This window comes from Trichococcus patagoniensis, from assembly GCF_003051085.1.
GTDB classification, from domain to species: domain Bacteria; phylum Bacillota; class Bacilli; order Lactobacillales; family Aerococcaceae; genus Trichococcus; species Trichococcus patagoniensis.
Genome location: NZ_QAOM01000015.1, coordinates 1 through 57,671, shown reverse-complemented (window position 1 = coordinate 57,671; position 57,671 = coordinate 1). Strand labels below are relative to the sequence as shown.

Here is a 57,671-nt window from a genome sequence, read left to right as displayed (position 1 = left end):
GGGATTGGCTACGTTGGTTGTGCTGGGGCCTTTGGGGAACTACTTGGGCGAAGGTATCGGAATCCTGATCGCATACGTGAATACTTACGCGAGCTGGCTTGTACCGATGCTTGTTGGAGCTTTTACGCCACTGATGGTCATGACGGGCATGCATTATGGGCTGATTCCGATTGGGATCAACATGCTGGCTTCCTCTGGCTATGACACTGTTGCCGGACCGGGGATGACCGTATCGAATATCGCCCAGGGTGGAGCATCGTTGGCGGTGGCCTTCAAAGCGAAGGATGCCAATATAAAACGTTTGGCTTCCTCCGTGTGGCTTACGGCTGTGCTAGGCATCACGGAGCCTGCCTTGTACGGGATCAACCTGCGCTACAAACGACCTTTGATTTCTGCGATGATCGGTGGCGGTGCAGCCGGTCTGTTCATCGGCATTTTCGGAGTACGCAGGTTTGCCCAAGTGGCGCCGGGTCTGTTGTCGCTGCCGGCCTTCATCGGACCGGACGGACTGGCCAACTTCTACTACATTGTAATAGGCTGTGTGATTGCTTTTGCCGTGTCATTCGTGGTCCAGTACATCTGGGGAATTGAGGAAGAAACGCCTACTATTGAAACGGAAACTGTTCCTGTGCTTCCGACTGAGGAATCGCTGACAGCGCCGTTGTCCGGCACTGTGATCAAATTGGCCGATGTTGCCGATGAAGTGTTCGCTTCCGGAATGATGGGTTCAGGCGCCGCAATCATCCCGAGCGAAGGCAAGGTTTACGCACCGGCTGACGCTACCGTGACCGTGCTGCTGGATACCAAACATGCTATCGGGCTGCGCACGGATGCTGGAGCGGAGATCCTCATCCACGTCGGTATGGATACTGTGGAACTGGGCGGAAAATATTTCGAAGCTCATGTCGCAAAAGAACAACATGTAACGAAAGGGACATTACTGCTCAGCTTCGATGCAGAAAAAATCAAAGCAGCAGGCTATGACATCACCACGCCAATCGTCGTGACGAACGCAGCCGAATATCCTGAATTTGTTCACGAAGCTGCTGGGACGGTTGCGGCAGGAGAAGTGTTCCTTACATTGAAAAAATAAGAATGGAGTGCAAAAAATGGGATTTCCGGATAATTTTCTATGGGGCGGCGCAACAGCCGCCAACCAAATCGAAGGTGCATATTTGGAGGAGGGCAAAGGCTTGAGCACAGCCGATATGATGACTGCAGGCAGTCCGACTCTGAAAAGGGCCATCACTTCGGTAATCGAATCGGATCGGTACTATCCCACGCATGAAGCCATCGACCATTACCACCGTTTCGAAGAGGATATCGCGCTTTTCGCCGAAATGGGATTCAAGTGCTATCGTTTCTCGATTGCCTGGTCCCGGATCTTTCCGCAAGGGGATGAAACGGAGCCGAATGCGAAAGGACTGGCTTTTTACGACAGGCTTATCGATCTTTGCCTGGAAAATGACATCGAACCGTTGGTGACCATTTCCCACTTCGAGAATCCGATGGGGCTGCAGAAATACGGTTCATGGGAAAATCGTAAGGTGGTCGATTTTTACCTTCGCTATGCGGAGACGTTGTTCGAGCACTTCAAAGGAAGAGTCCGCTATTGGCTGACATTTAACGAAATCAACGTGATGTCGACGATGCCGTGGAATGCCGGGGGAATTGCTTCATCGGACGAAGCGGTCAAAATGACGGCGGCCTATCATCAGTTCATCGCCAGTGCTTTGGCAGTGAAGGCGGGACATGAAATAGATTTGGACAACAAAATCGGGACGATGTATGCCGGCCACTTCTCCTATCCGAACAGCTGCGACCCGGACGATATCCAAGGAAACGAGGATTTCATGCACAAAATGCTGTTCTATCCGGATGTGCAGTGCCGGGGTTATTACCCGAACTACAAATTGAAGGAGTTGGAACGCCAGCACATCACGCTGCCGGTGTTGCCGGCTGATGCGGAGATCCTGAAAGCCGGCGTTGTCGATTTTGTCTCCTTCAGCTACTACATGACCCACGTCTGCGGGAAAAACACAACCGGCATTCTGCGGGGCCTGAATGGTCTGGAGACGGGCTACAAAAATCCGCACATCGAAAGATCCGCATGGGGCTGGGGCATCGATCCGAAGGGCTTGCGTTATGCCTTGAACTACTTATATGACCGTTATCAGTTACCGGTGATGGTTGTGGAAAACGGACTCGGAGCAGCGGATACGGTTGTCGACGGAAAAATCCATGACGATTACCGCATCGACTACCTGCGCCAACACATCAGCGAAATGAGAAAGGCCATCGACTTGGACGGTGTACCGGTCATGGGCTACACTTCCTGGGGACCGATCGATCTGATTTCAGCCAGTACGGGGGAAATGAGCAAGCGTTACGGTTTCATTTACGTGGATGTGGATGATGAAGGGAACGGCACTAAGCAACGCATCAAAAAAGATTCTTTCGCATGGTATAAGCAAGTGATTGCGACCAATGGCGAAGACTTGGATTGGAAAGAATAATAAAGACTTAAGAGGTTGGGGCTGACACTCCAGCCTCTATTGAGGAGTGTGGGGAAATGATCTATATATTATATGCGATGGTTGTGTTCATCGCTTCGATGACGGGGTCCTTGGCCGGTCTGGGCGGAGGCGTGATCATCAAACAATTGCTGGACGTCATCGGCTACCATAACGCGGTCGAAATCGGCTTCTACGCATCGGTCGCCATCTTCGTCATGGGGATTGTGGCGATCGGAAAACTATACCGCAACGGATTCGCGTTCGATACCAAAATCGTTTCGCTTGTCTCCATCGGCTCGCTTGTCGGGGGTTACTTGGGCCAAATGGCGTTCATGACGCTGATCAACAGTACTGGAGAAGGCTATGTGAAGGCAATCCAGGCGGTTTTGTTGGCTATCACGCTCGTTTTGATCCTGTATTACGAAAGAAGGAAGGACAAAATCCGGCACTACCAGGTGAAACAGCCTTTATTGATTTTTGCGGTCGGCTTGTTCCTGGGTGGGTTCTCTGTCTTTCTCGGTATCGGCGGAGGCCCGCTGAATGTGACGTTGATGGTGTTGCTGTTCTCCTTCACGATCAAGGAAGCGATCAGCTATTCGATAGCGACCGTGTTCTTTTCGCAGATTTCGAAGCTGGGCAGCATTGTGCTCGCGGGTGAACTGGGGAACTATTCCTTGACATTCATGATTGTCATCGGGATCGCATCGGTGGTCGGCGGATACGTGGGGACCGCTCTGAATCAGAAATTGTCGAACAAAAGCGTCTCGATCATCTTTCAGGTCTTGGTCCTGTTGCTGTTGTTCGTGAGTTTTTACAATACGTACATGGGCTTGCGCTGATTCTGTCATGACGCATGAAAAAAGGCTAAGCATTTCGAATGCTTGGCCTTTTTTCGTGCACTTCATCAGGTCTTGTTGGAGTTTGGAAATCAAAAGCTGTAAGTTTCCCCATCTTCAGGTACCAACACCTGTTTTTCAAGGTTATTTGCTTGCAGAAAAGCCCGTAATTCCTGCCGGGAAAGTGTCCAGTGATTGACGGCCTCCATATGGCTTGTGAGTATGGTTGCGTTCGGTGCCGCTGCGGCTGTTTTTTGAACATCCTCTTTGCCCATCACGAGCGATCCGCCTTGCAGGAATTGATTGTCCCCGGCATTCACGACGATGACTGCAGGCGCGTGTGCCTGGATATTTTGTTCAACGGCAGGATACCAAACCGTATCCCCAGCTATATAGAGGGTCTTTTCTGATGTATGTTTGAATACAACGCCACAGACAGATCCTGCGATGGCAAGGATGTCACCACGACCGTGTTCTCCTGCTGTTTTGACCAGTTGGATTCCCTCAAAACTGGAGTCGCTGTCAAGCACACTGACCTGAGTGAAACCTTGTTTTTTAATTTCTGCAGCATCAGCTTCATTTTGAGTGAACAGCGGGATGTCTTTAGGTAAGGTGTAGGCTGCTGTTTCATCCCAATGATCGAGATGCAGATGCGTCACGATGACGGCATCTGCAACGACCACCTCTTCCAATGGAATCGGTAAATCAACCAGTGGATTCTTTTGTTCTTGACGCAGAGAATTAGGAAAAGCCGCATACGTTCCTTTTTCAGCCAAGAACGGATCGACCAGAAAACGGACTCCAGCATACTCCACTGTTAGTGTGGCATTTCTGATTTGTTGTATCTTCATGAATTTATTCCCCCTTTGTTTGGTAGTTCCATGATACACTAGCAAAGATAGGAAGGGACACACTCTGAATCAAGTGTTTCCACCCAAATGCTTGATTTTTGAAAGGATGTTTTGACGTATGGATCAGACCGATTGCAACATCATACAGATTCTTGAGGTAAACAGCCGCATCACTATGAAAGAACTGGGCGAAAAGGTTCACCTGACGGGCCAGGCTGTGGCAGCAAGGGTGACCAAGTTGGAAGAAGAAGGCATCGTAGAGGGCTACACAATCCAATTAAATGAAGGGAAGCGAGGCTATCCTGTTCACGCGTTCCTGACAATCTATATGGAAAAAATTTCTCACAGTCCGTATTTGGATTTTGTAAGGGAAAATGAACAGATAATCCGGAACCACTATAAAATCAGCGGGGAAGGCTGCTATCTGATGGAGTGTCGGTTCAAATCCAATGAACATCTGAATTCTTTTTTGGAGTCTTTAAATCGCTACGCCAACTATAAACTTACGCTTGTGATCGCAAACTGATTACAGCACGACAATACCGTAAAGATAGGATTAAGAGCCTATCTTTGCGTTTTTTTTTCAGAAATTAAGAAGCGAGAGCGCTTTGAAAGCGCTGTAAAACCACTTGACACTTCTTTGTTGTGGGGTTATAATTCATTTAGTTAATATTTAGTAAAAATAATAAGTAAACATTTATCAGAAGTGAAACCAAAAACAAAAAGGAGCGGATGAAGATGGAATTGACAGGATTGAAGCACAAATTTGAGGAACTATTCGGCAAAAAAGACTACACAGCATTTTTCGCACCGGGACGGATTAATCTGATCGGCGAGCATACAGACTACAACGGCGGGAATGTTTTTCCATGCGCTATTACGTTAGGGACTTATGCTGTTGCGGCAACAAATGATCTGAAGCAAGTGCGCCTCTACTCGGAAAACTTCCCGGAAGCCGGCGTTATCAGCTTCGATTTGGCCGATTTGGATCATAAAAAAGCGGACAGCTGGGCCAACTATCCTAAAGGTATGCTGCGCTACTTGAAGGAAGCCGGTCACGCCATCTCGGAAGGTATGGATATGGTCATCTTCGGAAATATCCCGAACGGCTCGGGCCTGTCGTCATCCGCATCCCTTGAGCTGTTGATGGGTGTCGTTTTGGACAATCTGTTCAATCTGAACGCAGAACGTTTGGAACTGATCAAAACCGGCAAGCGCGTGGAGAACGAGTTCATCGGTGTGAACAGCGGCATCATGGATCAGTTCGCAGTAGGGATGGGCGAGGAAAACAAAGCCATCCTGCTGGACTGCAACACGCTGGAATATGAAATGGTACCTGTTGAGTTGGGCAATCACGCAATCGTCATCATGAATACGAAAAAACGCCGCGAATTAGTCGACTCCAAGTACAACGAACGCCGCAGCGAATGCGAAGAAGCGTTAGCGAAACTGCAGACGGTTGTATCAATCGGCAGCCTGGGCGAACTCGATGAAGAAACGTTCGAAAAGGCGAAAGCGGTTCTGGAGAGCGATGTGCTGTACCGCCGCGCGCGTCATGCAGTCACGGAAAACCAGCGCACGCTGAAAGCAAAAGCGGCGTTGCAAGCTGGAGAATTGGAGGCATTCGGCCAACTGATGAACCAGTCGCACATTTCGTTGCGCGACGACTATGAAGTGACCGGGATCGAATTGGATACATTGGTTCAAGCCGCATGGGATCAACCGGGTGTGTTGGGAGCGCGTATGACCGGAGCAGGATTCGGCGGCTGCGCGATTGCGATCGTCGAAAAAGAGGCGATTCCTGCCTTCATCGAAAATGTCGGGAAGACCTACGAAGCAGCGATCGGTTATCCGGCAGAATTCTACATCGCCGAAATCAGCGATGGCGCAAAACGGTTATAAGGAGCGATTGGCATGACGATAAATGAGACAGCGTATGCGATCGACCAAGTTATTGTCGATTTCGTGGAAACAGGCATCGCAAACGGGGAAACGGATGCGACGGACAGAATTGTGCTGCGGAATCTGCTGTTGGCGATGGTCGGCAAGGAAGATTTGGATACAAGCCTGACGCCGACCCAAGTGTTGCCTGAGCGATTGGATTTGTTGGATCTGTTGGTTGATTGGGCGGTCGCAAATGGGAAAATCGCGGATTATCAATATGCGAGGGAAACCCTGGAGGCGCAGATCATGTCTTTGATCACACCGATGCCTTCCGTCATCAACAAGTATTTCTGGGAACTCTATGCAGAAAATCCGGAAGCGGCAACTGACTATTTCTATGAACTAAGTCAAAATAATGACTACATCAAAACCCGGAGCATCGCCAAAAATATCGCTTTTCAGCACCAGACCGATTACGGCAATCTGGAAATCACAATCAACTTGTCCAAACCGGAAAAGGATCCGAAGCAAATCGCCTTGGCGAAGAATGCACCTGCATCAGCTTATCCAGCTTGCCAACTCTGTATGGAAAATGAAGGCTATGCCGGACGGATCGATCATCCGGCCCGCGCCAACCACCGCATTGTCCGCATGCCGTTGAACGGCGAGAAGTGGGGACTGCAATACTCGCCTTATGCTTATTATGAGGAGCACTGCATCTTTTTGGCCGAGGAACATAAGCCGATGAAATTGAACAAGCAGACTTTCGACAAGTTGCTCGGGATCATCACGCAATTTCCGCACTATTTCGTCGGATCGAATGCGGATCTGCCAATCGTAGGCGGATCGATCCTATCGCACGATCATTATCAGGGTGGCAGGCACACCTTTGCGATGGCGGAGGCACCGGTCGAGTTGGCATTTGAAATGAGCCGATTCGCTTCGATTCAGGCAGGCATCGTCAAGTGGCCGATGTCCGTCATCCGGCTTTCGGGGAAAGATTCGGAAGAATTGGCTGAGGCGGCGGATTTCGTTCTGGAGGCATGGCGGGGGTACTCGGATGAATCAGCCGACATCTTGGCGGCGACCGATGGCACTCCGCACAACACGATCACGCCGATCGCGCGCATGAAGGACGGGCTGTTCGAACTGGATCTGGTGCTGCGGAACAACCGGACTTCACCGGAATTTCCGGATGGCATTTTCCATCCGCATCCGGACGTGCAGAACATCAAAAAAGAGAACATCGGCCTGATCGAAGTGATGGGTCTGGCGATTTTGCCGCCACGTCTGAAGGATGAATTGATGGAAATCGAAAATTACCTTAACGGAGAAAATGCAGAAATCGCTCCTTATCATCAGGAGTGGGTTGCAGGTTTGGTGGACAAAAAAGGGCGGACCGGCGCCGATGCTGCGGAAGTGGTGCAGGAAGCGGTAAGCGAAGCCTTTTTGCGGGTGCTGGAGGATGCCGGTGTGTTCAAACGCACCCCTGAAGGCCAACAAGCGTTCCGCCGTTTCGTCGAACAGTTGCATTGAACTTTAGCATGAAAGTGGAGGAGATAAAATGTCAGTATTAGTGACTGGAGGCGCCGGTTATATCGGCAGCCATACGGTAGTGGAATTATTGAATGCAGGCCAGGAAGTGGTCATCGTCGACAACTATTCGAACAGCAAACCGGAAGTGTTGAATCGGATCGAAACAATCACGGGCAAAGCACCGACTTTCTATGAAGTGGATGTGTTGGACCGCGAAGCTTTGGACGCCGTTTTCGAAAAAGAGGAGATCGACTCGGTCATCCATTTCGCGGGCTACAAAGCAGTAGGGGAATCCGTCGCCAAACCGATCGAATATTACCACAACAACATCACGAGCTCTTTGGTGTTGTGCGATGTGATGCGCAACCATGGTGTCAAGAAAATCGTCTTCAGCTCTTCGGCAACGGTGTACGGCATGAATAACGTGTCGCCGCTGACGGAAGACATGCCGACAAGCGCAACGAATCCTTACGGCTACACGAAGGTCATGATTGAACAGATCCTGCAGGATATCGCAGTTTCTGATTCCGAATGGAGCATCGCGCTGTTGCGCTACTTCAACCCGATCGGTGCGCATGAGTCCGGCTTGATCGGCGAAGACCCGACCGGCATCCCGAACAATCTGATGCCTTATATCACGCAAGTGGCGGTCGGCAAATTGCCGCGCTTGAGCGTATTCGGTGATAATTACGATACACCGGATGGCACAGGCGTACGCGACTACATCCATGTCGTCGACTTGGCTTTAGGCCACATCAAGGCTTTGGACAAAATCAAGGAAACAGAAGGCGTTGGCATCTACAACCTCGGTACCGGCGTCGGCTACAGCGTCTTGGATTTGGTGCATAACTTCGAGGAAGCCAATAGCGTCGAGATCCCCTACGTGATTGTCGACAGACGCCCTGGTGATGTCGCGACTTGCTACGCGGATGCGACGAAGGCGAAGGAAGAACTGGGTTGGACCGCCGAGAAGACATTGGCAGACATGTGCCGTGATTCCTGGAATTGGCAAAAAAACAATCCGAACGGCTATGAATAATTACTTGTTTTAAGGAAGTAGCCGTCTCGAAAAAAACGAGACGGCTACTCTATCTGGTGTTTCTGAGCATTTGCGGTGCGGAGACCTGAGAGAACCCGCATCTGTCGGCTGAACGGATACCGAAGATCGCAAAACACCCGACAGAACGCACTTCTGTCGGGCGTACGCCCAGGACGGATACCAGAACTGCCGAGAGAACCTGTATCTGTCAGCTGTTCGGTATTCATAGTCATTCCAACAACCGACAACCAGGTATTCAGTTAGCTAAAAAAAGAAGAAGCCATCTCATTTCATTTTGAGATGGCTATTTTCTTTGCTTTATTATTTTGAAACAAATAGTTTTTACCCGGGGTTGTCCGATAACCGCGAAGAATCGGACAACCAGCAAGCAATCGTCCCTGTAGTTGTCCGATAACCACGAAGAATCGGACAACCGGCAAGCGTCGTCCCATGGAGTTGTCCGATAACCGCGGAAAATCGGACAACCAGGCAGCGTCAGCCCTTGAGTTTGTCCGATAACCGCAAAGAATCGGACAACCGGCGAGCATACGTTATTTTTTTCGCACTTCCGATGGCAGGCAATGGAACCTGTTTTTATAGCACGTATAGAAATAGGTCTTGTTCGAGAAGCCGACTTCGGTCAGGATCGTCTGGATCGGAATTTCGGTGGATTCGATCAGCAGGTTGGCCTTCAGCAGCCGCTTCTCGTTCAGAAGTTCTGTGAACGTCTGGCCGCTGCGCTTTTTGATCATGTTGCTCAAGTAATTTTTGTTGAAGTTCAGCCGTTTGGACGCCGCATCCAAGGTGAGGGTCGTGAACTCGGTATCGATCAGTTGGAGGACCTCGTAAAAGGGGTCCTTTTTGCTGAACGTTTCGCTGTATTCGAGCGGTAGGGAGCGCGCCAATTCATAGAGCAGGATCGGCAGATAACTGCTGATGATCTTTCCGGAAAAGACCTTAGGGAAGAAATACTCGTCGGCCATATTGTTGATGATCTGCTTGATGTGCTCGTTCTGTTCGTTGCGGAACAGGATGAAATTGGCGGCATGCGTGTCCAACGGGTTGTTCGTCAGCAAAATTTTGTAGAGGATGCTGTCGTTGTGGTTCATTTCCATCAGCCAATTGATCGAGATGCTTTTGTTGTTGAAGAGGATGTTCAAAAGCAGATCGTCCTTGCCGAGCGCCTCGATGGAATGCGCGCTGCCGGTGTCCATCAGCAGGATATCGCCTTCCTTCAGCAGATAAGGAATACCGTTGATGATTTGGCGGCATTCGCCTTTGACGATGTAATTGAGCTCCAGAAATTGGTGCGAGTGCTCCGGGTAGGCGGCGTAGCGGTTGTGCTTGCTGATGTAGATGTCCTTGTTTTCGAAAAACAGATGCTCCTTGATCTTGGGCGCCCGGGTCGCCTCCCCCTCCAGCTCCGGAAGATCGGGCACGAATTTATGCCGCTTTTTCTGCTCCTTTTCGATGACAGATTCTTTCGATAACAATGCGATCAGATCCATCGGAACACCTCCTGTATATTTGGTACTCACAACTCATTCAGTGACATTGTAGCATAAATCCAGAAGTTGTTTAATAGTAATGTAAACAATTACAAGACGGAGGTGTGAAATAAGTAAATGAAGTACTATGCGATGATAGATATCGGAGCCTCCAGCGGGCGGATCATGCTGGCGGAAATAGACAATATGCATATGGCGTTGCAGGAAGTGCATCGTTTCAAAAATGGCTTCAGCCGCATCGACGGATCGGACAGATGGGATATCGAAACCATTTTCCAGGAAATATTGACTGGGCTTTCAAAATTGAAGGCGCTCGGCGTGACGGAATGCCATCTCGGAATCGATACATGGGCGGTCGACTACTGCTTGATCGGAACGGACGGCCAGTTGCTGCAGCTCCCGATCAGCTACCGTGATGAACGCACGAAAGATACAATGGAAAAAGTGGCTCAAAAAATCGGCAAAGAGACGATCTACGCCAAAACGGGCATCCAATTCCTGAACTTCAATACCCTGTATCAGCTGTATGAAGAGGACAAGGACTTGTTGGCAAAGACGGAAAAAATCCTGATGATACCGGATTATCTGGCTTACAAGTTGACCGGGGAAATGGTCGGCGAAGTGACCAACGTATCCTCTTCGCAGATGCTGAATCTTGAAACCGGGGAATTCGATGCCGACCTGCTTGAACTTGTCGGCATCCCGAGAGAGAAATTCCCGGAACTTGTTGCACCCGGTACGAAAATCGGCGATGTGAAGGCCGAGCTAACGGAAAGCTATGGCCTGCCGAAAATCGAAGTGATCGCTGCGGCGACGCATGACACGGCATCCGCCATCGTTGGCGTGCCGGCATTGGGAGGGAAATGGGCCTACCTCAGCAGCGGCACTTGGTCCTTGATCGGGGTCGAAAAAGAAGCACCGATAAACGACCGTCCCGCCTATGAAGCAAACTTTACGAATGAGTGGGGCGCGTACGGTACCTATCGTTTCCTGAAGAACATCACGGGCATGTGGTTCGTGCAGGAAATCGCGCGTAACCTCAATTATCAACACTCCTACGGCGAAATGGCGCAGATGGCTTATGTCGTCGAACCGTTCCTGCAATACGTCGACCTGAACGATCCGCGCTTCCTCAATCCGGAAAACATGATCGCGGAAATCCAAGCCTATTGCCGCGAACGGGGCGAAATCGTCCCGGAAACGACCGGTGAATTGGTGATGTGCGTGTACAGCAATCTGGCTTTGGCCTATGCGCATGAACTGAAGAAAGTCGAGCAACTGACGCATGAAACGATTGACGTGTTGCACATCGTCGGCGGCGGAGCGAACGTCAAACTCCTGAATCAGCTGACTGCCGATGTCACCGGGAAACTGGTCGTAGCCGGACCGACCGAAGGCACCGCAATCGGAAATCTGCTCGTGCAGATGATCGCGTCTGGAGATTTCGCTGACTTGGCGGAGGCCAGGAAATGGCTGCGCACCCAGATCCACGTCGAAGAATACCCACCAAACCCGATCGCAGACCGGGAGCATCTAAAAAAATATGAAGAAAAGATTGGAGTATAGACAGATGACACAACCTATCGAAGAAGCCTACACACTAGCAAAACAGAAATACGCCGCTATCGGTGTCGACACAGATGCAGTACTTGAGAAATTAAGCCAAATCAAGGTTTCCTTGCAATGCTGGCAAGGGGACGACGTATTGGGATTCATGTTCCCTGATCAAGCCTTGACCGGCGGGATTTCCGTCAGCGGCAACTACCCGGGAAAAGCAACGACGCCAGCGCAACTGCGTGCCGACTTGGATAAAGCCTTGAGCCTGATCCCCGGCAACCATAAAGTGAATCTGCATGCCATCTACGTCGATACGGACGAAAAGATCGACTTGGATCAGATCGAACCGAAGCACTACGAAAAATGGGTAGAATGGGCAAAAGAAAAAGGTCTTGGCCTGGACTTCAACCCGACTTGCTTCTCCCATCCGAAATCAACGGACGGCACGTTGTCCAGCAACGACCCTGAAACGCAAGCATTCTGGATCGAGCACGTGAAACGCAGCCGCAAAGTAGCCGCTTATTTCGGCGAAGAACTGAACCAAACGTGCGTGAACAACATCTGGATTCCGGATGGCTACAAAGACAACCCAATCGACAAAATGTCGCCGCGTGTGCGCCTGCGTGATGCGTTGGATCAATGTTTGGAAGAAAAATTCGATGATGCGCATATGTTGGATGCAGTAGAAGGCAAACTTTTCGGCATCGGTGCAGAAAGCTTCACGACCGGTTCCAACGATTTCTACCTTTCCTATGCTTTGACAAGAGATATCCTGTGGACAATCGACGCTGGGCATTTCCATCCGACCGAGGATGTTTCCGATAAATTCACAGCCTTCCTACCGTTCGGTAAAGGCTTGATGCTGCACGTGAGCCGTCCGATCCGTTGGGATTCCGACCATGTCGTGATCTTGGATGAAGCGACTACCCGCATCGGCGAAACGTTGGTGCGCAACGACTTGTTGGACAAAACGTTCATCGGCATGGACTTCTTTGATGCAACGATCAACCGTGTCGCAGCGATGGTCATCGGCGCGCGCAGCACGTTGAAATCCTTGTTGTTGGGCATGTTGAGCCCAATCGATACATTGAAGGTTGCCGAAAGCAACCGAGACTTCACAACGCGTTTGGCAGTTACCGAAGAAATGAAATCTTATCCATTCGGCGCTATCTGGGACTACTATTGCCAACAACAAAATGTTCCGGCTGGTACGGAATGGCTGACTGAAGTAAAAAACTACGAACAAAAAATTCTGACGGAACGCAAATAAGGGGGAAACCATCAAAATGAAAAACATTTTAGAAGCACCATTCATCAAAGAAGTCATGCTGTTGACGGACGTCATGTACAAATTCGGCTGGCACGAAAGAAACAGCGGCAACTTGTCCTACTTGCTGAAAGAAGAGGAAATCACGGAATATCTGGATCTGAACGAAGTGAAACGCAACATTCCAATCGCTTTCGACGGAAAAGCTTTGGCCGGGAAATATTTCCTGGTCACCGGAACAGGGAAATTCTTCAAAAACGTCATCCATGACCCGGCTGATGTCTTGGGAATCCTGAAAGTAACTGCGGAAGGCAATAGCGTAGACTTGTTATGGGGATACGAAAATGGAGCGGCTCCTACCAGCGAATTGCCTGCACATTTGATGTCGCACATTTCGCGTCTGTCGGTCGATCCGGAAAACCGTGTCGTTTATCACTGCCACGCCACCAACCTGTTGGCGATGTCCTTCTCTTGCGAGTTGGATGAAAGAAGCTTCACGCGCATCCTTTGGAAAATGTGTACCGAGTCATTGGTCGTGTTCCCAGAAGGCGTGGGCATCCTTCCTTGGCTGATGCCTGGAACGAACGAAATCGGCGAAGCGACTGCTGAGAAGATGAAGGAATACCGTCTGATCGTATGGCCGCACCACGGTTTGTACGCAGCCGGAAAAGACTTGGAAGAGTGCTTCGGTTTGGTCGAAACGGCTGAAAAATCAGCAACCGTCTACACACTGGTGCAATCGCAAGGCGGCATCCGTCAGGAAATCACCGATGAGCAACTGAGCAATTTGGGCAAACGTTTCTCTGTAACCCCAAGAGCGGGCTACTTGAATATCTAATTTTTTATCAAAAGGGGATAATGGAAAATGGCAACTTTTTATGTACCGGCAATAAACCTTATCGGAAAAGGCTGCATCAAGGAAATGGGCGGCTATGTGAAGGATCTGGGTTACAAGAAAGCTTTGTTTGTAACGGATAACTTTTTGGCTAAAAGTGAAATGATCGACGTTGTCTTGGCTGAATTGGACCGCGCGGCGATCGACTATGTGATCTATGCAGATGTTGATCCGAACCCGACCTGCAAAAACGTCAATGAAGGCGTGGCGATGGCACAAGCAGAAGACTGCGACTTCATCATTTCCTTCGGCGGCGGCTCTCCGCAGGATGCAGCGAGCGCCATCAGCATCATCCTGACGAACGGCGGCAAACCGCAGGATTACGAAGGCTTGCACAAATCCGCAAAAGCCGGCTTGCCGGTTGTGGCGATCAACACGACTGCCGGAACGTCCGCTGAAATCACGATCAACTACGTCATCACCGATGAAGAGCGCAAAGTGAAGATGGTAATGGTCGACAAAAATAGCTTGGCGAAGATTTCCGTGAACGATCCTGAATTGATGCTGACGATGCCGAAAGCATTGACGGCAGCGACTGGGATGGACGCGCTGACCCATGCGATCGAATCGATGGTAACACCTGGCGCTTATGCGGTGACGGAAGTATTGGCTGCCGGAGCGATCGAATTGATCCGCGAATATTTGCCGAAAGCTGTAGAAAACGGCACGGATCTGGATGCGCGCGACCAGATGGTCAATGCCATCTTCTTGGGCGGAATGGCCTTCAACAATGCCGGCCTTGGCTATGTGCATTCGATGGCCCACCAATTGGGTGCCGTCTACCACTTGCCGCACGGCGTCTGCTGCGCAATGCTGTTGCCGATCGTAGAGGCTGAAAATGCCAAATTCGCACCTGAACGCTTCCGTAAAGTTGCGAAAGCTTTAGGGATGGCCGTTACGGATGAAGTATCCGATCAAGCTTGCGCGGATTACACGGTTGAAGAAATCAAACGCTTGTCCAAAGTCGTCGGTATTCCAACATCATTGAATGAACTGGGAATCAAAGAAGAGGAATTCGACTATGACTACCTGTCTAAAAATGCCATGATCGATGCTTGCGCACCGGGAAATCCATTCACTCCGACATTGGAAGAAACGATTGCAATGTACAAAAAATTGTTCCAATAATCCAAAGCTGAGCCACAAAAACGACTTTTTCAAAAAAACAGATAATCCGAATTTGTCCAAAAATAAGGTTATCCAACTGAAAATACACACCTAGGGGCTGTCTTGTAATGAGATAGCCCCTTCTTTGCGCCCACTGACCGGAGAAGTGCGTGTAATACTTGTAATCCGTCCCCAGCTCCGGTGAACGGTCTGCTCACCGGAGCACACCGGTAACAATCGGACTTAACTCCGATGAAGCCACCTTCATCGGAGAACGGAAACGAAATGTGTCCTGAACTCCGGCGAAGCCTCCGTTCGCCGGAGAAGAGCGTCGAGAGATCCCCCAACTTGAATGGGTACCCTAATATTATAGTATTTATCTATAACTGCGTATACTTATTAAGTGTTATCCTATATCCCGTTTCCGTGGCATACTGGAACAACCTTCTGATGAAAGATGATCAGCAAACAGCGGAATAAGTTGTCGGCATGTTTAATGTTTTTGCAGCAGGAACCAAAAAATGAAATGGAGGAATCAAAATGAACAGTTCACTAATCGGTTTTCCAAGGGTTGGCAAGTTGCGCGAATTGAAGTTCGCATCCGAAAAATATTTCAAGCAAGAAATTTCAACAGAAGAGTTGGAGCAAGTCGCAAAGGGTCTGCGGGAAATGCACTGGAATCTGCAGCAGGCTGCCGGCATCAGCCACATCCCTTCGAACGATTTTTCATATTACGATAACGTGCTGGATCTGACGGTCCTGTTGAACGCGCTGCCTGAAAACTACAGACAGCTCGGGTTGAGCGAGCGGGACACTTATTTTGCGGCCGCACGCGGGTATCAGGGCGAAGCGGGCGACGTCAAAGCCTTGGCGATGAAGAAATGGTTCAACACCAATTATCATTATTTGGTTCCGGAGCTGTTCGACGATACCGAAATCAAATTGGCGGGCAGCAAGCCTTTCGATGAATATGAAGAAGCCAAACAGATCGGTGTGCTGACGAAACCGGTCATCATCGGTGGATTCACTTTCCTGAAACTGGCTAAATATAAAGGCTCAAAAACGATAAACGATTTTGCGGAAGATGTGGCGAATGCCTATATCGCAATCCTTGATCGCTTCAATGAACAAGGTGTGGAGTGGGTGCAATTCGATGAACCGAGTCTGGTCACCGATCTATCCGAAGACGATGTGGCGCTGTTTGCTTCCCTTTACGAAAAGGTTCTGGCGCATAAAGGCAACGTGAAAGTGTTGCTGCAGACATACTTCGGGGATGTCAGGGACAGCTATGAAGAAGTGATCGGGCTCGATTTCGACGGCATCGGCCTTGACTTCATTGAAGGCAAGCAGACCGTGGAACTTTTAGAAAGACATGGCTTTCCGGCTGATAAGACGCTGTTTGCCGGCGTATTGAACGGAAAAAACATCTGGAAGAGCGACTACAAAAAAGTCATCGAGTTGGTCAACGGGCTGGAAAAGTTCAGCAAAGACATCGTCATCAGCACTTCCTGTTCATTACTGCATGTTCCCTACACGCTGGAAAATGAAACGAATCTGGCGCAAGAAGTATCTCAGTATTTCGCGTTCGCGAAGGAAAAACTCCAGGAAATCAAGGAACTGACGGAATTGATCGGAACTTCCGGTCATTATGAAGAAAACGAAAACTATCTGGCGAATCAACAAGTCTTTTCAGCGGACCGGGTGTACGAAGACAAGCATGTGCAAGCGTCCGTGGCAAGCTTGACGGAAAGAGATTTTGTCAGAAACGTTCCGAGAAAAAAACGCAGAGCGATCCAAAAGGAGAGGCTGCAACTGGGGCTGTTACCGACAACGACGATCGGTTCTTTCCCGCAGACGAGGGAAGTGAAGCAGAACCGCAGCAAATACCGAAAGGGCGACATCAGCAGAGCCGAATATGATGAAAACATCAAAGGCTTCATCAAAGAATGCATCGATCTGCAGGAGGAACTAGGATTGGATGTGCTGGTCCACGGCGAATCCGAGCGCAATGACATGGTGGAATTCTTCGGCGAAAACTTGGCGGGGTACGTATTTACCGAAAAAGCCTGGGTGCAGTCATACGGAACAAGATGCGTCAAGCCGCCGATCATCTTCGGCGATATCCGACGCGAAAAGCCGATCACTGTTTTCTATTCGGAATATGCGCAGAGTCTTTCCGACAAACCGGTCAAAGGGATGCTCACGGGCCCGGTGACGATCTTGAATTGGTCGTTCCCGCGTGAGGACATTTCGCTGAAGGAGATGGCTTTCCAGATCGGTTTGGCGATCCGTGAAGAGGTTCAGGACTTGGAAGAAGCGGGCATCAAGATCATCCAGATCGATGAAGCGGCTCTGAAGGAGAAGTTGCCGATCCGCAGAGAAGAGTGGGCGAGCGAGTACCTTGACTGGGCCATCCCGGCGTTCCGCCTCTGCCACAGCGGTGTGCGGCCGGAGACGCAGGTGCATACGCATATGTGCTACAGCGAATTCGAAGAGATCGTCAAGGATATCGATAATATGGATGCGGATGTCATTTCATTCGAAGCCTCCCGTTCCAAACTGACGATCATCGATGCCCTGAAGGCGAACCATTTCGAAACCGAAGTCGGACCTGGCGTTTACGACATCCATTCGCCGCGCGTGCCGAGTGTCGATGAGATGGTTGCGGTGTTGAAGAATGCGTTGACGAAGATAGACGAAGAAAACCTATGGATCAATCCGGACTGCGGGTTGAAAACCAGAGGCATCAAAGAAACGAGAGAAAGCCTGGCGAATCTCGTGGCGGCGGCGCAAATAATCAAAGACGCAGTCTCGGTCTGAAAGGTGGTGACGGCTGATGAAAATCGAGTCCAAATTCCAAAAGAAAAAACCGGTGCTTTCCTTCGAAATCTATCCGCCGAAGGAAAACACGGATTGTCCGCTGACCGGAGCTGAGCAGCCTGCGCGGCGGTGTCCTCCGGCGAGGGAGTGCTCCCCGGAGGACGACGGTGACTCGCGGGATCCACTTCCGACGAAGCCGTGCTCATCGGAGGACAGAGCTTAAATGTGGTCGGAACTCCGGCGAAGCCTCCGTTCGTCGGAGCAGGCGTCTCATCCCGCCGCATTCATCAGATTTTCTCAGAAAAAAAGAGAGCTCCCGCCATTTTTGACGGGAGCTCTCTTTTCGATTAGTTGCTTTGGGTATTTTTTTTGGTTTGTGTGCGCGGTCTTTGTGCGGCTTTTTGGCCGCCGCGTGGGCCTGGCTGATTCTTGACACGGGTACCGTTATTGCGCGCGGCAACCGGTTTTTTCGGTTGCGGAGCCGGTGCCTTAGTGCCTTCTTTCAACAGAAAAGGCTGGTCCTTTACGACCGGAACTTTTCTTTGGATGAGTTTTTCGATGTCACGCAACAAAGCTGCTTCGGTTTCATCACAGAAGGAAATGGCTTTTCCGCCGCGTCCTGCGCGTCCCGTACGGCCAATGCGGTGAACATAGGTTTCCGGCACTTCAGGCAAATCATACAGAATGACATGCGAAAGTTCCGGTACATCGATGCCCCGGGCTGCGATATCTGTCGCTACGAGAACGCTGGTTTTCTTGGTCTTGAAGTTTTCCAAGGCCCGCTGACGCGCGGTCTGGGATTTGTTGCCGTGGATTGCTTCGGCTGAAAGGCCCGCTTGCAACAGTTTTTTGACGATTTTGTTGGCACCGTGCTTCGTTCTTGAGAAGACAAGGGAGCGTTCCACCGTGTCTTCCTTCAGCAGATGGATAAGCAAGTCGGTTTTGTCGGACTTGGCTACCGGGTAGACGCTTTGGTGGATGATTTCCACTGTAGAGGAAACCGGAGTTACTTCCACCTTCACCGGATTCGACAAAATGGTGCCCGCAAGTTTTTCGATCTCAGTCGGCATCGTCGCCGAAAAGAACATGCTTTGGCGTTTTTTTGGCAGTTCCTTGATGATGCGGCGTACATCATGCAGCATCCCCATGTCCAACATCATGTCCGCTTCGTCCAGGACAAAGAAATCTACTTGGTTCAGTTTGATGTAGCCTTGTCCGATCAGGTCCAACAGTCTGCCCGGTGTCGCCACGAGGATGTCGGTTCCGCGTTTCAGCGCGGTAGTCTGAGGATTCTGGGAAACACCGCCAAAGATGACTTGGATCTTCAATGGAAGGTATTTAGCGTAAATTTGGAAGCTTTCGCCGATCTGCAGGGCAAGTTCACGGGTAGGCGCAAGGATCAGGGCTTTGATGGCACCTTTTCCAGCTGTACCTTCTTCCGTTAGGTTCTGAAGAATGGGAAGGGCAAAGGCAGCGGTCTTACCGGTACCAGTCTGGGCACAACCCAACAAATCCTTGTTGTTCATCAGATGCGGAATCGCATCTTCCTGGATGGGCGTAGCTTTCGTATAGCCTGCCTCTTTCAGTGCGCGCAACAGGTGTTGGTTCAATTCTAGTTCTTTAAATAACAAATGGTTCTCCTTCAGCATGTTCTACATGCATTTGATTTTAGTAAATATGTTTCGGGTCAGGCCAGTTCGGGAAAGAGAGTCGGACTCTCGTTTTGCCAAATGCCTCTCCGCGAAACGTTATATAGGTTCTCTGAGCAACAGCGTGACTGGCCTACTATATCACAAATGGAAGCAAAAGTCATAGTATTCCGCTTTTGAACGGAATAATTGGGTCGTCCAGGAGTTGAAGGATCCAAAATAACCCGCCAAAATCAATTTGGCGAGGAAGTGACCGGCGCATGATCAAAGCCAGTGTTAACGAATGTGAGAATACTCAATAAGACCGCACCAAAATGGATTCGTTCATCCATTTTGGTGCGGTCTTATTTGGTGATTATTTTTTTTAATAGTGGACATTCAACTCGGCTGCGGTTAGTCTTGGATCTCATCCAACTTCTTCAGATGTTTCTCGGCGATTTTTTTCACTTTGTCGACGCGGTTGGTGTATTTTTCGATATCCTTGAGATAATCGGTCGTCATCCAGGCTTCCACGATTTCGAGTGCCAACGCCGATCCGATGATCTTTCCACCGAGGCAGAGGACATTCGTATCGGAGTGGGAACGCGCCAATTTTGCGCAGAACGGATCCTGGCAAACGGCCGCATAGATGCCGTAGATTTTGTTGGCGATCATGGCGCTGCCGTAACCGACGCCATCGACAAAGATGCCGCGGTCGGCTTTTCCTTCCGCCACAGCCAGTGAGGCAGGGTAGACATAGTCGGACAGGTCGCAAGGCTCCTCATTGAAAGGGCCGATGTCAATCAGTTCGTGGCCTTCCTTCTCGAGTAATGCTTTGATTTCTTCTTTCAGGGCAAAACCGGCGTGGTCGCTGCAAACGGCAATTTTCATGTTAATCCCTCCATTATCTGTCATTCAACAAAAGTATAAGGCAAACGGCTGGAGGAGTACAGCAAAAATGCGAAACTGTGGTCCGGACAGTTGGGATGACTAAGCGGATCGGACACGGAAACCTGTGATTTGGACAGTAGACACTTTGGTTCTGCCATTGTCCGGTTCGATCGGATTCGGTAGGATAAAGCCATAACCTACGGATAGTGGAATGGAGCACAGCGATGAGCACGATAAAAGGCTTGGTATTTGATTTGGACGGTGTCATCACCGATACGGCGGAACGGCATTTTCTGGCATGGCAAAGGATAGCGGACGGTTTGGGGATTTCAATCGACCGCGAATGGAACGAGCGCCTTAAAGGGATCAGCAGGACGGAATCCTTGGAGCTGATACTGGCCGAGGCTCCGACCCTGATTCTCGATGCGGCGGGAAAAACACAGCTGTTGGACGAGAAAAATGCGCATTACTTGGAATTGATTGCGGAAATCACAGCAGCGGATATCTTGCCTGGGATTCCGGAACTGCTCGAGGCGGCAAAAGAAGGCGGGTGCCGCATGGCGATTGCTTCCGCCAGTAAAAATGCGCCCATAATTTTGGCAAGACTTGGGTTGTCGGATACTTTCGATTCTGTCATCGATCCGGATGCGCTGACCCACAATAAGCCGCATCCCGAAATCTTCGAAAAGGCAGCCCAGGCATTGGGCTTGCGGGCGGACGAATGCATCGGCTTCGAAGACTCATTGGCGGGCATCGAAGGTATCAAACGGGCGGGCATGCCCGCCGTTGCGATCGGAATCCCGACATTCGGACAATGGATTCCGGACATCGAAGTGGATGCGACCCGGGAACTTGATCTGAAAAAAATCTTTAGCCAACTGGCGATGAAGGAGCGTGTTGAAGGATGATCGATTTGAGAGCGAATCCTTTTTATCTGAAAGAGGAACAAATAGCATGGGTGAACCAAACTTTGGCAAGCCTGACGTTGGAGGAAAAAGTGGGGCAGCTGTTTTGCCCAATCGGCATGTCCACGGATGAAGGGGCTTTGCATGACCTGGCCGTGGACAAAAAGATCGGCGGATTGTTGTTTCGTCCCGGAAAAGGCGAAGAGGTACAGGAAGCACACCGTTATCTTCAACAACAAGCGAAAGTTCCGCTGTTGATCGCGGCGAATCTGGAAGCGGGCGGAACGGGGATTGCCGTGGACGGCACGCGCATCGGCAATCCGATGTTGCTGGCGGCCACCGGGGATGCCGACTATGGGCACCATCTCGGGGAAGTCTGCGCCAAGGAAGGTACAGCTGTGGGCGTGAACTGGGCCTTCGCGCCGGTAGTGGACATCGACTATAATTTCCACAATCCGATCACAAATGTGCGCACGTACGGCAGCGATCCTGAAACGGTCCTGAACTATGCGCAAGGATTCGTTGAAGGCGTGCAGCAAAACGGGGTGGCAGCCTCGATCAAGCATTTCCCCGGTGACGGCATCGACTTCCGCGATCAGCATCTGGTGACATCAGTCAACACGTTGCCGATCGCGGAATGGCGCAGCACCTATGGAAAAGTCTACTCGGGCCTAATCGAAGCCGGTGCGCTTTCCGTGATGATCGGGCATATCGCCTTGCCGGCAGTCCAGAAGGCCGAAGAAGATGCCTTCTTGCCGGCGACCTTGTCTCCGGTCATCATGCAGGAGTTGTTGCGCAAGGAACTCGGCTTCAATGGCCTCATCACAACTGATGCTACGCCGATGGTCGGTTTCTGCGCAGCGATGGAGCGGCGGTTGGCAGTTCCGACGGCGATCGCGGCCGGATGCGACATCTTTTTGTTCAACAAAGATCTTGAGGAGGATATCCGTTTCATGCAGGAAGGGATTGAAACGGGTATCCTGACTTTGGACCGTCTCGATGAAGCAGTCACCCGCATTCTCGCGATGAAGGCTGCGCTGCAATTGCCGGAAAAGCAGGCGGAATCGTTGCTTGTTCCCGCAAAAGAGGAGCTGGCTGTCCTGCGCAAGGTACAGCATGTCGAGTGGGCGAAGCAAGCGGCCGACAACGGCATCACCCTCGTCAAGGACACAGCCGGAAACCTTCCGTTGCGGCCGGAAGCCACGCCGCGTCTGTTGCTGCAACTGATTGGACCTTATGAAGAAGCGAACACTCAGATTGCGTCAACAGTGATTCCATTGTTGGAGAAGGCAGGCTTCCAAGTGACGCTGTATCAGCCAGAAGATTTCACGACCGGTTTCGATTCCGTTTCTCAGTTCCATGCGAAATACGATGCCGTCCTTTATCTGGCCAATGTCGAAAATCGTAGCAATGCCACAACTACAAGAATCAATTGGTATACGTTCTTCGGCCAGGGGAACAATATTCCGTGGTTCGTCGATGAAGTGCCGACCGTATTTGCGAGTCTGGGGAATCCGTACCACCTCATGGATGTTCCGATGGTGAAGACCTACATCAATGCCTACGACAATCACCAAGCAGTCATCGAAGCGCTTGTCGCTAAACTTCTTGGCAAGAGCGATTTCAAGGGCGTGAGTCCGATCGATCCTTATTGTGGACTGATGGATGCCCGCAGATAGATTTTATGCACCCAACCCGATGAGTCCGGTTGGGTTTTTCTGTATAATGGTGGATGAGACAACGAGAGAGGGGGAGCGGCAAAATGTTTGAACTGGACCGTTTTTTAAGGGAAGAAACCACAATCGAAAAAGAGCAGCGAAAATCCGGGTTCAATGTGACGGATCTGGATATTCTCAATGAGTTAATTTTGAGTGGGAATAAGTTCCGCTTGAATGGCGATTTCCTACTGAGTGAGGAAATGTTCTTCAAAAAAGGAGACGTCCATATCCGTAAGCACAATCGTTATTCGGATATGCCCTTGCACCACCATCAGTTTTTGGAGTTGAACTATATATATTCCGGTTCCTGCACCCAGGAAGTCAGCGGTGAAAAAATCATTCTCAATGAAGGTGATATCATTATGCTGGATCGGGGCAGCTCGCATTCCTTCCAGGAATTGGGCGAAAACGATATCCTCATCAATATCCTGTTGAAAGTGGAGACGATCAATACCAAAATCCTTCAGCAACTCGTGCGAAAACGCGGGGTATTAACTGAATTTCTCGTATTGGCAAGCCAGCGCACCCACGAAGAGGATCAGTTTTTGGTATTCCGGACGGGAGAAAATGCAAAAGTCCAAACTTTCATGCAGTACATCCTGGAGGAATACTACGGCGAAGCTGAACCGAATATCGAAGTGATCCACCTCTACCTTCCATTGCTGTTCATGGAACTGGCGCGCACGTTCGAAGAAGAGACGAAAGAGAAGCAACGCCACCAGAATCAAGTCGTCACGGAAGCATTAGCGATCATCGAAAAGGATTACCGCACGCTTTCTTTGGAAATGCTGGCGCAACAATTGGGATTCAACAAAAATTATCTGGGCAATCTGATCAAAAAAGAGACGGGCGACACTTTCAAGCAATTACTGCAACGCCAACGCATGCTGCACGCGCGTCATCTTCTGGTCTTTTCAAATTATTCGATGGAGGAAATATCCGAGGAAATCGGCTATCTGGATACGAGCTATTTCTTCCGGTCCTTCAAAAAAATGCACGGAAAGACGCCGGGACAGATCCGCGAGGAAGCTTGGCACAGAGACCTGTAGTTTGACCACTTTGTTCTGTTTGCGCGACATTGTAAGCCTTTGCCGAAAACGGTTTAATAAGAGAGTAAACAAAACAGAACAAAGGAGACAATAATTATGGCAACTGAAACAAGAATTTTGGATCAAACAGACGAAAACAAGCTGCCGATTAGCGAGAAGCTGACGTTCGGCTTCGGGAACTTGGCGGCCAATCTGATGCTCACGACAGCCAGTTCCTTCATCACTTATTACTATACCGATGTGGTCGGCCTGAGCGCAGTGATCGTCGGGAACATCCTCTTGTGGGCGCGGCTTTTTGATGGCGCTTCCGATTTGGCGATGGGTGCGATCGTCGACAAGACCCGTTCGAAACACGGAAAGGCCAGACCTTGGATTTTATGGATGGCGATCCCTTATGCATTAGCAATGATACTGCTTTTCACTTCTCCGGATTTCCTGGGATCGACGGGCAAAGCCATCTATGCTTTCGTGACTTATGTGATCGCTTTGGCCGGTGTCTATACAGCGACGATGGTTCCTTATAATGCGATGATCGGTACGACAACCTCGAATCCTGTCGAACGCGGCAACCTTTCGACATCGCGAACATTGGCTGGGTTTGTGGGTGCAATGGGAGTGACTGCAGCGGTTCTGCCGATTGTCACTTTCTTCGGTGGCGATAAACAGGCCTGGACCTGGATGGCGGTTGTTTTCGGGGTTATTTCATCACTATTGTTATTGCTCTTATTCAAAAATTCAAAGGAACGCGTCATCGAGACCACTGTCGCTGTCGAAAAGGTTCCGTTGAAAACGAACATCAAAGCGCTGCTGCAGAATAAATATTGGATCATCATGATTCTTTACATGATGATTGGCTTCATCAGTTCCGGTTTGGGCGGCATCAATATCTTTTACGCACAATGGATTTTAGGGGATCCCGCAAAAGTCGCGGTGATCGGTATCCTGTCCTTTATGCCGATTGCTGTAGGCGCGGTATTCATGCCTTTTCTGTTGAGCAAGTTCAGCAAAAAAATAATTGTGTTATCGGGAAGCTTCGTGATGCTGCTCGGGTTGGGGATCATCGCACTGTTCCCGGAAAACTTCACGATGATTCTGGTCGGGTTGGTCATCCGCGGACTCGGCATCGCGCCAGGAGCTGTTGCAGGATTCGCCATGTTGGGTGACGTTGCCGATTACGGCGAATGGAAAACGGGCATCCGCAGCGAAGGCTTGATTTTCTCGGCAGGAACTTTTGCCGAAAAAGTCGGCTCCGGTGTGGGCGGACTGATCCTCGGGCTCGTATTGGGTCTGGGCGGCTATGTGTCGCAAGGGGCAACGCAATCCACAGAAGCTTTATTCGCAATCAAGGCGATCTTCGCCTATCTGCCGATCGTCTTCACGGTAATCTGCATTCTGTTGATCCTCTTCTATGATTTGGACAAAAAACTTCCGGAAATCGCAGCTGACTTGAAAGCGAAACGAGTGAACGGATAATGTTGCAGGCTGCCGTATCACAGGCAGCCTATTTTTTAAGATAGGAGCATGCACAATGAACATATACAATCTGAAAACGAATCATCTGCTGAATCCCATCGGCTTTTTGATCGATACACTGACGCTCTCATGGATAGTTGAAGCGTCTTTTGGGGAAAAATTGCAGGGCACAAGGGTCGTCATTGGACTGGATGAAAACTACGAAAAAGTCATTCATGACAGCGGCAGCCGCACCGACCTCGATCCTCTGAGCTATCAACCAGGAATACTACTGCAGCCGCGCACACGCTACTTCTGGAAAGTAGTCGCAAAGAACGCCGCCGGAGAGGAACAGGCGTCCGAAACCCAGTACTTCGAGACGGCGAAGGAAGAGGAAGCCTGGACCGGGAATTGGATCGAGCCTGTCCGCCAGTTCGAAAGGATGCCGCTTATGCGGAAACTATTCCGGCTGCCGACAAAACCTATCCGTAAGGCACGTATCTATGCGACCGGACTGGGCGTTTATGAACTGTACCTGAATGGGGAAAAGATCGGCGATGAATATCTGGCTCCCGGATTCCATTCCTATGATTTTTGGCAGCAATATCAAACTTACGATGTGACAGAAATCCTTCAAACAGGCGGCAATGCGATCGGCTTCATGCTGGGGGATGGCTGGTTCAAAGGCCGTTTCGGTTTTGATGGAGGATACGAAAACTTGTACGGGGATCAGTTCCGTCTGATTGCGGAATGCGTCGTCAGTTACGAGGACGGGACCGAAGAAATCATCGCTACCGATGCTGCGTGGGAGGCTGCAGAAGGACCGCTTGTCGCCAGCAGCATCTACGATGGGGAAATCTATGATGCGAATCTGGAAATCAAAGATTGGAATAAGTACAGCGAAGCAGCAACCGATGCGCGTTGGGAACCGGTGCAGCTGAGTGCGGCGGACACGGAAAAACTTCAGGCCCGATTGAGTGTCCCAATCAAAATCGTGGATGCCTTCGTGCCGGAACTGATCCTGACACCTGCCGGGGAGCAGGTGCTGGACTTCAAACAGAACATGACGGGCTGGATCACCTTCACCGCGGATGTTCCGAAAGGGTCCGTCATCACCTATGAAGTCGGCGAAGTGCTGCAGGAAGGCAATTTCTACCGCGAGAACCTGCGCACGGCGGAAGCGAAATTCACCTACATCAGCAACGGTAAACCGGCAGAAGTGCGTCCGTACTTCACTTTCTATGGCTTCCGCTATGCCAAGATAACCGGCATCGACCTTTTGGAGCAGGATTTGGGATTCAAAGGCTATGTGCTGCAGAGCGAATTGGAAGAGACGAGCGGCATCATCACCGCCAATCCAGATGTGAACCAATTGCTGAAGAATGCTTTATGGGGACAGAAAGGCAACTTCCTCGATGTGCCGACCGATTGCCCGCAACGCGATGAGCGCATGGGCTGGACAGGGGATGCCCAGATATTTGCCCGGACCGCCAGCTACCACATGTATACGCCTGCCTTCTACAAGAAATTCATGCACGATCTGCGTTTGGAACAAAAAGCGCTTGATGGCGCGGTTCCGTTTGTTGTGCCGCAGATCAAGCCGGAAGGAGATGCCGGCTTCGTGACCGGTGCCGGAGCAGCCGCTTGGTCTGATGCCGCGACTGTCATTCCGTGGGTTCTTTATGAACAGTACGGGGATCGCTCATTGTTGCAGGAGCAATATCCGACCATGAAAGATTGGGTGGAATACATACGCCGTGAGGATGAAAAATCCGGGGCCAAACGCCTTTGGACGACCGGCTTCCAGTTCGGCGACTGGCTAGCGTTGGACGGTGCCAATCCGCACTCGCCGATGGGCGGCACCGATACTTCGCTAGTGGCATCTGTGTATTACTATCATTCAGCTTCCTTGGTGGCGCGGGCCGCTGAGGTATTGGGTCATACGCAAGATGCGTTGGTATACACCAACTTGGCCGCGGAAGTGAAGCAAGCCATCCAGAATGAATATCTGACCGTGATGGGGCGACTGGCGGTAACGACCCAGACAGCCTACATCCTGTTCCACTATTTCGATCTTTGTCCCGAGCAATTCAAAGAACGGATGACAAAAGACTTCTATGATAAGGTCATCTCTAGCGGCATCCACCTGCAGACCGGATTCGTCGGTACGCCTTATTTTGCCGAAGCCTTAAGCAGGAACGGCATGAACGAGCTCGCTTATGGTCTGTTGCTGAATGAGGATTACCCGAGCTGGCTGTTCGCGGTGAAGATGGGAGCGACCACCATTTGGGAACGATGGAATTCGATTCTGCCGGATGGGAAGATTTCCGGGACGGACATGAATTCCCTGAACCATTATGCCTATGGATCGATTGTCGAATGGGTGTACCGTTGCGTTCTGGGTATCCAGGCGGACAGCGCGCATCCTGGCTACAGACATTTCATTTTGGCACCACAACCGAGCGCGCAGCTGGGCAAGGCGGAAGGGTATTACCAATCCGTGTCCGGCCGCATCGAAAGCGCGTGGGAAATAATGTCGGACGGGCAGCTCTTCTTCTCCTTCCGCGTGCCTTTCGGGACGACTGCCACCATCACCTTGCCGGATCTGTCCCTGGAAAAGGCCCGGAAAATGGAGTGGCTTCAGGAGGCAATCCCTACTGAAGTGGGCGTAAGTGTTACGGTTAAAGCGGGCGACTACAGCGTGAGCTATATGCCGACACGGAACTATCGCCCTGAAGTCACAACTAAGTTGACCTATCGGGAGTTGTTGGAGTACACCCCAGCACGCAAAGTGATCTTCGAGCAATTGCCGATGATGCGCAACAACGAGATCGCACTGCAGTATTTGGATATGCCGTTTGAGGCGTTCAAAGAGCTGCCGATTGTTTCGAATTTCGTCAGTGACGAGACATTGGAGCGATTGGATGCGACTTTTAGTGGAGGAATCCCTATCATTGATAAAATTTCCCTACAGTCTTAAATGTAAATAAACAAATAGTAGGCCGAGCATGAAACTGGCTCGGTCTTTTTTTGCTTGGACACCATCTGCTGATATATATTATGGTAAATAACTTCAGTATCAACCACGAATACCGGATGATGCAGTTGAACGACAAAAAATGAATGTTTTATGCTCGTTTCATGCTTTTTGTTTTGATATTTTGTCCGTTTCGAGTACAATGAAAGAAAAGAAGCGGGGTGAAGATATGAAGTCAAGTCAAGGGGTCGTTTATAAGAGAAGGCAGCATATTTTAAAGGCCCTTCAAGAAAAGAAAGTTGTTTTGGTGGAAGATTTGGCCAAGGAACTGGATGTTTCCGAAATCACCGTCAGACGGGATCTGCAAAGCTTCGACGATCAGCACCTCATCGAACGCTTCTATGGAGGCGCACGTTTGTTGGAGGGAACTTTTCAAAAAGAAGAGTATCCAGTATTCAAACCGAAAAAATCGAAAAAACAGGAAATCGCAAAGTTGGCCGCTACTCTGGTCAATGATCATGATATGATTTTCATCAATTCGGGCTCGACCGCGTTCTTTTTGCTCAATTATCTGGCGGATCAAAACGTCACCATCATAACCAACAATGGCCGAGCGATTTTCCGGAAACCGTCTTCGAAAGCGGAAATCGTCCTGTCGGGCGGGGAAATATATGAAAAGAAAAAATCGCTTGTGGGGGATTTCGCTTTGTATACCTTCTCCAAGGTGACGGCGAATATCTGTTTTTTGGGTGTGGGCGGAATCAGCGAAAAAGGGATCACGACCTTCGCTCTGCCGGAAACGGCAGTCAACAGGCTGATTCTGGAGCGCACAAATGGACCGCGAATCGTAGTGGCGGAGGGCAGCAAAGTGGGCCGGGAACAAAATTTTTCTACGGCCGACATCAGCCGAATCACCCATCTGGTCACCGATCGATCGGCGGATAAGGAACAGATCAAGAAAATCGAAGCAAAAGGAGTCAAAGTGTTATTCGTCGACGACAACCAACGCGAAGACGAAACGGGAACGACGAAGTAAATATACCCAAAAGCCATAACAAACAACCGGACGCAAGCGGGAAATGCCTGCTTCGTCTGGTTGTTTTTTTTTGCAATCCGGCAAGCTGACTTCGCCTTGCTGCCGGGATTATGATCGTTTTGTTACTCGGAAATCCCGACGCGCAGGCATTCTGTCGGGATTATGACCGGTAATTCGCTCCGAAATACCGAGTGTATCCGTAAACGCAAGAGCTGCCTTGAAACAATCAGCTCCAGGGACGCCGATGACCAAATCGTTCATAACGACCAAAACGATCATAAAAAACCCCTAAAGATTGTTTGATTGGGCCCTATTGATTATGAAAACGTTTTATTGTATGATTAACCCATCGAAAGAGATGTTCATTTTATGGGCGTTTAACGAATAGTAAGTGAAACGATCAAATAAGTGATCAGACTTTAAAAATCAAAGGAGTGGAGAAAATGAGTAAAATTGATGGGGTAACAAAAGAGTCTTGGGTATTGAGTACTTTTCCGGAATGGGGCACTTGGCTGAACGAAGAAATCGAAGACACAGTGGTGGCAGAAAATACCTTCGCAATGTGGTGGCTGGGTTGCACAGGCATTTGGCTGAAATCACATGAATCGACAAACATCCTATGCGACTTATGGTGCGGCACAGGCAAACAATCTCACGGCAGCGGGAAAATGAAGGACGGACACCAAATGCAACGGATGAGCGGTGTTCAAAATATGCAACCGAATCTTCGCGTTCAACCGTTCGTCATCGATCCGTTCGAAGTGAAGAACGTGGATGCATTGGTTGTTACGCATATCCATTCCGATCACTTGGACATCAACACGGCAGCGGCTGTTCTGAAAAATTCAAGCGATGCAGTGAAATTCGTCGGACCGCAAGCGGTTGTGGATACTTGGATCGGCTGGGGCGTGCCGGAAGAAAAATGTGTTGTCGTGAAACCTGGCGACAGCGTGAAAATCAAAGATATCGAGATCGTCGCTTTAGAAGCATTCGACCGCACAGCCTTGGTTACAGCTTCAGAAGGTGAAGTTTTAAGAGGTAAAATGCCGCAGGATATGGATTTGATCGCAGTCAACTACTTGTTCAAAACTTCAGGCGGAAACTTGTATCACGCTGGCGATTCCCATTACTGCAACTATTTCGCAAAACATGGAAATGATCACCAAGTGGATGTCTGCTTAGGAGCATTCGGCGAAAACCCACGCGGAATCACCGACAAGGTAACTTCAGTGGATATGCTGAGAATGGCTGAATCATTGAACGCGAAAGTGGTCATCCCGGTCCACTACGATATCTGGTCGAACTTCCAGGCGGATCCTAAAGAATTGGTCGAACTGTGGAAATTCAAAAAAGATCGTCTGCAATATGGATTCAAGCCATACATCTGGCAAGTCGGCGGCAAATTCGTCTATCCGGATGACAAAGACAGAATGGAATTCAATTTCAACAGAGGATTTGACGATGTGTTCAGCATCGATAATGACGTACCATTCAATTCATTCCTATAAAAAACAACACCCAAAAGGAGAGATCATATGTTAGATGAAGTCATCAAAAACAAGAGATACTCCTTCCATGATGGATTCGACAGTTGGCAAGACAGCATTCGTGCTGCTTGCCAACCGCTCATCAAGGAAGGCGCCATCGAAAAGGAATATCCAGAGTACATCATCGAGAACGTTAACGAATTCGGACCCTACATCGTCATTGCGCCGGACATCTGCATCCCGCATGCGCAAGAAGGCAAGGGCGTAAATGAAACCGCTATCTGCTTCATGCGTACGAAAGTGCCGGTGAACTTCGGGCCGGCCGCCGAGTACGAAGCGCGCATCTTCTTCGTCCTGGCATCAACGGATAATGAAAAGCATTTGGCCAATTTATCCTCGCTTGTGACTTTGCTGTCGGATGAAAGTGTCGTAGATGCCTTTATTCAAGCTAACTCTGTCGCTGATTTAGAAAAAATTATGGAAATCGAGGGTGAATATCTTGGAAATACTAATTAGTGTATGGTCATTCTTTCAAGTCAACATCTTGACGCAACCTGCTTTTTTCCTTGGTATTATTGTATTCGTCGGCTATCTCTTGTTAGGCAGACCCGTATATGACGCCCTTGCCGGATTCATCAAGGCAACCGTCGGGTATTTAGTCTTAAATGTTGCTGCAGGTGGCTTGGTTGGTAATTTCCGCCCTATTCTGGCAGGCTTGAAAGAAAGATTCAACTTAACGGCAGTCGTCATCGATCCTTATTTTGGACAAACGGCTGCGCAACAAGCGATAGAAGGAGCGGGACGTTCTTTCAGCCTCATGGTTATCGTTTTACTTATCGCTTTCATGGTGAATATTGTGTTAGTCATTTTCCGTAAATATACTAAAGTCCGGACCGTATTCATCACTGGACACATCATGGTACAACAGTCTTCAACTGCTTTATGGCTGGTTTTGTTCGCTTTTCCTGAATTGCAGGATGTAGGCGTCATCATCATGTTGGGCCTCTTGCTTGGAACGTATTGGTCGGTATTCTCAAATCTGACTGTTGAAGCAACTCAAGATTTGACTGAAGGTGGTGGATTTGCGATTGGGCACCAACAGATGTTCGGTGTCTGGTTGACAGATAAGTTTGCTGGGAAATTCAGCAAGAACAGCAAAAAATTGGAAGATGTCACGCTTCCTGGTTTCCTGTCCATCTTTAAAGAGAGCGTCGTCTCCACAAGTATTTTGATGTTCCTGTTCTTCGGTATCATCATGGGGATCCTTGGGAAAGACCTGATGATGACCATCGATCTCGCCTATACAGGCGAACGTAACTACGTGTTCTATATCCTGGAAAAATCATTGTACTTCGCAGTGTATCTGCAAATTCTGCAACTTGGTGTCCGTATGTTCGTATCGGAATTGACGGAATCATTCCAAGGGATCTCTAATAAATTGTTACCTGGTTCCATGCCGGCGATTGACTGTGCGGCAACTTATGGATTCGGTCCAGGAAATGCCGTTACATTTGGATTCCTGTTCGGAGCCTTGGGACAATTCTTAGCCATCATCGGTTTGGTTGTATTCAAGAGCCCAGTGTTGGTCATTTCCGGATTCGTACCTCTATTCTTTGATAATGCAACCTTTGCTGTCTATGCAAACCACAAAGGCGGCATGAAAGCCGCGATGATCATTCCTTTCATTTCAGGGATCATCCAAGTTCTTGGTGGAGGCCTCGCTGCATACCTCTTCCAGCTTTCCCAATTCGGCGGCTGGCATGGTAACTTTGACTGGGATACTTTATGGTTGGGCTACGGCGTAATCATGAAATACGGCGGTTATGCCGGTGTCGTTGCGCTTGTCATCGGAATGCTGTTGATACCGCAATTGCAATACCGCAAAAACAAAAAACATTACTTCATGATCGCAGAAAATTATGAACAATATAAAGAAGAAGTCGAAGCATAATAACCGGAAACCTGATTCATATAATAGGAGGAATTGATTATGAAAGTATTAGCAGCATGCGGAAGCGGAATGGGTTCAAGCCAAATCATCAAAATGAAAATCACGAATGTCTTCAAAAAATTGGACATTCCTTTGGAAATCCACCATTGCGCGGTTTCCGAAGCAAAAACACTGGCTGCGAGCTATGATGTGGTTGTCTGTTCAAATGCGCTCTTGGACGTATTCAAAAATGTGGACCAAAGCAAAACGAAAATCATCGGTTTGAAAAACCTGTTGTCTGAAAAAGAGATCGAAGAAAAAGTCCGCGAAATCGTTTTGGGCGAATAGGCGGTGCACAAATGACATACACTGAATTGAAAAAGAGAGTGTTTGAAGCAAATCTGTTGTTGCCTGAATATGGTTTGGTGAAATTCACGTGGGGGAACGTTTCCGAAATCGACCGCGAAAGAAACGTTATCGCAATCAAACCATCCGGTGTCGAATACGCTGAAATGACAATGGAAGATATCGTTGTCGTCGATATGGACGGGAAGGTAGTTGAAGGAAGCCTGAAACCATCCTCGGATTTGGATACGCACCTGGAACTGTACCGTAATTTCAAGGACATCGGTGGGGTTGTCCATACGCATTCGCCTTGGGCAACCACACTGGCGCAAGGAGGCGTGGCGATTCCCGCCTATGGAACGACGCAAGGGGATTATTTTTACGGCACAATCCCTTGCACGCGCAGAATGACAGCTGCTGAAATTTCCGGTTCGTATGAACTGGAAACAGGAAAGGTGATTGTCGAAACGTTTGAAGGCATCGATGAAAATCAAATCCCAGGTGTGCTGGTCCACAGCCATGGTCCGTTTGCTTGGGGAACGGATGCTTTCGATGCGGTCCACAATATGGTCGTCATGGAAGAAGTCGCCATGATGTCTTGGCGGAACCGCGTGATGAATCCGATGATGGAATCCATGCAACAAGAACTTTTGGATAAACACTTCCTTAGAAAACACGGTCCTGGGGCCTACTATGGACAGGTTAAGGAGGATTAGGATGGAATATACGTTAGGAATCTATGAAAAATCGATGCCGGGCAATTTAAGCTGGACGGAAAAGCTGACTATTGCGAAAGATGCCGGCTATGATTTTTTGGAAATGAGTGTCGACGAAACCGATGAAAAGCTTGCCCGGATCGATTGGACCAAAAAGGAACGGAAAGAACTTGTCGATGCGATGTTTGAAGTAGGGCTGCCAATCCGCTCCATGTGCCTCAGTGGACACCGGAAGTATCCGCTGGGTTCACATGATCCGCAGATCCGCGAACAAAGCTTGCAGATCATGGAAAAAGCGATTGAATTGGCCGATGACTTGGGAATCCGCATCATCCAATTGGCAGGCTATGACGTCTATTACGAAGAAGGGGATCAGCAAACCGAAGCCTACTTCATTGAAAACCTTCAAAAGGCAGTGGATATGGCAAGCAAAAAAGGGATTCTCTTAGGCTTCGAAACGATGGAAACGCCTTTCATGAACACGGTTGAAAAGGCGATGAAGTATGTGGACATCATCCAATCGCCCTACCTGCAGGTCTATCCGGACACCGGCAACTTGAAGAACGCTTCATTGACCGCGGAGAAATCCGTCGATGAAGATATCCGCACAGGCAGAGGGCACATCGTTGCTGCGCATCTGAAGGAAACGATCCCGGGGCATTTCCGTGAGATCCCCTTCGGAACGGGACATGTGTCTTTCGAGGAAACGATCAAAACGATGTGGAAAGAAGGCGTACGCCGCTTTGTTGCCGAATTCTGGTACACCGGTCAGGAGAACTGGCTGGAGGATATCCAGTTCGCACAGACTTTCTTAAGAGGGAAATTTCAAAAAGTTGGCCATTAATTGAGCTTGGTTGAAGGTCAAGAGACCTTCAACCATTTTTTAGGAAGAGAGGACATACGAAAATATGCAGAATACATTTGATCAAATCGACGAGTTGGCGGTAAATACGGTGCGCACACTGAGCATCGAGGCCGTACAAAAGGCAAATTCAGGACACCCGGGCTTGCCGATGGGGGCAGCGCCGATGGCGTATGCACTCTGGACGAAGCATCTGAAAGTTAATCCGAAAAATAGCCACTGGGCAGACCGTGACCGTTTCGTCTTGTCGGCTGGGCATGGTTCTTCGCTATTATATAGTCTGCTTCACTTAGCGGGCTTCGCTGTAAGCATGGACGATGTGAAGAACTTCCGTCAATTGGGAAGCAAAACACCGGGCCATCCGGAAGTGCATCATACGGACGGCGTGGAAGCAACGACTGGTCCATTGGGACAAGGTATCGCGAATGCGGTCGGTTTCGCGATGGCGGAAGCGCACTTGGCGGCTACCTACAACAAAGAGAATTTCCCGGTTGTGGATCACTATACCTACTTCCTGAACGGCGACGGCGATCTGATGGAAGGCATCTCCCATGAAGCAGCCAGCTTAGCCGGTCACCTGAAATTGGGCAAACTGATCGGTTTGTACGACTCCAACGACATCTCCTTGGACGGACCGACATCAAAATCCTTTACGGAAGACGTTGCTGCCCGTTTCGAAGCTTACGGCTGGCAACATATTTTGGTGAAGGACGGCAATGATCTGGAAGCCATCTCGAAAGCCATCGAAGCAGCGAAAGCGGAAACCGAAAAACCGACCCTGATCGAAATCAAAACCATCATTGGCTTTGGTGCTCCTGACGCAGGTACGCATAAAGTGCATGGCGCTCCACTGGGAGCCGAAGGCGTCGCCTTCGCGAAAAAAGCTTACGGCTGTGCCGACGAAGCTTTCTGTGTGCCTAGTGAAGTGGCAGCCCGTTTCGACGCAACAACGGTTGCGGAAGGCCAAAAAGCGGAAGCGGCTTGGACTGCACTGTTCAACAACTACAAAGCGGCTTATCCGGAATTGGCGCAACAATTCGAAGATGCCAGCGCGAACAAATTGCCTGAAGGTTGGCAAGACAAATTGCCGACTTATGAAGTGGGCAGCGCAGCCAAAGCAAGCCGTGTGACCAGCGCGGAATCCATCCAAGCTTTGGCTGAAGCGGTGCCTTATTTCTGGGGCGGGTCGGCTGACTTGTCTTCCTCAAACAACACGATGATCAAAGCAGCAACTGATTTTGAGCCGGGCAACTATGCCGGCCGCAATATCTGGTATGGCGTGCGCGAATTCGCGATGGCTGCCATCATGAACGGCATCATCCTGCACGGCGGAACCAGAACCTATGTCGGTACCTTCTTCGTCTTCACGGATTACCTGCGTCCTGCGATGCGCTTGGCTGCCATTTCCAACTTGCCGGCCACCTACGTGATGACGCACGACTCGATCGCAGTCGGCGAAGACGGCCCGACGCATGAGCCGGTGGAACACTTGTCCAGCTACCGCGGCATGCCGAACCTGACCGTTCTGCGCCCTGCTGACGGTAACGAAGTCAGCGCCGCTTGGGAAATCGCGGTTTCTTCCGAAACCAAACCAACCTTGTTGGTGCTGACGCGCCAAAACTTGCCTGTCCTTGAAGGGACACCAACATTGGCGCGCGAAGGCGTTAAGAAGGGCGCATACGTGCTTTCGCCGCAACAAGGCGAAACACCTGCCGGCATCCTGTTGGCGACCGGCTCCGAAGTAAACTTGGCGATGGAAGCCCAAAAACAATTGTTGGCGGAAGGCATCGACGTTTCTGTCGTTTCCATGCCAAGCTTCGATCTGTTCGAAGCGCAGGATGCTGCCTACAAGGAAGCTGTTTTGCCTAACGCAGTCCGCAACCGCATGTCCATCGAGATGGGCGCAACATTGGGTTGGGAACGCTATGTCGGCCTGGACGGCTTGGCATACGGCATCGATAAATACGGCGCAAGCGGAGACGGCAACGTGGTAATGGCGGAATATGGCTTCACGACCGAAAAAGTGGTCGCAGCGTACAAAGCAACATTCGCAAAATAAGCCGGATGCAGTCGCATTCCTGTTGGATAAATGATGAGGGGGCATGAATGATGAAAATAACAAAAAAGAAATTGGATGATATGTACCGAAGCTATTGCGCCAGCTACATCACAATCGGCGGCGAAACGTGCGCATTGATCGCCAGTGAAGAGGAAGGCTATCCTTGCTACATGTACTCGGGCAAAGACTTCGAAAAAAGGGAGACCGTTTGGGAAAAGGGCGGCGGCTGCATGTCCATCATCCCGATCCCGAACAAGAATAATGAATTTTTGGCCATCGTCGATTTTTATTTGAAGGTCAGCCCAAGCAAATCGAAAGTTGTTTGGGGTAAATATGATTCGGAAACCGGCTGGGAAATCAAGGATGTTCTCTATCTGCCGTATCTGCACCGTTTCGACATCTACGATGTGGACGGCGTGAACTACTTTGTCGGCGCCACGATAGCGGACGACAAAGATTTCAAAGATGATTGGTCGAGATCCGGAAGCATCTATTATGGCGTGCTGCCGGAAGACCCTACCGAAGGCGTCGCATTGGAGCTCCTCGGGAAAGGCTATTTCCGCAACCACGGCTACTACAAGGATTATGAAGGGACTAAACCGGTCGGCTACTTCACAAGCGATCAAGGCATCATCAAGGTGACGCCTTTTGCCGAGAAAGCCTGGGAAATCGAGCAGATTATGGACAGTCCGATCGGCGAAATCGCCCTCTTTGATATCGACTCGGACGGAGAAAAAGAACTGATCACGATTGAGCCTTTCCATGGCGACAGCATCAAAATCTACAAAAAGACGGAGTCCGGCTACGAATCCGTTTATGACTACCCGCATAAAATCGACTTTGCCCATACGTTGGTGGGGACGACACTCAGAGGAGTGCCTAGCTTTGTCGGCGGCATCCGGCGCGAAAACTGCGATTTGTTCTATATTCAATATGTAGACGGCGAATATAAGACGGAAATCATCGACAAGGGCTGCGGCCCATCCAACATCATGGTGGTGAACGAGGCGGACAGGGACATCATCATATCCGCGAACCATACCGGCAACGAAGCGGCAATCTATATAGTGGAAGATTGAGTAGGCGGTGAATTCCGATTAGCAGAGACTTGATCGTTCTCCTCCGGTGAACGGAGGCTTCGCCGGAGTTCAGCCAACATTTTTGGTCGTGAACTCCGATGAGGCAAGCTTCATCGGAGTTGAGGGCGGAAGTTACCGGTGTTCTCCGGTAGGCTGCCGCCTCGCCGGAGCTGACGGCCTAATCCGGCGCTGTATTCCGTTCAGCGGCCACCGCGCATCATCCCGCACCAGCAGAATACAAACAAAAAAGCATGGCCTGCCTCGAAAAATGAGGCAGGCCATGCTTTTTTTGCAATTATTGGTGCAGCCCCTCGTACAACGCATCGGCAACGGGTTCTAGCCATTCGGGCGTTCCCGCTGTGATGGCGATGTGCTCGAACCAGCTGTCCTTGGCGGCGCCGTGCCAATGCTTCACGCCATCATGGGTGACGATGACAGCGCCGGGTTTCAAGGATTGGGCAGGCTTGCCGTCTTCCTGGTACCAGCCCTCTCCGCCGGTCACCAAAAGGATCTGGTAGCCGTCGTGGTGGATGTGCCAGTTGTTGCGGCAACCGGGTTCGAAAGTCACATTACCCACCCCGATATTCACTTCGGGATCCGCCACCAATGAATTCAGATAGCTTTGACCGACGAAATATTGCGCGTAAGCCGTGTTTTTATCCCCGATCGGGAAAATGACGCCATTTTTTACTTCTTCGTTTTTGGACATAAATTATTCCTCCTCTAAATTAATCTGTGTAGATTTCTTTGGCGATGTTGAACGCCGACCATGCTTTCGGCCAACCGACATAGAAGGCGAGCTGGGTGATGATTTCCGTGATTTCCGCTTTGGTCACGCCGTTATCCTTCGCTTTGTTCAAATGGAAGGGAAGCTGTTCGAAGTTGCCGCCTGTGATCAATGCCGTGACGGTGACGATGGAACGGTCGCGTGGCGCGAATTCTTCTTCCCTGGACCAGACCTGTCCGAACAAAACGTCGTCATTCAGTTCGGCGAATTTTGGTGCAAAATCGCCTAATAAATCTCTCCCTGCAGTTACTTTTGCCATAAAATCATCTCCTTGCTAATGTTAAATTCAGCATACTCCCTAGAGTGCACTTTAAGTCAAGGGCTAACTCAACATTTTTGTGCTTTTCTCAAATAATCGTGCTGTTGTATCTTTTGAAAATGGAGGTGGAAGCGCACGGTCTGTTCAATTGTAGCGTTCTCGGAGATGGATGCGACGATACAGGAGCGGATGGGATTTGGCAGGGTGCCTAGCCTATTAGCTGATTGGTTATCCAAAAGTAAGATATAATGTAGTTATTGAGGAGTGGATATATGTTTACATTGGGAAGAAGTATGGATTTTGGCTATAAAACAAATCGAATAATAGTACTATCATCAGTAATAGTGGCTGCTATAGGATGGTGGTTGACCGGAAATGTTTTATCAGGAGTTTATATAGGCTTTAGCCTGTTTTTAACGTGGGCACTCGTTAGAGAACTGGATCCAAACCATGAGTATGCAGCGTTTCTGGCTGCTGCATTTTCACTTTTAAATGTACTTTATTATGAAAATATTCAGCTTTTAGTGGTTGTTTGGATACTTTTACTTATGAGGATTGTAAATGGGATTACAGGAAAAAAGCTGACTACGTTTGATATATTTTCAGTGCTAGGACTTACTACCTACCTATCATTCAATGACGGAAACAGTATATATTTGATGATATTCATTTTAGCTATGGTCTTTAGCATAAAAACTGGAGAAAAAAAGAGAGAAGCATTGATAGCTAGTGTGATCAGTATAGGGATTGTTGCAGCAGAAAGGTTTTTTATAAATTATTTATCATTCAACAGTATAGAGTATTCAAATGCTGTAACCCTATTTTTAATTGCCGCATCAGGTCTATCGCTTATACTGTTTTGGTTTTTATCAAAAGGTGAAATCAAAGATGATAAAGGGAACGGCGTAAACAGATCCAAGCTGTTAGCAAGTCAAATTTTGTATAGTGCGACGATTCTTTTGCTGTTTGTCTTTGGGGGCGTTAGTCTTAATAATTTAGTTATCTACTTGTCAGCTGTGTTAGGTGCAATCATCTACTTCATTGGAGGTGAGATTCTAACCAGAACGCGTTCAAATTAAAAGGGTAGAAAATTCGGTCTTGATTTAACGAAATCTGAAAGAAGTCTCCCACTTCTAAACGTTTCGGTGCGTAGCACCAGTGAAAGTGGGAGATGAATTTCGGTTCGCCATCGGTGAACATTACTTCTCAGTAAGCCGTGCATTTCCTTTGAACAGAACTGGCGTTCGATGTATAATGGATGCGAAAAGAAACGAACGGAACCCCCCCGCCGGAAAGGAGGCGTTATTATGTACCACGGAAAACGATTGCTAATTCGCAATCAGGCGAAGCTGAAGCCAACGTTTGATGCTTGCAATAAAGCATCCGCCGAAGTGTGGAACCTGTGTCTGCAGAAAGCCAAAGACCATCATCTCGCCACCGGCAAGTGGATAGGCAAGACACAGCTGCAGACCGAAACAAAACAAACAGTCGCACTGCACAGCCAGAGCATCCAAGCCGTCACCCACAAATACCTGAATGCACGCTTAGCCGCAAAAGAAGCCAAAACCGCCGGACGCAAGGATGTCCGTTATCCATACAAGGAAAAGTTTTTCTTCAACACCAAGTGGGTAGGACAAGCCTTCTCCATTGAAGGCAACGCCGTCACCTTGTCGATGGGTATCCAAAACGGCAAACGCCAAACGCCATTGAAACTGCAAGTGTCCGGATTGGACGGCATCGCAGTCGAAACCATCAAGGAAGTGGAACTGTGCCATGACACCCATTATTATTTGTCCGTCACCTACGACGATGGGATGGAAAATCCGCCATTGAAACAGCAGCAAGCAGCCTCCGTTGACTTAGGCGAAATCCACAGCATCGCCTCCTTTGCGGAAGACGGCGCTTCCGTCCTGATTAGCGGACGCAAGGTGCGCAGCATACACCAATTACGCAATAAGAAACTGGCCGAACTGCAACGGCTGCAGTCAAAGTGTAAAAAAGGCTCCCGCCAATGGCGAAAATACCAAAAAGCCAAAAACTTCGTCCGCACCAAGAGCGCCCGCCAACTGCAGGATGCCTTGCACAAGACAACCAAAAACTTTGTTGACTGGTGTGCCGCACAGCAGGTTTCGACGGTTTACGTCGGTGATGTGGAAGGCGTCGAACGCAACACCAAAGGGAAGAAGCGTAAAAAAGTGACGCAAAAGTTATCCAATTGGAGCTTTGGCAAACTGATGGCCTATTTGACCTACAAATCCAAGGCCAAAGGCATCGATATCCAAAAGGTGGATGAAGCCTACAGCACGCAAACATGTCCTGTTTGCCACAACCGCAAGAAACACACCGGCCGCAATGTCCGTTGTGCGTGCGGATACAAGAGCCACCGCGACATCCACGGTGCCAAGAACATCCTCAGTAAGACGCTGTACGGCGATTTCCTGCCGTGGGCGATTGAGGAGCAAACAAAGTATCTACGACCTTGTTAGGGAGTAGTAGATGGCGCGTCACCGCCCACAAGCAGCAGAAGCTGTTTGCGTTGCTTTTTGTGGAGGAGCCAAGCAGTCATTTCCCGTCTGGAAAGGCATCGGCAACCGCCGAGCCCGGCCGCAACGTTCCTTTAGACAAAAAGAAACCCCCACTTCAAAATACGGCAGGATTTAAGTGTGGGAGTGTTCATGAGCTTCGATTCGATTGGTTATTATACATCAGTGTACAATGAGAGTACTATATCTTGTGGATAGAACCAGCTGAATTGTTTTGCTTTTTTGGCCCCTATTATTATCTATTATTAGTGATCTCAGCTATTTTAATGAGTACCGTATTAATCAAAATATCAACGCCATTACTAGAGAAAAATATGGAGAAATACGATGGATGGGAAGGATACACCAAAAGAGTCCCAATGCTTTTCCCTTTCACAAAAAATAAGAAAAATGGTTCCGTTTATCAGAAAGCTGATGAATGGAACCATTTTTCTCTTTCCCTAGTTTAATATCCGATCCAATTCTTCTGCTATCATTTGATACCCTGAACCATTTGGATGAAATTCATCTGGTGAGAGATAGTCGGTTAAATGGTATTTAAACAAATCATAAGTCGGTACATAGGCAAATTTAACATCTGAATCGACAATTAGACTCGTTTCATAGTTCCAGTCTAAAAGAAATCTGGTTTTTTCTGGATCCTCTTTGCTGTATGGATCGTATAAACCGATCAACGCTAACTGGGCATCTGGATTGAGGGCTCTGATTTCTTTTGTGATAAGTTCTAGATTTTTCTTGTAGTTTTTGAGCGCTTCTTCAAATGCAAGCGTTAAAGAGACCCTGTCTTCATAGTCTAAACGGTTTAAATCATTTCCTCCAATTGAAATAATAATCAAATTTGCCTTTGAAATACTAGCTTTATTTTCTGCACTTTTTATCAACTTTACGAGTTCATTACTTTCATAGCTTGGTACTGAAATATTTGTGCTGGTTTTTTTTTTTCCATCCTTTTCATCAATTAAATTGAGGTATCTTTTTCCTATACCTAAATTTTCTTCATCCCCTATTCCAAATCCTATTGAGTCGCCAAGAATGAGTATGTCAGAAGATGCTTCTGACATACTCTCTCCTTCTTGTGGTTTATTGGTTGAGCTTTCCAGTTGTGGGTCTATGGGGGCGCTTTCCTCACTCTTACTTACAACTACTGACGCAATAAAACCGGATATAAATACAATCGCTAAAGCCATCGAAATAAATAAGATTAGTGGCCAAATTACTTTTTTATACATGCTTATGCTCCTTAATAGGTGCCCTAAACGATGACATCCTTACGATTGAATACCATAAAGCTTATGATCAAGGCTACTACAGCCCAAGCGCTCAATATAAGAATAGAAAAGTTTAAACTCATTCCTTCAATGGGCTGATAGGATCCAGTTAAATAGCGCGTAAGATCTAAATTTGTCACAAAAAAATATTTGACTAATGTCCATTCAGATAAGAAAAACTGTAAAAATTGACCTCCGATCAGCGCGGCCATTAATATACCTATGGCTGAGGAACTATTATCAACTAGCACTGAAATCATTAGGGTTATCGAGGCCATTACGATAGATACGAACCACAAAAGTGAATATATCAATAAAGTGTATTGAAACCGAGAAATCAATATAGTCGAATCAGAATTTAATTGATCCCCAACCAATCGAAAACCAGTTACAATAGGTTCACTGAATCCCCATTGTTGAAAAAACAAATAGGACACTAAAGTGGATGAGACGGCAATGATAAATACTAAAATGGTCGTCATGATCAGGAGCGCCAGAAACTTACTGAATAATATTTTCCATCTGGGTACAGCTCTCGTGAGTAAAATTTTAATCGTTTTTTTAGAGAACTCATTTGAAACTAAATCTGCAGCCAAAATGACAATGAGGAGTGGGATGAAAAGTGTGATGCCTTGTTCGACAAATTGAACATTAAATTTGGAAGCTGTAGGTGTTATAGGATTGATATCGTTCTCAATAAAGTAATTCAACTGCTGAATTTCCCTATCAATGGATGCTCTGACTTCTTCTGGTATGAATTCATTACTGCTGCGTTCTTCAAGATCATTCAGCCTTTGAGTAGTAAGGCCTTTCCAATCGTATGCTACACCACCAGATTCCGCTTCAAATTTTTTTATATTATTATCATAGGAATATTTTTGTCCGTATGAAAGTAAACTTACAAAAATTAAAAGTAACATAAAAATCAGGAGCATTTTTTTCTTTAATAAAATTTTTAGTATCTCATTTTGTGTTAACGAAATCATGCGATCACACCTTTATCCGATTTTATGTTTATCTGTAAGAGTCAAAAATAAATCTTCTAACGTTCTCTTTTTATTTTCAACATATTTGATCTCTATTCCGGAATAAATTAAAGCTTTATTTATTTCTGATAGCCTTTCTACATGAACTAATGCGGTTACATTTTTTGCATCTATGGATGAATCGACAGCAAACTTATCTTTAAGGATGGATTGAGTCTTTTCGGGATCATCCACTGTCCAAACAACTTCACCAGTAGCTAAAATTTCATGAATGGATGCATTTCTGATAATGCGTCCGTTATCTATGATACTGACTCGGTCGCACATCAATTGAACTTCACTAATGAGATGCGAAGAAATCAACACGGAAATGCCTTTTTCTTTTGCTAATGTTTTTACGATTTCTCTAAACTCATGTATGCCTTGAGGATCCAGCCCGTTTGTGGGCTCATCTAAAATCAATAGTTTCGGTTGATGAATCAGAGCTTGCGCTAAACCGATTCTTTGTTTCATTCCCATTGAATAAACATCAACCTTATCATAAATCCGTTTTTCCATGCCGACTAATTCTATAGCTTCATCAATATCTTTTTTAGTAACCCCTTTCGACATACTGCCTAATATTTCAAGATTCCTATACCCACTCATATAATCATATAGATCAGGACCTTCGATGATACAACCTACATTGGACATAGCTTTTACATAGTCATTTTTTATGGAATACCCACAGATTTCTATATCGCCGGAAGTAGGCTTTGCCAAGCCTACGATCATCCTTAAAGTTGTTGTTTTTCCAGATCCATTAGGCCCTAGAAAACCTAATATTTCCCCTTTTTTAATATCAAAACTGACATCTTGTATAATGAGCTTTTTCTTGATTCGTTTGGTTACATTTGAAACTTTTAGTACCGATGTATCCATAGTAGGCCTCTTCTCAAAGATTGTTTTATCGTTCCTCTCAGCACAAGCTAGCAGCAAATAAAAAAAATGAATAATTGTTATCGTCGGATTTCACTGGCATTACGCGGATTACGTTGATTGTTACTGAATAAAGTATACAATATAAAAGGAAAAATACCCCTCTGCAAGCTATCGGTTGACTCAAATTGATTTTGTCGCTTGACTTAACGTCAAGGTTAAGGTGTACGCTCTGATTGTATCAGAGAGGGGAAATGAATGATGGAACATCTTAATCAACAGCTATTCACCGGGGAACGGGCTCTGTTCAAAGAAAAAGACCTGCAGATCAGCCATTCAGTTTTTGCGGACGGAGAGTCTCCCTTGAAGGAAAGCAACAATATCGCACTCGACAACACGATCTTCCGCTGGAAATATCCATTGTGGTATGCGCGGAACATCCAGGCAAACAATATCACTTTAGTGGAAACAGCGCGTTCCGGCATTTGGTACACCAATGGCATCACCATAACCGACAGCATGATCCAAGCGCCCAAGACATTCCGAAGAGCTATCGATATAACGCTGGAACGAGTGGAAATGCCAAATGCGCAAGAGACGTTATGGAACTGCAACGATATTACGCTGAAACACGTCAACGCTACGGGCGATTATTTTGCGATGAACAGCGAAAATATCCGTATCGAGCATTTTACGCTCTCGGGAAACTATGCCTTTGACGGTGCCAAGAATATCGAAATTTCGCATGCCAAATTGCTTTCAAAAGACGCTTTCTGGAACTGCGAGAACGTGGTTGTAAGGGATTCGACGATCATCGGCGAATATCTGGGCTGGAATTCGAAAAACATCACCTTCATCGACTGCGTCATCGAGAGCAACCAAGGCATGTGCTATATGGAGTACGTGAAAATGGATAATTGCACGATCATCAACACTGATCTGGCGTTCGAATACTCAACTGTCGACATTCAAGCGAACAGCCGCATCGACAGCGTCAAGAATCCGATCAGCGGAACGATAACCGCTAGCGGAATCGGTGAATTGATTCTGGATGATCCGGAAATCGCCGAGGAGAACACCAAATACCAGCTTGCGGAGGACCAAGAATATGCCATTCGATTTTGACCAGATCATCGACAGACGGAATACCAACTCGTATAAGTGGGATGTCAAGGCAGGTGAATTGCCAATGTGGGTGGCGGACATGGACTTCGGGACGGCGCCTGCTGTTGTTGATGCCATCGAAAAGCGCCTTCGGCAAGGGGCTTTCGGCTACAATACCGTCCCGGACAGTTTCCGGGAAAGCATCATCAGGTGGTGGCAGAGGCGGCACCAATTCACGATGGAAAAAGAATGGATCCTTTATTGCACAGGCGTCGTTCCGGCCATCTCTTCGATTGTGCGGAAAATGACGGAAATAGGCGATGACATTGTCGTTCTTTCGCCGGTCTACAACATCTTCTATAATTCCATACTGAACAACGGTCGTAAAGTATTAGCGAGCGAGTTGCGTTATGATGCCGGAAGCTATGCCATCGATTATGCGGATCTGGAAGAAAAACTGTCGCGCGAAACGACTTCGCTGTTCATTTTCTGCAACCCGCATAATCCGATCGGCAAAGTTTGGGACCGGCCGACGTTGGAACGGATCGCCGAACTGTGCATCAAGCATGATGTGCTGGTCGTGAGCGACGAAATCCATTGCGATGTGACGCATATCGGCCACGCGTACATTCCATTTGCCTCCGTTTCCGAGGAGATTGCTGACCGGACAATCACGTGCATTGCCCCGACAAAAGCATTCAATCTCGCCGGGCTGCAGACTGCGGCGATCGTCATCCCGAATCTTGAAATCAGAAAGCTGGTGAACAGAGGGATCAACACGGATGAAGTGGCGGAGCCCAATACCTTCGCAATCCAAGTGGCTGAAGCGGCTTTCGATGAAGGCGAGGAATGGCTGGAGGAGCTGCGGGAATACTTGGAGCAGAACAGACAATTTTTGATCGGTTCTTTGAAGGAACTTGTTCCTGAAATCCAGGTGGTCGAGGCTGAAGCTACTTATCTGGCTTGGATCGATTGCGTAGCGATTACGGAAGATACGAAACAACTGTGCGCCCACATCCGAGCAAAAACCGGGCTGTACCTGTCCGAAGGGAATATCTTCGGCGGAAACGGATCGCGTTTTGTCCGCTGGAATTATGCCTGCCCGCGGACGCTTCTGGAGGACGGCATCAAGCGCTTCAGCGAAGGGGTTGCACGCTATAAAGAGGAGGACAACAAAGGAAAGCAATCATGAGAATAGAGGGCGACAGCTATGCGAACGGCCTGGTTTGCGCTGGGCAAAATAGATGACGGGGCGGACATGTTGCTGCAGTACGGCAAAAGCTTCGACGCAACATTCGAAAATAGCGGTTGTCCGATTCATTCGGTTTATCGGACAAGTTCGAGAACATATGCTTTGCGGTTGTCCGATCCTTTCGGGTTATCGGACAAGCTCGAGACCATATGCTTTCTGGTTGTCCGATTCTTTCGGGTTATCGGACAAGTTCGAGAACATATGCTTTGCGGTTGTCCGATCCTTTCGGGTTATCGGACAAGCTCGAGACCATATGCTTTCTGGTTGTCCGATTCTTTCGGGTTATCGGACAAGTTCGAGAACATATGCTTTGCGGTTGTCCGATCCTTTCGGGTTATCGGACAAGCTCGAGACCATATGCTTTCTGGTTGTCCGATTCTTTCGGGTTATCGGACAAGCTCGATAACATATGCTTTGCGGTTGTCCGATTCTTTCGGGTTATCGGACAAGCTCGAGAACATATGCTTTGCGGTTGTCCGATTCTTTCGGGTTATCGGACAAGTTCGAGACCATATGCTTTGCGGATGTCCGATTCTTTCGGTTTATCGGACAAGCTCGAGACCATATGCTTTCTGGTTGTCCGATTCTTTTGGGTTATCGGACAAGCTCGAGACCATATGCTTTCTGGTTGTCCGATTCTTTCGGTTTATCGGACAAGCTCGAGAACATATGCTTTGCAGCTATCCGATTCTTTCGGGTTATCGGACAACTTACGACCTATCCGTGCTCCCGCAGCCTAAATGTCAAATAGGGCCATCGCTATTGCGGTTGTGTGGCTGCGGCTTGATATGAGATACTTGAGAAGAGCCGATGCACGCCGCCTGCACAGCAAAGTGTTGCAGCATTCGCAAGCTGTCGCGGTTGCATCAAAACCGGATCAGGGGATAGGAGAGTACAAACTATGGAATTGCGTGTTCTGAATTATTTTTTGACGGTGGTATATGAGGAGAACATCACCAGTGCCGCCGAAAAATTGCACATCACCCAACCGACATTGTCGCGTCAACTGATGCAGTTGGAGGAGGAATTGGGCGTTTCCTTGTTCCGACGCGGCAAAAAGAAAATCACGCTGACCAGTGAAGGCTTGCTGCTGAAAAGAAGAGCGGAAGAAATCCTGGACCTGACCAAAAAAACGGAACAGGAACTGAAAGAGCAGCAGCCGCTCATGAACGGCGAAATCGCCATCGGTGGGGGAGAAACGCAGTCTATGCGTGTGTTGGCTGATTTCGTCAAAACCTTCAGCACGGAATATCCGCAAGTCACCTACAAATTTTACAGTGCAGATGCCGATGAAATAAAAGAGCGGGTCAACAAAGGATTGATAGATATTTGTCTGTTGACCGAGCCGGTTGATGTCGAAAAATTTGACTTCATCCGGATTCCCGAAAAAGAAAGATGGGGCGTGCTGATGAGGAAAGACAGTCCGCTTGCAGAAAAGCAGTCTGTCGCGCCAATGGACTTGCTGCCATACCCTATCCTGACTGCAGGGCGGGCGCTTGTCCAAAACGAGTTGGCCAATTGGTTCGGTGATACGTATGATAAGCTGCGCATTATCGGCAGCTATAATCTGATTTATAATGCGGGCATCATGGTGGAAGCCGATTTGGGATATGCGATATGCCTGGAAAAACTCGTCCCGGCCAGTAAGGAAACCGAGCTCTGCTTCCGCACATTGGAGCCTGTTTTGGAGACGGGTGTCGTCATTGCCTGGAAAAAATATCAACCCTTCCCGCCGGCCGTGGCCAAGTTCATCGAAATGCTGAAACATGCTTTGAAAGCATAATCAATCATGCGAAACAACTATTATCTTTTTTTGCGAACGCGTTTTAAAATGGGTATAAGTAAATGGTTGCATGCTGTACAGGCATATCCAACCAGAAAGGAAAAACACGCTTATGGAGACGAAATCACTCAAAAAGCTTGCGCTGCTGTCAGCTTCATTCGTTGTCGTTTCGGGCGGCGCCATCGCGGTGAATGTTCCTGCAATCGCACGGGACTTCCCGGAGATCCCGCTGCAATTGGTGGAATCCTTGACAACGATGCCGTCTCTTTTCCTTATCCTTTCGGTGTTGTTCAGCCATGCCATTGCACAACGGATCGGCTATAAAAAGACAGTCCTGCTGGGCTTGCTTACGGTTCTGGTTTCTGGATTGATTCCGATATTCATTCACAATTTCTGGATTATTTTCATCTCCAGGGCATTCTTCGGACTGGGGATCGGGCTTTTCAATTCCTTGTTGGTCAGCTTCATCCGCTATTCGTACGTGGGGGCCGAAAGGGCGGCCATGATCGGTCTCCAGAGCGCTTTTGAAGGAATCGGCGGAATGAGCATATCCTTCTTAGTGGGTCAATTGCTGAAAATCGATTGGCAGACGTCTTTTTGGGTCTATCTTTCCGTCCTACCGGCGCTTTTCTTATTTGCAACCTTGGTTCCGGATATACCCTCTGAACAAGAGGCCGTTTCCGGAAAATATCAGGAGTCAGATCTGCCAGGAAAACGCCGCAACAGGATGAGCAGGGAAGTCCTCGGCTACCTGGCGCTGCTCGTTGTGGCGGTGATGTTCTATATGACAATCACGGTCCGGGTAACACCACTTATGCTGGTAAACGGTTATGGCGATGCAACGGACGGGAGCGGTATCCTTGCTTTGATCGGCATCGGTGCGATGACCGCAGGCTTTCTGTTCGGAAGAGTCTTCGCGGCCATCGGGAAATATACATTGCCTTTCGCACTGTTTGGGATGGGGTTGGCGTTGGTGACGATCGGTCTGTCGAACGCGGTCTGGGTTACCGGACTGGCCGCCGCTTTTTGCGGTTTTTCTTTCCGGAACTTTATCCCGTATCTGTTCAATAAGGTGAACAGCACCGCTTCGGGCAATGCCAACACCGCGACCTCGCTGCTGTTGGTCGGCTTCAATCTGGGTGCAGCTTTTTCCCCATACGGAATCGTCGTGATGGAGACTATTTTCCGGCTTTCTTCCGAGCGGGGGATTTTTTTCCTGGAAGGTGCGCTCTTGCTGGTTTTTGGTGCAATCGGAACGGGCTATCATTTTCTGTCGCGTGGATAAAGTGCTATCATAGTGATAAAGCGAACGGTAAGCGCTCGCATTGCAAGGCCGCTAGTGAGTATGAACAACAGAAATTCATTTTGAAAGGTAGGTATCAGCAAGATGGAATATGTAAAATTTGGAAATACGGGCATGGATGTATCCCGAATCTGTTTGGGCTGTATGAGTTTCGGCGATCCGGATACATGGGTGCACAAATGGGCACTAAAGGAAGAGGAAAGCAGACCGATCATCAAACACGCGTTGGATCTGGGCATAAACTTCTTTGACACTGCGAATGTTTATTCCTTGGGAAGAAGCGAAGAGATTCTTGGAAAAGCCATCAAGGACTTTGCGAAGCGTGATGAAGTGGTCATCGCCACGAAAGTCCACGGGAAAATGCACGAAGGCCCGAACGGCTCCGGCCTGTCCCGCAAGTCCATCCTGAGCGAAATCGACAACAGCCTGAAACGGTTGGACATGGATTATGTGGATCTCTTCATCATCCATCGTTGGGATTACAACACGCCGATCGAAGAGACGATGGAAGCTTTGCATGATGTGGTGAAATCCGGAAAAGCGCGCTATATCGGGGCTTCCGCGATGTATGCTTGGCAATTCCAAAAGGCTTTGCATGTGGCGGAAAAGAACGGCTGGACTCGATTTGTGTCGATGCAGGATCACCTGAATTTGTTGTACCGCGAAGAGGAACGGGAAATGCTGCCGCTTTGCCGGGATGAAAAGATTGCCGTTACCCCGTACAGCCCGATGGCATCCGGCCGTTTGACGCGCGATTGGTCGGAAACGTCCAAACGGATGGAAACGGACAACGTGGCGCGCTCGAAGTACGACGCCACCGCGGATAAGGACCGGATCATCGTCGAACGGCTAGCTAAAGTGGCCGCCGACAGAGGCGTTTCGCGCGTCGAAATCGCGTTGGCTTGGCTGTTGCAGAAAGACCCGGTCGTGGCGCCCGTCATTGGCGCCACGAAACTTGAGCACTTGGAAAAACCGGTGGAAGCCTTATCGGTCAAGCTCACGGATGCTGAAGTCGCATTTTTGGAAGAACCGTATGTGCCACATTTGATCGTAGGGCATAATTGAGGCATTTCGGCAGGCTATAAAATCATCCTTGAGACTGATTCATTTACTTTAGATAAGCAGTATACTTTGTTCACGATAACCGGCTGAGACAAGGAGCTCCATTCGTCTCTGGAAAGGTTGTCAAAATCCATCAGCAAAGGAAAATGCAGAATGAAAGTAAGAAAGAAAACCAGTCTGACACCGTTTGATAAAATCAAGTCACTCGTGCTTTCCCTGTTCGATTCGAAAGTCGACGGCAAGAAAAAATGGATGGTAGCGGGGATCATTCTTTATATCATCAGCCCGATCGACCTTTTGCCGGATATGTTACCGATGGTAGGATACGCGGACGACGTTTTGTTGCCGATCCTGTTTTTGATCGCTGAAAAGATCCTTTCGGATGCACCAGACAAAGAGAACGAACGCCCGATCAAAGAGGCCAAGAAAATCTGATGCAGCAACTTATAGCCCCACTCCCGAACGAAATCAGCGGAGGAGCGGGGCTTTTTCATGCGCTTTTTTCTAAAGCATCAGGTTGGACGCGGCTTCTTCCTTCCTATAAAATGAACATAATCATTTCGAAAAATTATTGTGAAGGCGAGGAAAAAATTAATGAATGAAACAATCGAGCGCATCCTGGCGCACCGCACGGTAAGGGATTTTGAAAATCGGCCTTTGAGCCCAGGACAGATCGAAACGATCGTCCGCAGCGCTCAAGCGGCTTCCACCTCCAGTTTTGTGCAGGCCTACTCCATCATCGGCGTGACGGATCCCGAAAAAAAGCGTGAACTGTCAAAAATCTCCCGCAACCAAGCTTTCGTCGCCGATAACGGGCACTTTTTCGTTTTTTGTGCTGACTTGCATCGTCATGCGGTGATCGGCGAAATGGAAGGCAAAGATGTCACGGCGTCGCTTGAAAGCACCGAAAAATTCATGGTAGGCGTCATCGATGCGGCGCTGGCCGCCCAAAATGCCGCACTTGCTGCCGAAGCGATGGGACTCGGCATCTGCTATGTCGGCGGGTTACGGAACGATCTCGAAAAAGTGCGCGATCTTTTGAAGATCCCGGACAAAGTATTGCCGCTGTTCGGCTTGGCGGTGGGCTACCCGACCTGCATCAACGACCAGAAGCCGCGCCTGCCTCTGGAACATGTCTATCATGAAAATGAGTATCAGCAGGATGAAGCAGTGTACAAAGTCCAACTTGAGCAGTACAACCAGGAAATCGCAGACTATTATGTCGCCCGGACCGGTGGCGAGCGTTCGGATACTTGGACCAGCCAGATGGCCAACATGCTGGCGCAGCCGCAGCGCATGTACATGCATGACTTCGTCGAAAGACAGGGGATGAACAAGCACTGATCACCTGAAATGGTTCTGCTGTTTGCACATGGTGAAAAAAATACTTGCACCGAACGGATATTCGTGTTATAGTTACCTTTCAACGTCCAAGAACATATGCAACTAATATGTATGGAACCAAGGCTTTTCTCTATTCTGCAGCGGATGCTGCAGGCAAACGGAACCAAAAATAAGCGAAGTTAAATTTATTCTGTAGCGCCACATGCTGGTGCCCGCAACATGAATTTCCAAGATTTAGATTTGATAGTGAAAAAGCCGCGATTCCTGTACAGGAATACCTTTTTCTTTCTTATGATAATAAGTAGAGATGCAAAAGGTACTCGATTGAGTGCCTTTTTGATTTCTCTAAGTACAGAAAAAAAGGATATATGAGGAGGTTGAAAGATAGTAGCGTACGCATATGGTTACGCTAAAGAAGGAGCAAGAAATATATGAAGAACATCGTCTATACGAATTCGCAGAACGTGACTATTGAAATATCATGGGAAGCGTATTACAAAGAGATCGACATGCGCAAACAAGAGCGTTTGAAAAGAAAACAAGCGCAAACAAGCGGCAAATAAGGTCCAAGTGGCTCCCTAGGAATGGGGAGTTGCAAAATAAAAAGTTCGGAATCCCTGTCTCACAGTTGTTGAGGCAGCGGATTCCGGGCTTTTTTTGTTGTTTCCGTGTCGGTGGTATGTCCGAATATTGCGTTCGGTTCGGGCAATAATTTTCAGGCATCCCAATCGGTTTCGTGGTATTATCATTGGAAGATATCTCTGCAGTGGCGCAGCGAAAATAAGTGTTTGAAGAAGGAATATGACAATGGAACTAAAAAAATCAGTGGTTTATCAAGAAATAATTTTTTACGGGATGGCAGCGATCGCAATGGGCATAATTGTGGGAGCTTTGGATGCCTTGTTTGGCGAAGTACTTATTTTGATCACGCAGTTCCGCGGGCAGCACATCGCCTGGTTGCTGCCGTTTTTGGCAGTCGCCGGCTTGGCAATCGTCCATGTCTACCAGAAATTCGGAAAAAACAGCAGTAAGGGGATGGGGCTCGTCTTCACTGCGGGGAACAAGCAGGATGAAGAAATCCCAAAACGGCTGGTTCCGCTGGTCATCGGCGGTACTTGGCTGACCCATCTTTTCGGCGGCAGCGCCGGCCGGGAAGGTGTGGCCGTCCAGATCGGAGCGACCGTGGGCTATACCTTCGGCAAAAAAATCCATTTCCAGGATTCGAAAAAAATCCTGCTGGTTGCCGGGATGGCTGCCGGGTTTGCGGGCTTGTTCCAGACACCGATGGCGGCGACATTCTTCGCCTTGGAGGTGCTGATGGTCGGTGCGATTGAATACCGCGCGCTTTTCCCCGCAGCGTTAAGCGCCTTTGCGGCAGCCTATACCTCGCATTTCCTCGGATTGGAAAAATTCTCGGTAGACTTGAATGTGGATTTGCCGGTTGACTTATCTTTTGCTGGGAAAGTCGTCCTTTTGGGCATCGTCTTCGGGGCGATTGGTGGCTTGTTCGCCAAATTGCTGAAGAACACGAAGGGCTGGCTGGCGCAAAAGATAACAGATCCTTACAGAAGGATTTTTGTTGTGGGCGTGCTATTGACCATTTCGCTGTTTGCGTTGCATATGGGGCGTTACTCGGGCTTGGGCACCAACCTGATCAGCGCCAGTTTTGAAGCGGGCACAATCTACAGTTACGATTGGGTGTTGAAGTTGGTGCTTACGATAGTGACTTTGGCAGCGGGATTCCAGGGCGGCGAAGTCACACCGCTGTTCTCGATCGGCGCAAGCTTGGGTTATTGGTTGGCGCCGCTGTTCGGCTTGCCGCCGGAATTTGTGGCCGCTCTGGGATACGCGAGTGTCTTCGCCTCCGCGACGAATACTTTCATCGCGCCAATCTTCATCGGCGTCGAAGTGTTCGGATACGACACGCTGCCGTATTTTTTTGCGATTGTGTCGGTAGCCTACGCATTCAACAATGGGCACTCCATATATGCGCAGGAAAAAGCAAAGATCGATCATTTGCGTTGATGATTCGGAAAAATATGGTGAGCATTTATTATTAGAGGAGGTTGTCTCGAAATGAGACAGCTTTTTTTATAGCCCTTATCGAAAGTTGTCGGATTTTCGGATATTATCCGACAACTTTCGATAGAGGCAGGCATAAGTTGTCGGATTCTCTGTAGTTATCCGACAACTTTCGGTGCAGACAGGCCCTGATTGTCGGATTCTCCGTAGTTATCCGACAATTTTTGATGCAGAGGTGCTGCGGATGCCGGATTCTTCGCTATTATCCAACATTATCCGATATTTTTTTGATACGTCTTTGGGATCTAGCGCAAAGAGACAGCCCCTTCGAGCAAAATAATCTGGCAGATTTAATGTGAGTTTAGGAATTGTTTATATATAGTTGCTATACTTATACGGAAAGCATTTGAAGAGGCAAAAAAGCCATGCGCCGATATTTGCACCGTGAATGGAGAAATGATATGCGAAAAAAAACAATGAAAAGAAAATTGTTCCTCTCGAACTTAGTGATGGTGGTCTTTCCGGTTGTGCTGATGGCGGCTTTTGCATGGGGCTTTTTGGAGCTCGTACAGAATATTATCATACCAAGCGATAGCAAGATCGCATCCGTCGAAAATTTGGTTACGAGCGTGGAAACGACATTGGATGCTGTAGATGTGAATATGCTTTTGACGGATGTGCAATCACAAAAAGATTTGGAGCAACTCGTCAAAAAGGATGGCTACCATGTGATGGCATTAAATCAGGATAAGATTGTTTTTTCCAATCTTGAGAAAGATGAAAGCAGATATTTGAACAAGTACGTGAATATAGACAGCTTAAAGAATAAAGAGCGGGATACGTTCATTCAGCGAATCGGAGCAACCATCGTGATTCGGACAGTTGAGCAAAATGGTGAAAAAATAACCTTTATTGCCACCGGGTCAACAGAACTGGGTATTTTAGGCAATTTAAATTTTGGTTCCTTGGTCACAATCGGCGCCTCGGCAGTAGCCATCGTCGTGGCAGCCATATTTGCCATCATACTTTTCAGCATGTTTTTATCCCAATTGATGATAAGGCAAATCATGTCACCGATTCAAAGGCTAGCCGATGGCGCAAAACGGATCCAAACGGGCAATTTTGATGAAGAAATCACTGGAGTGGAAGAAGAGGAACTAAAGGATGTCTGCGATTCATTCAACAGCATGCAAATCCAAGTAAAGGCAACCCTTGAGCAAAATCAAAAATATGAAAAAGCCCGGACAAATATGATTTCGGGAATCTCCCACGATCTAAGGACCCCACTGACTTCAGTTAAGGGTTACATCAAAGGGGTGCAGGACGGAGTGGCAAACACTCCGGAAAAAAGAGAAAAGTATCTGGACGTCGCCTATCGCAAGGCTTGTGAGATGGACATACTCTTGCAAAAACTATTTTTTTTCTCGAAAATGGAAACAGGCAATATGCCGCTCCATTTCGTGGAGACGGATCTGGATGCATATTTAAAGGGATTTGTGGCTGCGTTCAACATCGAAAAAGAAGAAACGCACGCCGAAATCGCATTGCAAAGTTCTGGGAGCGACCATTTTGTCCAATTGGATCCCGAACAGATGCATCGTGTCCTTGCCAATATTGTCGAAAACAGCATCAAGTACCGCAGTAAAGAATGGTCACAGATCAGGTTCAGTCTAGTCACGCAGTCAGATGAAGAGGTGATCATCATCCAGGACGATGGCGATGGCGTGCCTGCCGAAAAAATAGACCTGTTATTTGAGCAATTCTATCGTGTGGATGAAGCAAGAAGCACAACAAAAGAAGGCAATGGGTTGGGCCTCTACATCGTGAAGTATATCGTCGAGCAGCACGGCGGCAGCGTGAAGGCCGAAAACCATGATGGCCTTCGGATTACCATTACACTGCCTAGGGTAAAACGGGAAGGAAAAGGGTGAGTGAATTGACCAAAATATTACTTGTTGAAGACGAAGAAGAAATTGCAATGCTGGAGCGGGATTATCTGGAAATCAGTGGTTACGAAGTGGATATCCTTTCGGACGGGCTTCTTGCAGTTGAAAGGGTTCTGAAGGGAGATTACAACCTGCTTATTTTGGATTTGATGCTGCCGGGCAAGAACGGCTACGATATTTGCCGCGAAATCCGAGACCGGGTCGATATCCCCATTCTGATGGTGACGGCTAAAACGGAATCGGTCGATAAGGTGAGGGGGCTCGGCTTGGGGGCCGATGATTACATCGCAAAACCATTCGACCCAGCAGAATTGGTCGCCCGTGTGAAATCGCATTTGAAAATGTATGAGCGTTTAAAAAATGCCGGACCTGAAGGAAGAGCGGAAAACGAAGAAGGCGTTATCCGTGCAGGAAAACTGCGCATCATGACGAAGAGCCGGAAAGTCTATAAGGGCGATCAAGAAGTGAAATTAGTGAATAAAGAGTTTGAGTTACTGTCATTTCTGGCAAACAATCCGAACAGGGTTTTCTCCAAAGAACATCTTGTTGAAAAAATATGGGGATATGATTACCTCGGCGATGGTGCGACCGTAACGGTGCATATCAACCGCATACGGGAAAAAATTGAAGAGGACAACAGCAACCCCAAATACATCGAAACCATCTGGGGCGCAGGGTATCGATTCAATGCGTAAAAAGAGTAGTTTCGAGCCGCAGAAGGAGCCGCTGTTTTTCGGTACCGTTGGATAAATAATTTTAATCATAGGAGTTTTATTATGAACATTATCATGGGATTGTTAGATTTTATTTTGCATATTGATCAAAATTTGGTTTTGATGGTCAATCATTTTGGGGCATGGACGTATGTCATTTTGTTTCTGATTGTCTTTGTCGAAACAGGCATAGTGGTGTTTCCTTTCTTGCCAGGCGATTCCCTATTGTTTGCTGCAGGTGCTATGGCTTCTTTGAGCGGTTCCAAATTGAGTTTGCCGATAGTCATGCTTGCCACGGTAATCGGAGCGATTTTAGGTGACTTGATGAATTATCACCACTTTACAACTTTTCACGCCCCTCAGGGCATAAAAATACAAACAACCCCAAATTTTTTGTATGATTGATTTGGAGAAAAAACCAACAAAAA

Annotated in this window: 50 protein-coding genes (1 of these 50 running past the window's edge); 41 read left to right on the top strand and 9 right to left on the bottom strand. The window is 48.4% G+C overall.

What is annotated here, in order from left to right:
• The 3 genes in view from C8U37_RS10745 to C8U37_RS10735 are tightly spaced (at most 56 nt apart) and all read left to right on the top strand, a layout consistent with a single transcriptional unit that may run on beyond the window.
• On the top strand, positions 1-1,093 hold the 3' portion of the coding sequence (locus C8U37_RS10745) for a beta-glucoside-specific PTS transporter subunit IIABC (protein ID WP_108033228.1). The gene continues 770 nt to the left of window position 1, outside the view; the window shows 1,093 of its 1,863 coding nt (coding positions 771-1,863); its start codon lies beyond the left edge, outside the window; its stop codon occupies positions 1,091-1,093.
• Positions 1,094-1,109: 16 nt separating this feature from the next.
• Entirely contained in the window at positions 1,110-2,516 is a 1,407-nt protein-coding gene (locus C8U37_RS10740; RefSeq protein ID WP_108033227.1) for a glycoside hydrolase family 1 protein, read from the top strand.
• A 56-nt stretch (positions 2,517-2,572) separates the two neighbouring features.
• On the top strand, positions 2,573-3,355 hold the full coding sequence (locus C8U37_RS10735) for a sulfite exporter TauE/SafE family protein (RefSeq protein ID WP_108033226.1): 783 nt from the start codon (positions 2,573-2,575) through the stop codon (positions 3,353-3,355).
• 89 nt (positions 3,356-3,444) lie between these two features.
• Here the strand turns inward: C8U37_RS10735 and C8U37_RS10730 are convergent, their stop codons facing one another.
• Positions 3,445-4,203 (bottom strand): MBL fold metallo-hydrolase, encoded by a 759-nt coding sequence (locus C8U37_RS10730; protein ID WP_108033225.1) that lies wholly within the window; start codon positions 4,201-4,203, stop codon positions 3,445-3,447.
• A gap of 118 nt (positions 4,204-4,321) precedes the next feature.
• Between C8U37_RS10730 and C8U37_RS10725 the strand changes: the two genes are divergently transcribed.
• The 4 genes from C8U37_RS10725 (at position 4,322) to galE (ending at position 8,662) form a co-directional block, all read left to right on the top strand.
• Positions 4,322-4,729, top strand: coding sequence for an Lrp/AsnC family transcriptional regulator (locus C8U37_RS10725; RefSeq protein ID WP_108033224.1), 408 nt, complete (start codon positions 4,322-4,324; stop codon positions 4,727-4,729).
• 212 nt (positions 4,730-4,941) lie between these two features.
• The gene (locus tag C8U37_RS10720; protein ID WP_108033223.1) at positions 4,942-6,105 is read left to right on the top strand and encodes a galactokinase; all 1,164 of its coding nucleotides are present in this window, start codon (positions 4,942-4,944) and stop codon (positions 6,103-6,105) included.
• Between the two features lie 12 nt (positions 6,106-6,117).
• The gene (galT, locus tag C8U37_RS10715; RefSeq protein WP_108033222.1) at positions 6,118-7,623 is read left to right on the top strand and encodes a UDP-glucose--hexose-1-phosphate uridylyltransferase; all 1,506 of its coding nucleotides are present in this window, start codon (positions 6,118-6,120) and stop codon (positions 7,621-7,623) included.
• Positions 7,624-7,651: 28 nt separating this feature from the next.
• Positions 7,652-8,662, top strand: coding sequence for a UDP-glucose 4-epimerase GalE (gene galE, locus C8U37_RS10710; RefSeq protein WP_108033221.1), 1,011 nt, complete (start codon positions 7,652-7,654; stop codon positions 8,660-8,662).
• A gap of 551 nt (positions 8,663-9,213) precedes the next feature.
• Here galE and C8U37_RS10705 read toward each other — a convergent pair.
• The gene (locus C8U37_RS10705; protein ID WP_108033220.1) at positions 9,214-10,170 is read right to left on the bottom strand and encodes a helix-turn-helix domain-containing protein; all 957 of its coding nucleotides are present in this window, start codon (positions 10,168-10,170) and stop codon (positions 9,214-9,216) included.
• A 117-nt stretch (positions 10,171-10,287) separates the two neighbouring features.
• On the opposite strand from C8U37_RS10705, the gene rhaB reads away from it, so the two are divergent.
• The 5 genes from rhaB to metE all read left to right on the top strand — a co-directional run bounded on the left by rhaB (position 10,288) and on the right by metE (position 17,816).
• Positions 10,288-11,736 carry a rhamnulokinase gene (rhaB, locus tag C8U37_RS10700; RefSeq protein WP_108033219.1) on the top strand — a complete coding sequence of 483 codons (1,449 nt, stop codon included), beginning with the start codon at positions 10,288-10,290 and terminating at the stop codon, positions 11,734-11,736.
• 4 nt (positions 11,737-11,740) lie between these two features.
• Entirely contained in the window at positions 11,741-12,997 is a 1,257-nt protein-coding gene (locus C8U37_RS10695; protein ID WP_108033218.1) for an L-rhamnose isomerase, read from the top strand.
• A 10-nt stretch (positions 12,998-13,007) separates the two neighbouring features.
• Complete coding sequence (gene rhaD / locus C8U37_RS10690; RefSeq protein WP_211306196.1) at positions 13,008-13,832, top strand: rhamnulose-1-phosphate aldolase; 825 nt, start codon at positions 13,008-13,010, stop codon at positions 13,830-13,832.
• Positions 13,833-13,859: 27 nt separating this feature from the next.
• Entirely contained in the window at positions 13,860-15,017 is a 1,158-nt protein-coding gene (locus tag C8U37_RS10685; RefSeq protein ID WP_108033216.1) for an iron-containing alcohol dehydrogenase, read from the top strand.
• 519 nt (positions 15,018-15,536) lie between these two features.
• The gene (metE, locus tag C8U37_RS10680; RefSeq protein ID WP_108033215.1) at positions 15,537-17,816 is read left to right on the top strand and encodes a 5-methyltetrahydropteroyltriglutamate--homocysteine S-methyltransferase; all 2,280 of its coding nucleotides are present in this window, start codon (positions 15,537-15,539) and stop codon (positions 17,814-17,816) included.
• A gap of 347 nt (positions 17,817-18,163) precedes the next feature.
• Here the strand turns inward: metE and C8U37_RS10670 are convergent, their stop codons facing one another.
• Both C8U37_RS10670 and rpiB read right to left on the bottom strand, forming a co-directional pair.
• Positions 18,164-19,447 carry a DEAD/DEAH box helicase gene (locus C8U37_RS10670; protein ID WP_108033213.1) on the bottom strand — a complete coding sequence of 428 codons (1,284 nt, stop codon included), beginning with the start codon at positions 19,445-19,447 and terminating at the stop codon, positions 18,164-18,166.
• 411 nt (positions 19,448-19,858) lie between these two features.
• Positions 19,859-20,335 carry a ribose 5-phosphate isomerase B gene (gene rpiB / locus C8U37_RS10665; protein ID WP_108033212.1) on the bottom strand — a complete coding sequence of 159 codons (477 nt, stop codon included), beginning with the start codon at positions 20,333-20,335 and terminating at the stop codon, positions 19,859-19,861.
• A 224-nt stretch (positions 20,336-20,559) separates the two neighbouring features.
• Between rpiB and pgmB the strand changes: the two genes are divergently transcribed.
• The 14 genes from pgmB (at position 20,560) to C8U37_RS10595 (ending at position 37,950) form a co-directional block, all read left to right on the top strand.
• Positions 20,560-21,243, top strand: coding sequence for a beta-phosphoglucomutase (gene pgmB / locus C8U37_RS10660; protein ID WP_108033211.1), 684 nt, complete (start codon positions 20,560-20,562; stop codon positions 21,241-21,243).
• Complete coding sequence (locus tag C8U37_RS10655; protein ID WP_108033210.1) at positions 21,240-22,919, top strand: glycoside hydrolase family 3 protein; 1,680 nt, start codon at positions 21,240-21,242, stop codon at positions 22,917-22,919. The genes pgmB and C8U37_RS10655 overlap by 4 nt, the downstream gene beginning before the upstream one ends.
• Before the next feature lie 83 nt (positions 22,920-23,002).
• On the top strand, positions 23,003-24,007 hold the full coding sequence (locus tag C8U37_RS10650; protein ID WP_170100261.1) for an AraC family transcriptional regulator: 1,005 nt from the start codon (positions 23,003-23,005) through the stop codon (positions 24,005-24,007).
• A 96-nt stretch (positions 24,008-24,103) separates the two neighbouring features.
• Positions 24,104-25,480, top strand: coding sequence for an MFS transporter (locus tag C8U37_RS10645; RefSeq protein ID WP_108033208.1), 1,377 nt, complete (start codon positions 24,104-24,106; stop codon positions 25,478-25,480).
• A 55-nt stretch (positions 25,481-25,535) separates the two neighbouring features.
• Complete coding sequence (locus C8U37_RS10640) at positions 25,536-28,439, top strand: alpha-L-rhamnosidase (protein WP_108033207.1); 2,904 nt, start codon at positions 25,536-25,538, stop codon at positions 28,437-28,439.
• A 226-nt stretch (positions 28,440-28,665) separates the two neighbouring features.
• The gene (locus C8U37_RS10635) at positions 28,666-29,472 is read left to right on the top strand and encodes a DeoR/GlpR family DNA-binding transcription regulator (protein WP_108033206.1); all 807 of its coding nucleotides are present in this window, start codon (positions 28,666-28,668) and stop codon (positions 29,470-29,472) included.
• Positions 29,473-29,915: 443 nt separating this feature from the next.
• Positions 29,916-30,980 (top strand): L-ascorbate 6-phosphate lactonase, encoded by a 1,065-nt coding sequence (ulaG, locus tag C8U37_RS10630; RefSeq protein ID WP_108033205.1) that lies wholly within the window; start codon positions 29,916-29,918, stop codon positions 30,978-30,980.
• A 27-nt stretch (positions 30,981-31,007) separates the two neighbouring features.
• Complete coding sequence (locus C8U37_RS10625; RefSeq protein WP_108033204.1) at positions 31,008-31,475, top strand: PTS sugar transporter subunit IIA; 468 nt, start codon at positions 31,008-31,010, stop codon at positions 31,473-31,475.
• Entirely contained in the window at positions 31,456-32,910 is a 1,455-nt protein-coding gene (locus C8U37_RS10620; protein WP_211306194.1) for a PTS ascorbate transporter subunit IIC, read from the top strand. Before C8U37_RS10625 ends, C8U37_RS10620 begins: the two co-directional genes overlap by 20 nt.
• Before the next feature lie 39 nt (positions 32,911-32,949).
• Positions 32,950-33,237 (top strand): PTS sugar transporter subunit IIB, encoded by a 288-nt coding sequence (locus C8U37_RS10615; protein ID WP_211306192.1) that lies wholly within the window; start codon positions 32,950-32,952, stop codon positions 33,235-33,237.
• An 11-nt stretch (positions 33,238-33,248) separates the two neighbouring features.
• Entirely contained in the window at positions 33,249-33,950 is a 702-nt protein-coding gene (locus C8U37_RS10610) for an L-ribulose-5-phosphate 4-epimerase (protein WP_108033203.1), read from the top strand.
• 1 nt (position 33,951) lies between these two features.
• Positions 33,952-34,794: an L-ribulose-5-phosphate 3-epimerase gene (locus tag C8U37_RS10605; RefSeq protein WP_211306191.1), complete on the top strand. Its 843-nt coding sequence runs from the start codon at positions 33,952-33,954 to the stop codon at positions 34,792-34,794.
• Positions 34,795-34,858: 64 nt separating this feature from the next.
• Entirely contained in the window at positions 34,859-36,871 is a 2,013-nt protein-coding gene (gene tkt / locus C8U37_RS10600; protein ID WP_108033201.1) for a transketolase, read from the top strand.
• A 47-nt stretch (positions 36,872-36,918) separates the two neighbouring features.
• Positions 36,919-37,950, top strand: a complete 1,032-nt coding sequence (locus C8U37_RS10595) for a hypothetical protein (protein WP_211306189.1) — start codon at positions 36,919-36,921, stop codon at positions 37,948-37,950.
• A gap of 295 nt (positions 37,951-38,245) precedes the next feature.
• Here the strand turns inward: C8U37_RS10595 and C8U37_RS10590 are convergent, their stop codons facing one another.
• On the bottom strand, positions 38,246-38,659 hold the full coding sequence (locus C8U37_RS10590) for a cupin domain-containing protein (RefSeq protein ID WP_108033199.1): 414 nt from the start codon (positions 38,657-38,659) through the stop codon (positions 38,246-38,248).
• 19 nt (positions 38,660-38,678) lie between these two features.
• On the bottom strand, positions 38,679-38,996 hold the full coding sequence (locus C8U37_RS10585) for a carboxymuconolactone decarboxylase family protein (protein WP_108033198.1): 318 nt from the start codon (positions 38,994-38,996) through the stop codon (positions 38,679-38,681).
• A 272-nt stretch (positions 38,997-39,268) separates the two neighbouring features.
• Between C8U37_RS10585 and C8U37_RS10580 the strand changes: the two genes are divergently transcribed.
• The 3 genes from C8U37_RS10580 (at position 39,269) to C8U37_RS14400 (ending at position 41,988) form a co-directional block, all read left to right on the top strand.
• Entirely contained in the window at positions 39,269-40,075 is an 807-nt protein-coding gene (locus C8U37_RS10580) for a hypothetical protein (protein WP_108033197.1), read from the top strand.
• 228 nt (positions 40,076-40,303) lie between these two features.
• Positions 40,304-41,482 carry an RNA-guided endonuclease InsQ/TnpB family protein gene (locus C8U37_RS10575; RefSeq protein ID WP_108033196.1) on the top strand — a complete coding sequence of 393 codons (1,179 nt, stop codon included), beginning with the start codon at positions 40,304-40,306 and terminating at the stop codon, positions 41,480-41,482.
• Positions 41,483-41,727: 245 nt separating this feature from the next.
• Complete coding sequence (locus tag C8U37_RS14400; protein ID WP_146161830.1) at positions 41,728-41,988, top strand: hypothetical protein; 261 nt, start codon at positions 41,728-41,730, stop codon at positions 41,986-41,988.
• Here C8U37_RS14400 and C8U37_RS10570 read toward each other — a convergent pair.
• Genes C8U37_RS10570 through C8U37_RS10560 form a run of 3 tightly spaced genes read right to left on the bottom strand, consistent with a single transcriptional unit; the run spans position 41,980 to position 44,717 of the window.
• The gene (locus tag C8U37_RS10570) at positions 41,980-42,768 is read right to left on the bottom strand and encodes a GDSL-type esterase/lipase family protein (protein WP_108033195.1); all 789 of its coding nucleotides are present in this window, start codon (positions 42,766-42,768) and stop codon (positions 41,980-41,982) included. The genes C8U37_RS14400 and C8U37_RS10570 overlap by 9 nt on opposite strands.
• A gap of 23 nt (positions 42,769-42,791) precedes the next feature.
• Positions 42,792-43,793: an ABC transporter permease gene (locus C8U37_RS10565; RefSeq protein WP_108033194.1), complete on the bottom strand. Its 1,002-nt coding sequence runs from the start codon at positions 43,791-43,793 to the stop codon at positions 42,792-42,794.
• Between the two features lie 12 nt (positions 43,794-43,805).
• Complete coding sequence (locus C8U37_RS10560; RefSeq protein ID WP_108033193.1) at positions 43,806-44,717, bottom strand: ABC transporter ATP-binding protein; 912 nt, start codon at positions 44,715-44,717, stop codon at positions 43,806-43,808.
• Between the two features lie 258 nt (positions 44,718-44,975).
• Between C8U37_RS10560 and C8U37_RS10555 the strand changes: the two genes are divergently transcribed.
• The 12 genes from C8U37_RS10555 to C8U37_RS10505 all read left to right on the top strand — a co-directional run bounded on the left by C8U37_RS10555 (position 44,976) and on the right by C8U37_RS10505 (position 57,648).
• A complete protein-coding gene (locus C8U37_RS10555) occupies positions 44,976-45,839 on the top strand; it encodes a DUF3737 family protein (RefSeq protein ID WP_108033250.1) in 864 nt (287 codons plus the stop codon).
• Positions 45,823-47,010 (top strand): MalY/PatB family protein, encoded by a 1,188-nt coding sequence (locus tag C8U37_RS10550; protein WP_108033192.1) that lies wholly within the window; start codon positions 45,823-45,825, stop codon positions 47,008-47,010. The genes C8U37_RS10555 and C8U37_RS10550 overlap by 17 nt, the downstream gene beginning before the upstream one ends.
• A gap of 961 nt (positions 47,011-47,971) precedes the next feature.
• Complete coding sequence (locus C8U37_RS10545; RefSeq protein WP_108033191.1) at positions 47,972-48,853, top strand: LysR family transcriptional regulator; 882 nt, start codon at positions 47,972-47,974, stop codon at positions 48,851-48,853.
• A 112-nt stretch (positions 48,854-48,965) separates the two neighbouring features.
• A complete protein-coding gene (locus C8U37_RS10540; RefSeq protein WP_170100260.1) occupies positions 48,966-50,138 on the top strand; it encodes an MFS transporter in 1,173 nt (390 codons plus the stop codon).
• Between the two features lie 102 nt (positions 50,139-50,240).
• The gene (locus C8U37_RS10535) at positions 50,241-51,221 is read left to right on the top strand and encodes an aldo/keto reductase (RefSeq protein WP_108033189.1); all 981 of its coding nucleotides are present in this window, start codon (positions 50,241-50,243) and stop codon (positions 51,219-51,221) included.
• 150 nt (positions 51,222-51,371) lie between these two features.
• Complete coding sequence (locus C8U37_RS10530; RefSeq protein ID WP_108033188.1) at positions 51,372-51,653, top strand: YkvA family protein; 282 nt, start codon at positions 51,372-51,374, stop codon at positions 51,651-51,653.
• Between the two features lie 159 nt (positions 51,654-51,812).
• Complete coding sequence (gene nfsA / locus C8U37_RS10525; protein ID WP_108033187.1) at positions 51,813-52,562, top strand: oxygen-insensitive NADPH nitroreductase; 750 nt, start codon at positions 51,813-51,815, stop codon at positions 52,560-52,562.
• Between the two features lie 431 nt (positions 52,563-52,993).
• Positions 52,994-53,125, top strand: coding sequence for a hypothetical protein (locus tag C8U37_RS14770; RefSeq protein WP_281257522.1), 132 nt, complete (start codon positions 52,994-52,996; stop codon positions 53,123-53,125).
• A gap of 244 nt (positions 53,126-53,369) precedes the next feature.
• Complete coding sequence (locus C8U37_RS10520; RefSeq protein WP_108033186.1) at positions 53,370-54,587, top strand: chloride channel protein; 1,218 nt, start codon at positions 53,370-53,372, stop codon at positions 54,585-54,587.
• 458 nt (positions 54,588-55,045) lie between these two features.
• On the top strand, positions 55,046-56,515 hold the full coding sequence (locus C8U37_RS10515; protein WP_170100259.1) for a sensor histidine kinase: 1,470 nt from the start codon (positions 55,046-55,048) through the stop codon (positions 56,513-56,515).
• Positions 56,516-56,520: 5 nt separating this feature from the next.
• On the top strand, positions 56,521-57,225 hold the full coding sequence (locus C8U37_RS10510) for a response regulator transcription factor (RefSeq protein WP_108033249.1): 705 nt from the start codon (positions 56,521-56,523) through the stop codon (positions 57,223-57,225).
• Between the two features lie 81 nt (positions 57,226-57,306).
• Complete coding sequence (locus C8U37_RS10505; protein WP_108033184.1) at positions 57,307-57,648, top strand: SNARE-associated domain-containing protein; 342 nt, start codon at positions 57,307-57,309, stop codon at positions 57,646-57,648.
• Positions 57,649-57,671 lie beyond the last annotated feature (23 nt).

What these genes read in the sequence shown, in the direction of transcription:
- C8U37_RS10640 (WP_108033207.1), top strand. Translation starts at nt 25,536, where the DNA reads ATGAACATATACAATCTGAAAACGAATCATCTGCTGAATCCCATCGGC.
- C8U37_RS10555 (WP_108033250.1), top strand. Translation starts at nt 44,976, where the DNA reads ATGGAACATCTTAATCAACAGCTATTCACCGGGGAACGGGCTCTGTTC.
- C8U37_RS10520 (WP_108033186.1), top strand. Translation starts at nt 53,370, where the DNA reads ATGGAACTAAAAAAATCAGTGGTTTATCAAGAAATAATTTTTTACGGG.
- galT (WP_108033222.1), top strand. Translation starts at nt 6,118, where the DNA reads ATGACGATAAATGAGACAGCGTATGCGATCGACCAAGTTATTGTCGAT.
- C8U37_RS10515 (WP_170100259.1), top strand. Translation starts at nt 55,046, where the DNA reads ATGCGAAAAAAAACAATGAAAAGAAAATTGTTCCTCTCGAACTTAGTG.
- C8U37_RS10740 (WP_108033227.1), top strand. Translation starts at nt 1,110, where the DNA reads ATGGGATTTCCGGATAATTTTCTATGGGGCGGCGCAACAGCCGCCAAC.
- C8U37_RS10545 (WP_108033191.1), top strand. Translation starts at nt 47,972, where the DNA reads ATGGAATTGCGTGTTCTGAATTATTTTTTGACGGTGGTATATGAGGAG.
- C8U37_RS10615 (WP_211306192.1), top strand. Translation starts at nt 32,950, where the DNA reads ATGAAAGTATTAGCAGCATGCGGAAGCGGAATGGGTTCAAGCCAAATC.
- galE (WP_108033221.1), top strand. Translation starts at nt 7,652, where the DNA reads ATGTCAGTATTAGTGACTGGAGGCGCCGGTTATATCGGCAGCCATACG.
- C8U37_RS10705 (WP_108033220.1), bottom strand. Translation starts at nt 10,170, where the DNA reads ATGGATCTGATCGCATTGTTATCGAAAGAATCTGTCATCGAAAAGGAG.
- C8U37_RS10595 (WP_211306189.1), top strand. Translation starts at nt 36,919, where the DNA reads ATGATGAAAATAACAAAAAAGAAATTGGATGATATGTACCGAAGCTAT.
- ulaG (WP_108033205.1), top strand. Translation starts at nt 29,916, where the DNA reads ATGAGTAAAATTGATGGGGTAACAAAAGAGTCTTGGGTATTGAGTACT.
- C8U37_RS10635 (WP_108033206.1), top strand. Translation starts at nt 28,666, where the DNA reads ATGAAGTCAAGTCAAGGGGTCGTTTATAAGAGAAGGCAGCATATTTTA.
- C8U37_RS10530 (WP_108033188.1), top strand. Translation starts at nt 51,372, where the DNA reads ATGAAAGTAAGAAAGAAAACCAGTCTGACACCGTTTGATAAAATCAAG.
- pgmB (WP_108033211.1), top strand. Translation starts at nt 20,560, where the DNA reads ATGAGCACGATAAAAGGCTTGGTATTTGATTTGGACGGTGTCATCACC.
- rpiB (WP_108033212.1), bottom strand. Translation starts at nt 20,335, where the DNA reads ATGAAAATTGCCGTTTGCAGCGACCACGCCGGTTTTGCCCTGAAAGAA.
- C8U37_RS10645 (WP_108033208.1), top strand. Translation starts at nt 24,104, where the DNA reads ATGGCAACTGAAACAAGAATTTTGGATCAAACAGACGAAAACAAGCTG.
- C8U37_RS10725 (WP_108033224.1), top strand. Translation starts at nt 4,322, where the DNA reads ATGGATCAGACCGATTGCAACATCATACAGATTCTTGAGGTAAACAGC.
- C8U37_RS10650 (WP_170100261.1), top strand. Translation starts at nt 23,003, where the DNA reads ATGTTTGAACTGGACCGTTTTTTAAGGGAAGAAACCACAATCGAAAAA.
- C8U37_RS10655 (WP_108033210.1), top strand. Translation starts at nt 21,240, where the DNA reads ATGATCGATTTGAGAGCGAATCCTTTTTATCTGAAAGAGGAACAAATA.
- C8U37_RS10575 (WP_108033196.1), top strand. Translation starts at nt 40,304, where the DNA reads ATGTACCACGGAAAACGATTGCTAATTCGCAATCAGGCGAAGCTGAAG.
- nfsA (WP_108033187.1), top strand. Translation starts at nt 51,813, where the DNA reads ATGAATGAAACAATCGAGCGCATCCTGGCGCACCGCACGGTAAGGGAT.
- C8U37_RS10585 (WP_108033198.1), bottom strand. Translation starts at nt 38,996, where the DNA reads ATGGCAAAAGTAACTGCAGGGAGAGATTTATTAGGCGATTTTGCACCA.
- rhaB (WP_108033219.1), top strand. Translation starts at nt 10,288, where the DNA reads ATGAAGTACTATGCGATGATAGATATCGGAGCCTCCAGCGGGCGGATC.
- C8U37_RS10695 (WP_108033218.1), top strand. Translation starts at nt 11,741, where the DNA reads ATGACACAACCTATCGAAGAAGCCTACACACTAGCAAAACAGAAATAC.
- C8U37_RS10605 (WP_211306191.1), top strand. Translation starts at nt 33,952, where the DNA reads ATGGAATATACGTTAGGAATCTATGAAAAATCGATGCCGGGCAATTTA.
- C8U37_RS10610 (WP_108033203.1), top strand. Translation starts at nt 33,249, where the DNA reads ATGACATACACTGAATTGAAAAAGAGAGTGTTTGAAGCAAATCTGTTG.
- C8U37_RS10535 (WP_108033189.1), top strand. Translation starts at nt 50,241, where the DNA reads ATGGAATATGTAAAATTTGGAAATACGGGCATGGATGTATCCCGAATC.
- C8U37_RS10685 (WP_108033216.1), top strand. Translation starts at nt 13,860, where the DNA reads ATGGCAACTTTTTATGTACCGGCAATAAACCTTATCGGAAAAGGCTGC.
- C8U37_RS10560 (WP_108033193.1), bottom strand. Translation starts at nt 44,717, where the DNA reads ATGGATACATCGGTACTAAAAGTTTCAAATGTAACCAAACGAATCAAG.
- C8U37_RS10735 (WP_108033226.1), top strand. Translation starts at nt 2,573, where the DNA reads ATGATCTATATATTATATGCGATGGTTGTGTTCATCGCTTCGATGACG.
- C8U37_RS14770 (WP_281257522.1), top strand. Translation starts at nt 52,994, where the DNA reads ATGAAGAACATCGTCTATACGAATTCGCAGAACGTGACTATTGAAATA.
- C8U37_RS10730 (WP_108033225.1), bottom strand. Translation starts at nt 4,203, where the DNA reads ATGAAGATACAACAAATCAGAAATGCCACACTAACAGTGGAGTATGCT.
- C8U37_RS10720 (WP_108033223.1), top strand. Translation starts at nt 4,942, where the DNA reads ATGGAATTGACAGGATTGAAGCACAAATTTGAGGAACTATTCGGCAAA.
- C8U37_RS10540 (WP_170100260.1), top strand. Translation starts at nt 48,966, where the DNA reads ATGGAGACGAAATCACTCAAAAAGCTTGCGCTGCTGTCAGCTTCATTC.
- metE (WP_108033215.1), top strand. Translation starts at nt 15,537, where the DNA reads ATGAACAGTTCACTAATCGGTTTTCCAAGGGTTGGCAAGTTGCGCGAA.
- C8U37_RS10505 (WP_108033184.1), top strand. Translation starts at nt 57,307, where the DNA reads ATGAACATTATCATGGGATTGTTAGATTTTATTTTGCATATTGATCAA.
- C8U37_RS10565 (WP_108033194.1), bottom strand. Translation starts at nt 43,793, where the DNA reads ATGATTTCGTTAACACAAAATGAGATACTAAAAATTTTATTAAAGAAA.
- C8U37_RS10580 (WP_108033197.1), top strand. Translation starts at nt 39,269, where the DNA reads ATGTTTACATTGGGAAGAAGTATGGATTTTGGCTATAAAACAAATCGA.
- tkt (WP_108033201.1), top strand. Translation starts at nt 34,859, where the DNA reads ATGCAGAATACATTTGATCAAATCGACGAGTTGGCGGTAAATACGGTG.
- C8U37_RS10590 (WP_108033199.1), bottom strand. Translation starts at nt 38,659, where the DNA reads ATGTCCAAAAACGAAGAAGTAAAAAATGGCGTCATTTTCCCGATCGGG.
- C8U37_RS10570 (WP_108033195.1), bottom strand. Translation starts at nt 42,768, where the DNA reads ATGTATAAAAAAGTAATTTGGCCACTAATCTTATTTATTTCGATGGCT.
- C8U37_RS10625 (WP_108033204.1), top strand. Translation starts at nt 31,008, where the DNA reads ATGTTAGATGAAGTCATCAAAAACAAGAGATACTCCTTCCATGATGGA.
- C8U37_RS10550 (WP_108033192.1), top strand. Translation starts at nt 45,823, where the DNA reads ATGCCATTCGATTTTGACCAGATCATCGACAGACGGAATACCAACTCG.